Raw genomic sequence first — 57,671 nt, forward strand, 5'->3', positions numbered from 1 at the left:
ATGTCGATCTGTCCAACCCAACATTGGTGCCACAGCAAATTTTACTGGTGATGGAGAATTGTAAAAGACCATAAGAGAACTTTCATATTTTTGTTAATAGATTCCCACTCACACGCAGAGATCCATTTTTTTACTTCATAAAATTGATCTCCCCTCCTCAAAGACTGATATAAATAAACTAAAAATCAAGCATACCAACTTCAAAAGAATAATCCTTGGATATATGACCACAAACGCACTTATAAAATATCAAATATAATTATAAACAACTTAATTTTAATAATATCCTGTTTTAACTCTAACATCTTCATCTATGCACGACATCTCAGATATTCTTAAGAAACGAATGATAGATCGAGGAATTATCAAGATCATTCATTTCGACTCATCCTCACTTTAAATCCACATCCAATAGCATCTTTTTCCAATCCGAATCCTTTTATTTTTTTTCAATAATAAACAAGGCATAATGTACTACAATTTTCATAATTTCACTTTCCATATTATATTTATTCATGCGTGATAGAATGGCGAAAAAAGCAAATACGAATATTCTGAATAACAACGCATTTTTCCACAAAAATACGCATTTAATGAAATCCATTTAGAGAAAATAAAAATGATGTTTTTTAAACTAAAAAACCCAATATACTTACATTACCATTTAAGTGTTTATTGCACATATGCGATACTTTTCATATAATCCAGTCAAATATTACGACAAGCAGAAATATGAAGATGTGTAGATGACTCGCAAACCAAAGCATCCAATAACAGCATTCATTACATTTTTTTTAATAACTATTGCATTGAATATGTTGTTTTTTTTGCCTTTATCAAAGGCAATAGCAAATGAAAAAATATTAAATCATTTGAATTTAGAAGATCTTAAAACACAACTTTTAAAAGATTCGGTTTTTTTGTCTAAGATGAAGGAAAAGATTGTACCAATTATCAGTGACAAAGATGTTCAAAAAATTATAAGAGACTATTTACTCAATAATCCGGAAATTATGTCTCGAATGCAGTTGATGCTTAAAGAAAGATTAAAAAAACAAGCTGAAATTATCAGCAATTTTGAAAAAGAAATTTTTCATTCTCCTCATGATGCTATTTTAGGAAATCCTAGGGGAAGAATAGTTCTCGTTGATTTCTTTGATTACAATTGTAAATACTGTAAACTCTCCCATTCACGTGTAGCTAACCTGATAAAAGAATACCCAAATCTGCGAGTTATTATCAAAGATTTACCGATTTTAGGATCAGATTCAGTAGCGGCACATTCTGTTTCTTATGCTTTTAGAAAAGAATTTCCAGAGAAGTATTCTCAATTTTATGAAGCACTTTTAACTAATCAAGATCGTGCAAATGAAACTAACGCCATAAAGATAGCAGTTTCGTTAGGAGCAGATGAAAAAAAATTGAAAAATGCAATAGCAGATCCAAGCTTACAAAATTTCTTTGAAGAAAACAAAAAAATCGCTTCTGCACTAAATATCACTGGAATTCCTTTTTATATTGTTGGCAATAAAATACTCATTGGAGCTGTAAGCGAAGATATCTTAAAAGAAGCAATAAGAAATATACAATGAATAACTTTTTTCCCATTGGCTTCATGAAGCATACTGTAAATTAAATTATTTTGTTCTTTCTCTTTTTTGTTAACAAGCTTATAAGTGCACTTTTCCTAGCAAATACTGATTTTAAATTACAACATATAACGGATTATAAACACAAAGAATAAAGGAAAATCAGTTTTAGTAAAAATCTTTTAAAGATCATAAGCAGTCTCAAAATACTCGATTTACAAAAGACGATCTTTATTGATCAAGGAGTTTAAAATAAAATGGCAACAAAAAAGATGGATGCAACAAATAACACCGTAATCGACACGAAAATTATCCGCGACCTTGCTGATATTTTAAATGATACGAATTTAACTGATATCGAACTTGAACAGAATGGACTGCGTATTTGTGTGTCACGCCAAAGTATCTCAACCATTCCAGAACAAACAATCCGTACTCCTATTGCCCCTCCTACGGCAATTTCTCTTCCCAACATAACAACTGAATCTCTTCCAAAGGAGGATAAATCAAAAAACACAGTGACATCTCCAATGGTTGGAACAGCATATCTTGCACCTTCACCAGGAGCGAAACCTTTTATTGAAATAGGACAGAATGTTTCTGAAGGACAAACATTGCTTATTATTGAAGCAATGAAAACAATGAATCAAATTTTGTCACCGCGATCAGGCCGAGTTACTGCCGTTTTTGTCAAAGATAGTCAGCCAGTTGAGTTTGGTGAACCACTCGTTGTGGTTGAGTAAAGCGAGGAATACACATGATTAAAAAAATCCTCATTGCTAATCGAGGAGAAATTGCTCTTCGCATTTTACGAGCTTGTAAAGAACTTGGAATAAAAACTGTTGCTGTTCACTCGACCGCTGATGCTGATGCAATGCATGTTCGTCTTGCCGATGAAAGTGTCTGTATTGGCCTTCCTTCAATCCGTGATTCTTATTTAAACATTCAACAAATTATTGCCGCTTGCGAAATAACAGGAGCCGATGCTATTCATCCAGGCTACGGTTTTCTTTCCGAGAATGCAAAATTTGCAGATGTTCTAGAAGCTCATAACATTACATTTATCGGCCCAACGGCCGCCCACATACGAGCAATGGGTGATAAAATAGAAGCAAAAAAAACTGTTAAAAAACTTGGAATTCCTACAGTTCCTGGTTCAGATGGAGCTATTACTGATGAAACGGAAGCATTGCGCATTGCCTGTGAGATTGGTTATCCAGTTATTATAAAAGCTTCCGCCGGTGGTGGTGGACGCGGTATGAAAGTTGTACATTCTGAGAAAGAATTTTCTATTGCTCTTAAAACAACACGCTCAGAAGCTGAAGCAGCTTTTGGTAATGATGCAGTTTATATTGAAAAATATTTAGAAAAACCGCGTCATATCGAAATTCAAGTTATGGGTGATGGAGCAGGAAATGCTATCCATTTAGGAGAACGTGATTGTTCACTTCAACGAAGACATCAAAAAATATGGGAAGAAGCTCATTCACCTGCACTTAATGAAAATGAACGAAAAAAAATTGGTGATATCGTCGCAAAAGCTTGTGCAGAACTCAGCTATCGCGGAGCAGGTACCATCGAATTTCTTTATGAAAATGGTGAATTTTACTTCATTGAAATGAACACACGCTTGCAAGTTGAACATCCTATAACTGAAGCAATTACAGGAATAGATCTAGTTCATGAACAAATTCAAATTGCTTCTGGACAAGGACTTTCGGTTGCACAAGAAGACGTATGCTTTTTTGGTCATGCGATTGAATGCCGTATCAACGCAGAAGATCCCATCAACTTTGCACCCTCACCCGGAACAATTACTCATTTTCATACACCTGGGGGGTTAGGAATTCGAGTGGATTCAGGAGCTTATTCAGGTTATCGCATCCCCTCCTACTACGACAGCTTAATTGGGAAGCTAATTGTTCATGGACGTACACGCCTAGAATGCACAATGCGTCTGCGACGTGCATTGGACGAATTTGTCGTTGATGGAATTAAAACGACATTGCCTTTATTTCGCAATCTCATTGATAACAAAGACATTGCTAACGGTAATTACAATATACACTGGTTAGAAAGATATCTCGCTGATCAATCCTCTTCTTCGGATTCGTAAATGTTTTATAAACGATAACATGATAAAAAAATAATTATTCTATAATTTATTTATAGTTTTTTAGAAATATGTATCAGAATTAATAATTTTTTATTTTTATTTTTGTCAGTTTATGCTACTTCCGGTGTGGTTGTGCCCTTATAGCTCAGTTGGTAGAGCACCTGATTTGTAATCAGGGGGTCGGGAGTTCGAGTCTCTCTGGGGGCACCATTTTTATCTTTAAAAGTGAAACAATAAATCATATCCTTATAGAAGGATAATCTAAAAATAATAACGTAATCCACCAGAAAAATGAACTCCAGAAAAACCACCTTTTGTGAGACTACTTTGGTATAAAAAATCGCCTTGAAATACAATTTTTTGAGATAATTTAGAATGGATGCCAATACCAGCTTCTAAAGAAGATCCAAAGGATCCTAACTGAAAAGTATCTTTTAAATACACAACTCTCTTTTTCCCAAAATCACCTGCAAAATAGATTTTACCATAAAGAGAGACAACGCGATCTCTTTCAGATTCTACAAAATTCTTTGTTAAACGTCCACCAACTCTCATCACCCATTGACTAGGATTCCCAACTTCGATATCAAAATTACCGATATCACGTGCCTTATTAAATTTTAGCTGTTGATAAATAACTTGAATTTGTGGATCAAAAATAAAATCTGAAGATCCTATTATAGATGCTTTACCAGAAGACAATGAAATATTAAGAACATCTCCTTTTAATGTTGCTGTTTTACCTCGTGCAAGGGTGAAAACATCACCTTGAAACAAGCCATAGGATAAAGAATTTTCCATATAAAAACCATTATCATATTGCACGCTACCGTACGTTGTGAGCAACCATTTATCAAATGTACTTTTTTGACTTTGTTTAACGTCTTTTGGACGGAGAAAGAGTCTTCCATAAGTCCCCGCAACCCCAAAAGATGTAGTATTGGATGTATTTTCAATCGTTCTCAATAAAAGGTCTGTCGTTATGGCATTATAATCAATGTCTCCCCCATAGCCATACTCACGTGCAGATAGGCTTGAATTATAATGGCTTCTACTACTATAACTATGAACAGAAAATGAAGAATTTTTATTTATTTTCAATAAGTTACTAAAATTACTTCGTGTAAACTTAATCTGCTTATTCCAATTTCGTATATCAACTAAACCAGCATGAAACAAAAAATTTGGTAAAAGAAGATAGGTTGGAACTTGCGGAACAACCTCTCTTACTCTTGGTTTTAAGTAAGAAATGATCTTGGAATCAGGAATAGTAAACCAACCCTTATCAGGCTGAATGTATCTACTCTCAAGACGAAAATCCCAGAACTCCCCACTACCTTCAATTAATTTTTTGGAAGCATGTGCATTCCCAAAAGAAGAATTTGGACCATACGCACGAAGATAATATTGATAAGGAAAACCCTCTAGCGCTATATAACCACCACTTAATAGAAAAGAGTCTTCCTGTGCTTTTCCCAAAACTTGAATGATCGAAACATCTTGAGATTTTTTTTTATCTCCAGACTCTTTTTGATTTCCCATCATAATTTGCACATGAACTGTGCTTTTTCCAAAAACATCTCCGTGAATCAACAACCTATCAGTCTTTTGGTCATCAAAAGATCCATCACTGTTAACATACGTATTAAAATGAAGATGTGCATCACCTTGCGCACTATAAACTTTTCCTGATCCGTTCCCAATGCGAAGTATCTGATATATTGGAGATGTTGGAGTTTCGAAGGCAATAGAACTATCAGTAAGTTTTACAAATGAAATAGAAGAAGTTATATGATTTTTGTCTTGCGCATCCCTCTCTTTCTTCTTTGTTAGAAGCCACTTTGAATTTCCAGTAAAATAAAGTTCAACAATGGAATCATCAGAAACACGTGCCCCTCCTGTAAGTGAAGAGGAATCAATTAAAAACGCCATAGAAGACCTATTTTCAATCTTTAATAATAAATCACCAGAGATATTTGTACCATTTAACGCAGCAATGTAGCCATTGCTTCTACTGCTACGAATGGCCGTTCCTGCCAACACTTCAAAATTGACTCCTTTAAAAAAAACAACGCCTGATCTACGATCATCCTCTCCATTATCCATATCCAAACACATGCCACACGTATTTCCAATTACCTTAATGATCGAATCTTCAATACTAACCCGAGAAACTAAAATGTTTTTTCCTGAATCAACTCTTAGTTGTTGTGCATTAGCATCTGATCCAATCCTCAAAGCCTGAACATCGGTAGAAAGAATCTTAATATCTTTCAAATCAATAGAAGAAGACTGATTTATATTTAAAGCTGCATGAGAATTTTTTTCTTCACCAAACGCTTTTTTATTTTTTGCAGCAATAGTAACTCCCTTTAAAGTTATACTACCCATTGAGGAAACATAAAGTGCATCAGCATTTACCACATCAACTAATCCACCAGTCATCTTAATATTCGCACTACTATTACTAAAAAGAGCTACTCCTCTATTATTTTTTTGACCTTCCACATTAATTTTTGCGTCTTTTAAAATAACAGATGATCCTTGATTTTCAGCATAAACACCTAGCTTTGAAGCTCCAATTGATCCACCGTTTACCTCAATTATTCCATCATCGGCCACCAAACCTATTGGCACATTCTCAAAAATTGAATCCTTTAGGATTATTTTTCCCATTTTTGATGCCAATACACCATAAGTACCTTTAATTTGCATATTCATCGCTTGTATAGCTGTACCAGCCCCCTGCGCTATTATGACATGAGGTAACGTAAAAAAATCGTCTTCTTCTCCCCTTTCCTTTTTAGAAAATTCTGTAAAACTATACACTCCATTGCTAATTATATGATTTTTACCATCATTGCATCTATAAGGTAGCGTCCTTCTTTCACACAAAAATGGTACTTTTTGATCAGGATATGCTTTAACATTTATGTTTGATAAAAAATAAAAAACAACTGTCGCTGTAAAAACACACGAACACAAACACTTTCTATATATCCTGACAATCATTTCTTTTAAACTTTCTTTCTTACAAAAATGAAAAATACAGATAAAAATAAGTATTTATTCATATTGTATATTTTATAGTAAAAATAATTCGTTTTGAATTTTATTCAAACCAATGAAAAAACTTTTAAAATCTACCAGAAATACACATTTGATATCCTTATTTTAGCAGAATAAACTCACAAAAAACAGAAATTCAGCTAAACATAGAAAATAACCCTTAATACAGCTAATACAGCCCCAAAAATTACACAACGAAACAGAATAGACAGGAAAAATTCCACACTCCTATACAATTTGTTTATTTTATTTAAATGTGGTGATCCCGACAGGATTCGAACCTGTGACCCACGGCTTAGAAGGCCGTTGCTCTATCCAGCTGAGCTACGGGACCCAATGATCATTTTCTCTCAACTTCCAATAATACCCTATTAATGTGTCCAAGGTTGACACCTATCACTACGAAAATTATCAGAATAAGAAATAATCCGTCTAACTGGTTTATGCGACTTTTCAACGCGGTAGGGAATAGCATTTTTTAAAGCAAAAGCAATCGCCTCTTCCTTCATATTAAATCGAATCTTTATTTGATTGTTCATATCGAATGTCGCTGTATGTCCCATAAGAGGCTCAAGCATCTTTGCATTAACCGGCTCATACCGCAAAAACCAAGATTCTGTACGATTTCTGCCCGACTGCATAGCCGTTTTCGCAGGGCTGTAAATACGAGCAATCATGATTCTTTCTCCCTTTACAAAATCACCAAAAACGTTTCAATGATGATTTTTTACACGTACCCAATCCGATTACTTTCTAAAACATCCTCTAGAAACATGGTCGGAGCGATAGGATTTGAACCTACGACCCCCTGATCCCAAATCAGGTGCGCTACCAAACTGCGCTACGCTCCGCCACTTATGCTTATCTAACGCACATTCCCTAGAATTTTCATGATAGAAGTGCAAGAGAAAAACACACTTTTATTTTTTTTTTTTCTAAACCATGTATTTATTAATAGAAATTATAAAAACAATCCACAATTACCATCGCTCTTAAAAAAATTAATTAGCAGGTATAATATTTCACCTCACCGACCCAGAGATTATAGTGCAGCACCCTGCATTAAAAATTTTATACCCCCCTATCCCCCCAAAAAAACATTTACTAAACTTGCATATTGAGAACTTCACCAACTACAGCACGAGTTATTTTTCTTTTTCTTTGTAATGCTAATCGATCAATAGAATCAATAACACGCCTCAACGAAAACAAAGAGCGTTCACAACGACTCACAAGATAATGAATAACATCTGAATGGACAATAATCTGCTTATCAGAAAAAAGTTTAAAAGCTATTGCTGTCAATAACGCATCATCAGGCTGATCAATCGCAACTAACATAACAGAATTAAGACGGCTTTTTAAATCACTTAATTTTAGCTTCCACATGGAAGGAAACGTACGTGCAGTCATCAATAAAGTAGCCTTACTTGCATAAAGATTTGCTTGTTTTATACTATTGATAAAATGAAAAAGCTCTGTCTCATTTATTTCATCGGAGTCAATATCCTCAATCAAAAATGCTCTTCCTAAAGAAGAAGCAACGACAGCCGTATCAATTTTATCACGATGAACAACTAAAGCATTAGCTTTTTGCGCCCATACATTAGAAAAATGTGTTTTCCCAGATCCTCTTTTTCCAACCAAAACTGCAACAGGCAATCTCCAATTTGGCCAGCGATCAATAAGTTGAAAAGCCATACGATTACTGTTCGTCACCACTAAATCATCAAATTGAAAAACAGGCTTATGAAAAAAATTTAAAGGCAACTGAATTTCTGGCTTATTCATTTTAGTATCTCCAAATTTTGACTTTGCGAATACATCTGAGAACTAAGATAAGTATGAAGAGCAAAGCGAACCAAAACACCAACAACTGCCGCTGCAGGAACTGCAACTACCATACCAGTAAAGCCAAATAACGAAGAAAAAGCAAAAAGTGCAAACATCAACCAAACTGGATGAAGTCCAACTGACGAACCAACAAGTTTTGGCTGAAGAATATAGCCTTCGATAAATTGGCCAACTAAAAAAATAGTCATGATAACAACTATCCACTCCCAATTTGCAGGATAAAACTGAACCCACGCAACACCAACAGATAATACAAAACCAATCATTGTACCAATATAAGGGATAAAGCTGATAAGACCAATAAACAAACCAATTAAAAGACCAAAATTAAGTCCCGTAACTGTAAGACAAACAGCATAGTATCCACCCAATATTAAGCAAACAGTTCCCTGTCCACGAACAAAACCAGCAACAGCTCTATCCATTTCATGAAAAATACTACGAACGGTTTCGAGATGATCGCGTGGTATCCACGAATCAACCGCTTCAACAATACGTGGCCAATCTAGTAACATATAAAACGCAACCACAGGTGCTACAACAAATAGACTTATAATGTTAACTATAGATTTTCCAGATTTTAACAACGAATTTAAAAGAGATGTAATAAAATCAGAGCTTTGTCCTAAAATTCCCTTAATATTATTCTGCAATTCACTTGGATCACTTCCAAAATAACGTTTTACCCAACCAAAATCATGCTCAGAGAAAAAAGCTTGAATACGACCGACATAAACTGGTAACCCATTACTCATAAACTGCTGTATTTGCCAACTAATAATAGGAATCAAAATCACTAGCGCAGCAACGAAAACAACGACGATAAATAAAGTAATCAAAATAGTACCAAAAACACGACGAATACCTATCTTTTCAAGTAATTGGACAATTGGATTAAGAAAATAAGCCAGCACTATCCCCACTACAAAAGGAAGTAAAATTGATCCAAAAACAAACATGAAAAGTATGAAAAGAATCGATGTACAGATCCAGAAAAAAATTTGTTTTTTCATATTATTCGGTAATGGCACTTGAGCATATGCAGGAACATGAGCCATATAACGGCCATGTTCTTTGTATCTATTGGCTCTTTTTTTCAATCTTGAAGCAGAATCATCGTGATTTTCTGGTATCTTGCTCATAAATATTTCCCCAAAAAATCTTGTAGAAGATTATAAGATTTTTCAACACAGATCAAACAAAGCTACTTAATTCTTAGCAAAATTACTTATTTCTTAAATACTAAATATCAATACCTCTTGCAGAGATAAGTCTATCATGGCATTGCATGATATCAAAATCTGATTTTCCATAAGGGAACCTCGAATGAGCAACCATCTAATCAAAAATAAATCTGACAGTGGTTTTACTTATGCAAATGCCGGTGTAAATATAGATACAGGTAATGCTATGGTAGAAAAAATTAAACCATACATACGTTTGACAAAACGAGCTGGAGCGGATGCAGAAATTGGTGGATTTGGTGGTCTATTTGATTTAAAATCGGCAGGGTTTATAGATCCTGTCCTTGTAGCCGCTAATGATGGAGTTGGGACAAAGTTAAAAATTGCCATTGAAACAGGTATTCATGATACAGTTGGTATCGATCTCGTAGCTATGTGCGTTAATGACTTACTTGTTCAAGGTGCTGAACCTCTCTTTTTCCTCGATTATTTTGCAACTGGAAAGCTTAACCTTGAACAGGGCACTGCAATCATCTCAGGGATTGCAGCTGGATGCCAACAAGCAGGAGCAGCTCTTATCGGAGGGGAAACTGCTGAAATGCCTGATATGTACTCAAAAGGAGATTACGACCTTGCGGGATTTGCCGTAGGAGCAGTAGAACGTAACGCACTATTGCCTGCAAAAAATCTTATAGAAGGTGACATTATTTTAGGTATTAACTCATCTGGAATTCATTCTAATGGCTTTTCTCTTATTAGAAAAATCATTCAGCAAAGAGGCTTTAAATGGGAGGATCCAGCTCCTTTCAATCCAGATACCAGCCTTGGTTTAGCATTTCTTACACCAACCCGCATTTATGTAAAATCTCTTCTTCCAATTATCCGAAATTGTGAAGGAATCAAAGCTCTTGCTCATATTACAGGTGGAGGATTTTTAGAAAATATTCCACGTGTATTGCCGTTATCCCTTTGCGCAGAAATTAATCTTTCCACTATTAATGTTCCAAAGATCTTTTCATGGATTGCTGGACAAGGAAAAATAGAAAAAAAAGAGATGCTACGAACATTTAATTGCGGTATTGGCATGGTTATTATGGTTGCGCAACATGCAGCTCAAAAAATTATGCAACAACTTGAAAAACAAGGAGAAACAGTTACTTTACTCGGTGTTTTAACAAAACGCCAAAATAATGGAATCATCCTCAAAGGTAGACTTCATTTATGAAAAAACAAATTGTCATTTTCATTTCTGGCAATGGATCTAATATGGTTGCTCTAGCTAGAGCAAGCAAACAAGATAAATATCCTGCTAAGATCATTGCCATTATTTCCGATAATCCCCACGCTACCGGCATTGAAAAAGCACGTAATAATAATTTACCTGTTCACATTATTGATAAAAAAAAATATCCAACAAAAGAAGCACACGAAGAAGCTATATTAACGATTTTGGCTCAGTATAAGCCAGATCTTATCTGCTTTGCTGGTTATATGCGTCTTATTTCAGCACGTTTTATAAAATTTTACGAAGGAAGAATTTTAAACATTCATCCATCTCTTTTACCTTCATTTAAAGGTTTAAAAGCCCATGAAAGAGTTTTACAAGCAGGTGTCAAAATTACTGGATGCACTGTCCACATCGTAACAGAAGACATGGATTCAGGGAAAATTATTGCTCAAGCTGCAGTTCCAGTATGCCCAGATGATACCGTTGAGAGCTTGTCTCAACGGGTTCTTAAAGCAGAACATAAACTATATCCAAAAGCCTTGAAAGCTTTCATTGAGGGAAACGATAAAACAACAGATCCCCAACAACAACTTTTATCCCTTTGAAGATGTAAATTACACAAAAGATCTAAGAAGATACAATTTTTTATTTTACTCTCCGAGTGTTTTCTTGACTTCTAAAGCCAATTGTTTTAGTGTAAATGGTTTAGATAGAAAACTAAATGCAGCATCTTGTGGAAGATTTTTGGTAAAAGCATCTTTTGTATACCCAGAAACAAAAATAAATTTTACATCTGGATAAATTTTACGTACCTCCTTAAGCAAAGTTGGCCCATCCATTTCTGGCATAACTACGTCAGAAACGATAATATCGACGGTTCCTTTATTTTTTTCAAGAACAGCAAGCGCTTCAATTCCACTAGCAGCCTCCAAAACAGTGTATCCTCTCATTTGAAGCGCTCTTACTCCACCCATTCTAACAGCATCTTCATCTTCAACGAGTAAAATAGTTGCAGACCCTGTTAAATCTGTATTTTTTTCCTGATTTTCTACTTTTTTAATCTTCCGCAAAAGTCCATTACCAGTATCATGGACATAACGAGGAAGAAAAATATGAAACACAGTTCCTTCCCCCTCTTTACTCTCACAGTAAATATAACCACCTGTTTGTTTTATAATTCCATAGACCATTGATAAACCGAGGCCTGTTCCTTTTCCAACTTCCTTTGTTGTAAAAAATGGTTCAAATATTTTTTCTTGCACAGCATCTGATATACCAGTTCCCGTATCTGAAATAGTTAACTGCACATACTCACCTATCGCAAAACCAACATTATCAAATTCAGCACTTTGCTGTTTTGTAATATTATTCGTTGCAATCGTAATAACCCCCCCATCAGGCATAGCATCACGCGCATTAATGACCAAATTCATAATAACACGTTGAAAAGAGGATTGATCAATTTCAACGCTCCACAAATCTCTCCCATGAATAATGTTTAACCGAATATTATTGCCTAAAAGTGGTAAAATGAGATTGCGAATATCTGATAACAATTCTGTAAAATCAACTTTTTCAGGACGAAGCATTTGTTTTCTAGAAAAAGCCAATAATTGTTGTACAAGCGCAGCAGCACGATTAGCATTATTTTTGATATTGATAATATCAGCATACGCTGGATCAGAACTGCGATGCGTATTTAAAAGAAGATCACAGGACATCAAAATTGCCGTCAAAACATTATTAAAATCATGGGCAATGCCACCGGCTAATTGCCCAATAGCCTGCATTTTTTGATTTTGTGTTACTTTATCTTCAAGCGTTTTTTGCTCTGTTATCTCTATGATAGAAATAATTACCAAATCTTGTAATTCATCAATGTGATATGACATCAAAGGCATAATATGGAGCCGAAAATAACGCTCCTTATTATGTTCTAAGAACGTTTCTATCGAAACTGACGAATTTTTATTGATTTTAATTTTTTGAAGTGCACGCTTTAGCTGCGCACCATCGCGATATGATATAAGATCATAAAAATTAACATCTTTATCCGTACATCCCATTAATGCTGAACAAGCAGCATTGATATAAACCGACTGTCCCTGCTGATTTATCGCTGCTATCGCAAAGGGACAAACATCGAAGTACTCCCGCAACACTTTTGGTAATGATTGAAAATCCCCTTTTTTATTTCGTATATTCTGTGGCACTAGCACCATACGATAAATAACTTCATTCTCCAAAAAGGAAGAGCACATAAAACAATTCAATATTTTCTGATTATCTGTCCCTAAATCCAAATATAATGAAAACGTATAAGGAGTCGAACAACCTGAACGCTGATATTTGTTATTTTGCAAACAGATATTATGCCATGAATCATTGATTTCAACACAACTAAATAACTTATCGAAATTATACTGACCAACAGCAAAATGAACCAAATCTATTGAGAACCATTTAGCAAAAACTGCATTCGCGTAGAGAATTGTACCTTGTGTATCAATAGATAAAAAACCAACTGGAGAATGATTTAGGTGATTAATCACTTCCTGAAAGTTCGAAAAAAAATTTTCACGATGTTCCTGTATGCGTGAAATATCAGTAATACGCCAAAATAAAAATCTTCTTTTTTTCTTTATCACCGGTTGAACAGAGATATTGTAGCACACAGGATTTTTTTGTGTAGAATTTATAAAAATTGGTTCATCCAACTTTAATTCTTCTTGAACTGTTGAATCATTATTCACAGCAATTTTTAAGCGATAAGAAAGAGAGCCAGCACCCGGAAGATCAGCAATAACGGCGTAACAAGAAGACTCAGGACTGTAAGTAGAAATTTTTCGATAATTTTCATTAGAATAATAAACAAAACCCGATAAATCTGAGAGTGCAACTGCATCATCGGTGTTATTGAAGATACTAAGATCAAAACAATCGTCCAACTTTATTGCGCTATACCTTAAAATTCCAATCCATACCAAAACGAATAAAGAAGCACCTATAACCATCAAAGCAAAAAAAGATACCAACATATCCTTTTGTAAATAACTCTTCGGATAAAAAAAAACCACCGTACCAATAACGAGTAAAAAAACTGTTGTCAAAATCAAACAAAAAACCACAACCCTCCAATCTACTGAAGTCAATGATACTTTTTTAATATTCTCAAAACCTTTATCCATCTTTATTTGCCTTGATTGGGGTACTTTTTTATGCTGAAAATTACTTCCGTAATTGCTATTAGAAAGCATATACCATATCGTTTACCGAACACTGGCTACTCAATGTGAAAACACCTTATACTGTATTATGTTAAGTGATTTTTTTAATATGTTTACAAGTTTATATAAATGAAAAATAATATTTCCGTTACAAAATTGGAGAAATAACATGCACGACTGGTTATCAAATAAAATAGATACATTTCCAGATGACTTGGCTTTTAATTTTATACTTTTCATAATAGTCATTGCAGCTATCACTGTAATTATAATGTTTTTACGTCATTTAAATAAGGAAAGAATCAACAAAAATAAAAGGAAGCCTCTTCCACGATTAACGATATGCGATACAATCGCAATCGATCGCACCCATCGCCTTATTCTAATACGCTGTGATAACACAGAACACTTAATTCTTATTGGAGGCTCAACAGATATTGTCATAGAATCTAATATCATTGGAACTCACATCACATCCCAAGGTGCCTATAAGCAAAAGAGAGAAAAACAACCAACAACAGCAACAAGCCTACCCTCTGACCTTACAGAAAAAATATCTTTTCCTGTAAATGAAACAGGACGTATGCAAAATAGTACTTCTAACCTTTTTATGGGTCATCAAAATTTAGAAGATTCAGCAATAACTGCAGAAATTGAAGGACGACAAGAGCCCTCATTATTTATACCTACTCAAAACAAATAAAGAAATCAAACTTATAGATCATATATTTTTTATTGCTTATCGATACAGTCAGTTTTAATCGTCACGGTAGACTCTTTCACGCCGTTCGTGACGCTCTTGTGCTTCCAACGACAACACCGCAATTGGTCGAGCCTCAAGGCGTTTTATACCAATAGGCTCACCAGTTTCTTCACAAAATCCATAAGTACCATTATCAATACGCTCTAAAGCAGCGTCTATCTTTGAAATGAGCTTCCTTTGGCGATCGCGAGCACGTAACTCGATTGTTCTATCAGTTTCGCAAGACGCCCTATCAGTCAAATCGGGTTGACCAACACTCTCTTCCTGCAAATTTTCCAAAGTTTCGCGAGATTCTCTCAGTATATCGTTTTTCCAAGAAATCAGCTTAGCACGAAAATACGCCTTTTGCTGCTCGTTCATAAAAGGTTCATCTTCACTGGGACTATATTGACAACCAACCTTTTCTTTCATGCCATAAGACCTCCATATATGGTATGCGCGGTCTATATATTGTGTAATACCGATCAACACAAGTGCAAAACCTCTTTCTATAACAATATACAAAAATGTGCAAAGTCACTGTTTAAGTTTTCAACCATTTTTTTGCATAATACGTCACCATCTCATGATAATTTTTGACAAAAATTTGCACAAATATCCCATTCAGCAGCATCTGAAAACTTGTATTCAAAAGGGGAACTGCGATAAAGAGACCCATTAATAAATCAAAAAGTATTTGAAAAAATCGTCAATAAAAAACTTTAACGCACCTTTTTTGAACACCATTTAGTATTCATAATACATACAGAATCTATAAAACGAATTCATACTATCCTAATATTTTAGAAGATACCTTTGATCTTGAAGAAGAAATAACAATATGTTGGAATTCAAAGTATTAAACATGCTTTACATATCGCATCTATCCTTTTACTCATATAAGTGAAATTTCAAGAAATATTTCAATAAACACTGATAACACATTCTTATTTACATCATAACACAAATAATATTTTAACATACAGAACTACATGCTAAAGCAGAGCCAATCAGGGAGATTTTAATGCTTCGTCCTTATCTTATTTCGCCTTCACTCTTAGCTTCTGATTTTTCAAAACTTGGACAAGAAGTGTTAGATGTTGTTGATGCTGGAGCAGACTGGATCCATTTTGACATCATGGATGGACATTTCGTGCCTAATATCACTTTTGGACCAGATGTTATCAAAGCACTGCGCTCATTAACAAAAGCAACATTTGACGTTCACCTAATGATCACGCCAGTAGATCCTTATCTTGAAGCCTTCGCAAAAGCCGGTTCTGATATTATAACAATTCATGCAGAAGCAACTCTTCATCTTCATCGTTCAATACAAATAATTAAAGCAATGGGTAAAAAAGTAGGAATTGCAATCAATCCAAGTACACCAGAAGATGTTCTGAGTTACTTGCTTGACCAATTAGATCTTATCCTAATTATGACAGTCAACCCAGGCTTTGGAGGTCAAAGTTTTATTCCGAGAATGGAAGACAAAATTAAACGTATTAAAAGAATGATCGCTAATCGGCCTATTGATCTTGAAGTCGATGGAGGTATCACTGTTGATACCATTGGAGTAGCTGCAAAATCTGGTGCCAATGTGTTTGTTTCAGGCTCCGCAATTTATAAAAATGGAAACAAAGAGATTTATAAAACACGTATTAATGCACTACGTCAAACCGCAATAGCTTCACAATAAGGAAAAAATTATGATAACACGTTACTCTCGTCCTGAAATGGTAGCGATTTGGTCACAAGAAACAAAATACCGCATTTGGTTTGAAATTGAAGCTCATGCCTGTGACGCACTAGCTAAATTAGGTATCATTCCTAAAGAAGCATCGAGAATTATCTGGGAAAAAGGAACTAAAGCAAAATTTGATATAAATCGCATTAATGAAATTGAATCGATTACAAAACACGATGTTATCGCATTTTTAACACACTTAGCCGAATTTATTGGTCCAGAAGCTCGTTTTGTTCACCAAGGCATGACATCATCAGATATCATCGATACAACGCTTAATGTTCAGCTAATGCGTGCCAGCAATATTCTTCTCAAAGATATAGACAGACTACTTGAAGCATTGAAAAAGCGTGCTTTTGAACATAAAAATACCATCACTATTGGACGTAGTCATGGAATTCATGCTGAACCAACAACTTTTGGTGTTAAATTTGCTTTCGCATATGCTGAATTTTCACGCTGTCGCAAACGTCTTCTCACCGCACGTGAAGAGATTTCTACTTGTGCAATATCGGGAGCTGTAGGAACTTTCGCTAATATTGATCCATACGTTGAAGAGCACGTGGCGAAAGCATTAGGCATGCGTATTGAACCGATTTCTACCCAAGTTATACCGCGCGACAGACACGCTATGTTTTTCGCAACACTTGGTGTCGTTGCTTCATCTATTGAAAGATTGGCTGTAGAAATACGTCATCTGCAACGAACGGAACTTCTTGAAGTAGAAGAGTATTTTTCACCTGGACAAAAGGGGTCTTCCGCCATGCCGCATAAGCGTAATCCAATTTTAACAGAAAATTTAACTGGATTGGCACGAATGATACGCGCATTTACAATACCTGCCATGGAAAATGTAGCACTTTGGCACGAACGTGATATTTCTCATTCATCCGTTGAGCGTTATATTGGCCCTGACGCTACCATTACCCTTGATTTTGCTCTTGATAGACTAACATCGGTAATTGAAAACTTAATTATTTATCCAGAGAATATGCAAAAAAACCTTGATAAATTTCGTGGTCTTGTTCATTCTCAACGGGTTCTTTTGGCGCTTACACAAGCTGGAATGAGCCGTGAAAATTCTTACAGAATTGTTCAACGAAATGCCATGAAAGTTTGGGAACAAGGGAAAAACTTTTTAGAGGAATTGCTCAATGACAAAGACGTTACAAAAGTTTTAAATGAATCAGAACTCCGTAAAAAATTTGACCTTTCCTATCATACAAAACATGTCAACACAATTTTTGAACGTGTCTTTGGATCAGAAGAAAAACTGCATGCTGAAAAATAAATATATTTCATTTTCTCTATAAGATACAATACGTTATAATGAAGAAAACAATTTATGAAAGCAAATCAACTCGATATTCTCATTGTACCTGGTTATAAAGGATCTGGTTCCGAACATTGGCAAACTCGCTGGGAACAAAAGTTATCCACAGCTCGCCGTGTAAAACAAGATGATTGGTCAAAGCCTGTTTGTGAAGACTGGGTCAATAAAGTTGAAATCGCCATTGCGCAAGCTCAAAGACCCGTTGCTATTATTGCCCACTCTTTAGGGGTTCCTACATCTCTCCATGCAAGCATACAGAATACAAAAAAAGTATGTTGTGCTTTTTTAGTTGCACCTCCAGATATAACCAATAAAAAAATACGTCAAAAACACTTGGAGACATTTGGTCCATACAATCGCAAAAAATTGCTTTTTCCTTCTGTGGTCATAGCAAGCAGAAATGATGAATTTTGCTCATTTTCAGTAGCAAAAAATCTTGCACATGATTGGGGATCTTTTTTCGTGGACGCTGGACAATCTGGTCACATCAATATAGAATCCGGTCATGGTCCTTGGCCTGAAGGGTTGATGGTGCTTTCTCACTTCTTGGCAAAAATTTGACCTAATTTTAAGACAATTTCCTCGTTTTTCCTATGTAGTCTTGTTTTTTCAAAAAATAGAGACAATAAAATTGCAAGAATTACTACAGCAATCATTGAGAATTTTTGTTAACTAGGATAGTATCACTTATTAATAATTACTTTAAGACTTCTCAAACAAGTAGAGAATAAAAATGAATCGTCGCCACCGTATATATGAAGGCAAGGCAAAAATTTTATATGAAGGCCCAGAACCAGGAACCTATATCCAATTTTTTAAAGATGATGCAACTGCCTTTAATGCAAAAAAGCATGAAGTTATCGATGGAAAGGGAGTTTTAAATAACCGTATTTCGGAACATATTTTTAGTCATCTTGGCCGTTTAGGTATTCCAACACATTTTATCAAGCGTATAAATATGCGCGAACAACTTATTAAAGCAGTCGAGATCATTCCCTTGGAAATTGTTGTTCGTAACGTTGCTGCTGGTTCTCTTGCTAAACGTTTAGGATTAGAAGAGGGGACTTCCCTTTCACAATCTATCATTGAATTTTATTACAAAAATGATTCCCTCAATGATCCGATAGTGACTGAAGAACATATTACTGCTTTTGGATGGGCTGTTCCACAAGAATTAGAGGATATTATGCAGCTTTCAATTCGCATTAATGATTTTCTCTCTGGGCTTTTTACAGGCGTTAATATTCAATTAATTGATTTTAAAATAGAGTTTGGCCGTTTGTGGGAAGGAGAGACAATGCGTATCGTTCTTGCTGATGAAATTTCCCCTGATTCTGCTCGTTTGTGGGATATGCAAACAAAAGAAAAATTGGATAAAGATCGTTTTCGTCGTGATATGGGAGGGCTTATCAATGCCTACAAAGAAGTTGCAAAACGCCTTGGTCTCATAAATGAAAAAGAGCCCCTGCGACCAAGCGGCCCAGTTTTAGTAAAATGAAGATGACGTAATATATCATCCTTTTCAGTATGGAGATCCTTCATAAAAGAAAGGATATCTCTTAGCGACAGGAAATAAGAATGAAAGCACGCATTACTATTACCTTAAAAAAAAGCGTCCTTGATCCTCAAGGAAAAGCCATTGTTACTGCTTTGAACAGCTTATCTTTTAGTGAAGTTCAATCGATTCGCCAAGGAAAAGTCTTTGATATTGTACTTGACGACATGCCGACTGAAACTGCAGAAAAAAGACTTAAGCAGATGTGCGAAGAATTACTTGCAAACACTATCGTCGAAACTTATACAATAAAACTTCTTTGAGTGCCTCCTTCTATGAAAACCGCTATCATTCAATTACCTGGATTAAATCGCGATCGAGACATGGTTGCAGCATTACAGCATATAACGGGAGTTGAGCCATTAAAAATTTGGCAAACAAATACAACAATTCCAGATGTAGATGTAATTGTTATTCCTGGTGGGTTTTCTTATGGCGATTACCTGAGGTGTGGTGCTATTGCTGCAAGAACGCCAGTTTTGCAAGCTGTTCGTGAGAAGGCACAAAAAGGTGTCACGGTGATAGGCATATGCAATGGATTTCAAATTTTATTAGAAGCTGGATTATTACCTGGTGCTCTGATGCGCAATGCTTCTTTAAAGTTTGTTTGTCGTAAAGTAAAACTTGAAGTAGTTAATGCAACTACTAGATTTTCAAGATATTATTTTAAAGGGCAAACTATTTGTTGTCCTGTTGCACACCATGATGGAAATTATTTTGCGGATGATGAAACATTAAAGAAAATGGAAAATAATGGACAAATTGTTTTTCGCTATGCAGAAAATACAAATCCTAATGGTTCCGTAAAAAATATTGCTGGTATTATGAATGAAATGGGAAACATCCTTGGTATGATGCCTCATCCTGAAAACTTTATTGAAGCTGCACATGGAGGAACGGATGGTCGTTTGCTTTTTCAAAGTGCTTTAGAATTGACAAATAAATGACCATAATAATGGATACCACTGTGGATTACTGATTTTTTCATCGACTACTAGTATAAAATAGCTCCAAAATATGAAGTGAAACCTCTACTCATGTAGTTATCGATCAACCTGTTCTCAAAAAACAAAATTTCTCATAACCAAAGCAACTAGATTTCAAAAAATAAGCGCTAAATTTTAATTAATTTAATGGAATAAAATACCTATGAATCCTCATGATGATATCACCATAACACCAAAATTAATTGCACAGCACGGTTTAAAAACTGATGAATACCAGCGTATCTTAACTTTAATTGGTAGAGAACCAACATTTACTGAACTTGGTATTTTTTCTGCAATGTGGAACGAGCATTGTTCCTACAAGTCATCTAAAAAATGGCTAAAAACTTTACCAACAAAAGGGCAATATGTCATACAAGGCCCTGGTGAAAATGCTGGTGTTGTTGATATTGGAAATGGTTATTGCGTTGTTTTTAAAATGGAAAGTCATAATCACCCTTCTTATATTGAACCCTATCAAGGTGCCGCAACGGGTGTTGGTGGCATACTGCGAGACATTTTTACGATGGGTGCTCGCCCTGTTGCCGCAATGAACGCACTACGATTTGGAGATCCAAATCATCCGAAAACACGTCATCTTGTTTATGGTGTTGTTTCTGGAATCGGTGGTTACAGCAATTCTTTTGGTGTACCAACTGTTGGTGGAGAAGTTAATTTTGATAAGCGCTATAACGGCAACATTCTTGTTAACGCATTTGCTGCTGGTATTACGAAAATAGACTCTATTTTTTACTCCAAAGCACAAGGAGTAAACCTCCCTGTTGTTTATCTTGGAGCAAAAACAGGACGTGATGGTGTTGGTGGAGCAACAATGGCTTCTTCTGAATTTGATGATTCAATTAATGAAAAACGCCCAACTGTTCAAGTAGGTGATCCTTTTACAGAAAAATGCCTTCTTGAGGCATGTTTGGAATTAATGGAACTTAGAGCCATCGTTTCTATTCAAGATATGGGAGCAGCAGGTCTAACATCTTCCGCAGTTGAAATGGGAGCCAAGGGAAATCTTGGAATAGAGCTAAATCTTGATAAAGTTCCTGTTCGTGAAGAAAACATGACAGCTTACGAAATGATGCTTTCTGAAAGCCAAGAACGTATGCTCATGGTTCTTAAGCCAGAAATGGAACAAAAAGCAGCTAAAATTTTTTATAAGTGGGGACTTCATTTCGCCATTATTGGAAAGACAACAGATGATCTGCGTTTCCGCGTACTACATAAGGGAAAAGAAGTAGTCAACCTTCCTATCAAAGAGCTTGGTAATGAAGCTCCTGTTTATGATCGACCTTGGATAGAGCCGGATAAAAAACCTATACTTAAAGCAGGAGAAATAAAAAAAGTTGAAAATCTTGGAGATGCACTTATTACGTTACTTGGCTCTGCTAATCAAAGCTCACGGCGGTGGGTTTATGAACAGTATGATACGCTTATCCAAGGAAATAGCCTTGTTTGCCCAGGAGGTGATGCAGGAATCATACGCATCAGCAATAACTGCAAGCGTGCACTTGCATTTTCCTCTGATGTAACACCTCGCTACTGCGAAGCCGATCCTTACGAAGGTGGGAAACAAGCTGTGGCAGAATGTTGGCGTAATTTAAGTACAACAGGTGCAACACCACTAGCTGTCACAGATAATCTTAATTTTGGCAATCCTGAAAAACCTGATATAATGGGACAATTGGTGTTTTCCATTAAAGGCATTGGTGAAGCTTGTAAGGTACTCGAGTTTCCAATCGTTTCTGGAAATGTCTCTCTCTACAATGAGACTAACGGGAGAGCAATTCCTCCTACCCCAACAATAGCCGGTGTAGGTATCCTTGATGATTGGTCAAAAATGGTAACAATCGATGGTATGCAAAACAGCGATATTATTGTTTTAGTTGGATCTTGTGGTTCACATCTAGGACAATCAATCTATGCACATAACATTATAAATATTGACACAGGAGCCCCTCCTCCTGTGGATTTACAAATTGAAAAAAAACATGGAAAATTTGTTAGAGAGAGTATCAATCGTAATTTTATACGCGCTGCCCATGACCTTTCCGACGGAGGATTGGCTATCGCTCTTGCAGAAATGGTAATCAAAGCAGGGAAAGGAATAAAAGTAGAATTAAGCAATAAGTCACCACATCATGCTGAACTTTTTGGCGAAGACCAAGGACGCTATCTGTTAGCCATAAAGCCTGATATGCTTGACAGCTTTAAAGAATTTGCGCAAACAAATAAAATCAATGTGATGGAACTTGGTAAAGTTGAAGGTGACGCACTTGATATAAAAGATGTACTAAATTTTTCAATATCAAAATTAACACACACTTATGAGAGTTGGTTTCCAGAATTTATGGAAAAAAATAAATAGTTATCTATTTTCATCAGTCTTATATTTTTCTTATATAAGAGAGTGAACAGATCATAAGGAGAATAACCATGGCTATGAGCGCACATACAATTGAATCTCTTATTCGTGAAAGCATTCCTGACGCAAAAATAACGATTTATGATCTTGCCGGAGATGGTGAACATTACGCAGCAGAAATTACTTCAGAAAGTTTTCGAGGAAAAAATCGTGTTCAGCAACATAAAATGGTTTATAATGCTCTCAAAGGTAATATGGGAAGTTTGCTTCATGCTTTAGCACTTCAAACAAACGTTCCTGAATAATACAAAAAATTTCTTGCATTCATTTTGTTAATGCGATTAGACAAGATATATTCTAAAAAATCTCTAACTGAGGAATAAAAATGACAGATATCCATGATTTTATTGATAACGAAATTAAAACAAATGACGTCATTTTGTTCATGAAGGGAACACCAGAATCTCCGCAATGTGGATTTTCTGGACAAGTTGTCCAAATTCTTAATTATTTGGGATTGAGCTATAAAGGAATTAATATTTTAACTTCTGGTGAATTGCGTCAAGGAATAAAGGATTACTCAAATTGGCCAACTATTCCACAACTTTATGTGAAAGGTGAATTCGTTGGTGGTTGTGATATCGTTAAAGAAATGTTTCAAAACAATGAGCTACAACATCTTTTGAAAGAAAAAAACATTTCTTTTAACCTATCATAGGAAATCCTTTATATGTTTTAACCTCTACGAAGTTATATTTTAAATTTTTGTAACCTGTTATTTAACGAATTTTTTATTTCTCAAATATTTACATGCCACATTCAATAGACAGACAAAAACACATAGATGCAATTAAAAAAAAGATTGGGTATAAAGAGTTTGTCATTATCCTTGCAGCACTTATGACTATTAACTCCATAGCCATTGATATTATGCTGCCAGCTATGCCTGATATTTTAAAAAATCTGCATGTCACAAACGAAAATCATCAGCATTATATTATCTCTTGTTATCTTATAAGTTATGGCGTTTCACAAATATTTTTTGGTCCCATAAGCGATCGCTATGGACGACGTAAACTCATCCTTATTGGTCTTGCTTTTTACTCATTTGCAGCAATTTGTTGTGCGTTTGTATCAAGTTTGCCTACACTGCTCGTTCTGCGCATTTTCCAGGGAGTTGGAGGAGCAGCCATGCGTGTGCTTACGATTTCTGTTATACGCGACATCTATAGCGGTCGCAAAATGGCAGAAGTCATATCTATAGTTATGATGGTTTTCCTCATTGCACCAATGATTGGACCTGCAACGGGACAAATAATTTTGCTATTTGTAAGTTGGAAATTTATTTTTGCATTCATGGCCATTATTGGTTTTTCCTTGACAATTTGGATTTATCTGCGCTTACCAGAAACCCTCCATGTGCAGCGCTCTCTTTCATTTTCTTCAGTTAGACATAACCTTGGATTTGTTGTCACTAATCGTTCTAGTCTTTGCTATACGCTCGCTGCTTCCATTATATTGGGATGCCTATTTATTACAATTAATACATCACAACAAATTTATGAAGAAATATATAATTTAGGGCTTTGGTTTCCTGTTGCTTTTGCAGCAGGTGCTGCATTCGAAATTATGTCATCTTTCTTAAACTCCTTATTTGTTGGACGCATCGGAATGCGACGTATTTCCCACAGCATGCTCCTGTTATTTTGCATTATTTCATGTGTTTGGTTCATCAGCGCCATCTTAACAGATGGTGTTATTCCCTTCTATTTTTACATGCTGCTACAATGCATACTAATGTTTGCATGCGGTAGCATGATGGCAAATTTTAATACGCTCGCTCTTGAACCTCTCGGAGAAATGGCTGGAACCGCAGCTTCTGTCTCTGGCTTTCTTCAAACTTCTATTGCTGCAGGTCTTTCTTTTCTCATTTCGCAGGAATTTAATGAAACAACAACTCCGAATGCTGCGGGATTTTTCTTCCTAAGCATCATAGCCATAATTTTTATCTTATGGGCAGAGAATGGGCGCCTTTTCAAACAGTACAATGTTTAATGAAGATAAAAAATGTAAAAATTAAACACACAATTTTCATGTTCTCAAGTCATCAAGAGATTATGTATATCAACTAATTGGTAAACTTTCCTGATTTTGGAAATCCTTTTGGAAGTGACCGCCCTACCCCAGCACGTACACCCATCCATTCAGCAAGTTCATCAGCTTGACGATTAAAGCTACGTTCAGCTGTATCTTTCCAGCTCAGACCTTCTGACAAATTGAAGGTTTTAGCATCGACAATGCCTCCATTTTTATAACGTTGCAGTCGCACACCTTTTCCACGATTCATTTCTGGTATTTGCTCAATAGCAAAAATGAGCATTTTACGATTTTCTCCAATTAACGCAACGTGATCACCTTCGATTGGAATACAAAGTTTCACCTTATCAGGAAACCTTACATTCATAACTTGCTTTCCCTTTCTGGTATTAGCAATTACTTCAACTTCAGGAACAATAAAACCATTGCCACAGGACGAAACCAAAAGCCGTTTTCTCTGCACAGAATGCACAAAAGCTGTTAGAATATCCTGATCATCATCTATATCAACCAAAATACGAATTGGCTCTCCATGCCCACGTCCCCCAGGTAAACCGTTAGCAATAATAGAAAAAAATTTTCCACCAGTACTTACCACCACAATTTTATCTGTAGTAAATGCCGGAAATGCTAACTTCAAGCAATCGCCATCCTTAAAAGAAAGTGATTTATAATCACTTAAATGCCCTCTCAATGCACGCATCCACCCTTTTTCAGAAATAACAATAGTGACAGGCTCTTTTTCAATCATTGCTTGATTAATATCATCGATATCACGCTTCGGAGCCTCTTCAAATGTTGTTCGCCTTCTCCCTAAAAAAGTTTCTGGCCCAAAAATTGTACGAATTTTTCTGATTTCTTCCGAAATTATCTTCCATTGCTTAGTAGTAGAAATCAATAAATTTTGTAATTTTTCTTTTTTATCCTTCAAAATTTCAAATTCTTTGCGAATCTCAAATTCTTCAAGCTTACGCAAAGAACGTAACCGCATATTAAGAATTGCATCAGCCTGATTTTCCGTTAATTCAAAATGCATCATAAGCTCCGTTTTGGAATCATCTTCCTCACGAATAATTCGAATTACTTCATCAAGATTTAAATATGCAATAAGGTATCCATGTAAAATTTCCAACCTACGATCAATCTCATCAAGTTGATACCTTGAGCGACGAATAAGAACATCTTGACGATGTGAAAGCCATTGTTGCAAACTTTCACGCAAAGAAAGAACGTTAGGAACTTTTCCCAAAGTTAATACATTAAGATTGAGAGGAAATCTCACTTCAAAATCAGTTAACTTAAAAAGAGACTCCATTAAAAGCTCAGAATCGACAGCACGATTTTTGGGAACAAGAACAATACGGATATCTTCTGCCGATTCATCTCGAATATCTTCAAGCATTGGCAGACGACGAGCAAGTAGCAATTCTGCTGTTCTTTCAACAAGACGTGCTTTCTGAATTTGATATGGAATTTCAGTAACAACAATTACATAAGACCCCCGACTTCCAAGTTCCTGATGCCAACGCGAGCGCAATCGAAAAAAACCACGCCCAGTACGATAAGATTCTTCAATACTCTTTTTAGATTCAACTAAAATACCTCCTGTTGGGAAATCGGGGCCAAGAATGAATTTACTCATCTCTTCATCATTAGAATCAGGATAAGAAATCAAGTGTAAAGCTGCATCACATAACTCAACAATATTGTGAGGTGGAATAGATGTCGCCATTCCAACAGCAATTCCTGAAGAACCATTAGCTAAAAGATTAGGAAAAGATCCAGGTAAAACAACAGGCTCTTCATCCTCTTCATTATAAGTTAAACGAAAATCGACAGCATTTTCATTAATTCCCTCAAGTAGTAACTCAGCTACCTCAGTCATACGCGCTTCCGTATAACGCATAGCAGCAGCATTATCACCATCAATATTTCCAAAGTTTCCCTGTCCATCAACCAATGGATAACGAACAGAAAAACTCTGTGCTAAGCGCACTAACGCATCGTAAATAGACGCATCACCATGAGGATGAAATTTTCCCATGACATCACCAACAATTCGCGCGCACTTAGCATAAGATTGCTGAGGATTAAGCTTGAGCAAACGCATCGCATGAATAATACGCCGATGTACAGGCTTCAATCCATCACGTAAATCAGGCAATGCACGATGTGTAATGGTGGAAAGCGCATAAGCCAAATAACGTTCCTGTAAAGCAGAGCGTAATTCTATTGGCTCAATATGTTCTTTATCAAAAGGTAAAATTATTTCGTCAGACATAACTAAGAAAGCAATTCTTAAGATGATAATAATTATTCTATTCTACAAAGTGTTCTAAATGCAATCTTTCATAAATGAATTACGCAGAGACACACGCTACGATTAAAACATGAACAGAAGGTTATATCAATTTGATTTTTTTTCAAAATTAGCGTTCTACTATTTATTTTAGTATTGAATAAAAATACTTCAGATATTATCTGTAATAGCTAATTTATGAATAATAAAATTTAATACTTATATTTAAAATAATTTATTTTATAAATAGACAATTATATAGTATTATTTTAGTTATAAAATTTAAATATTAGTAAATATACACAAAATATATTTATATGATATGACAATACTCTAAAAAATAATACTATGATAATAGATGTATAAATATAATATAAATAGTAATATAGATTAAGATTTATCTACGATATAAATATAGTAAAAACGTTAATAAATAATGTCTTATTTGATTTTATTGTACAATAATATAAGTATTACTAGAATAAAAATCATTGCGCTTAACTATACAAAAATCCTTTAGAGATTTTCTGTTGTATATCTTACAACCTTCTGTGCATACATCAGAGAATATTGGAAATAAAATCATTCATACTAATCCGTAAATTTTGTTCTCTTAAGGTCAATTATCCAGATAATAAATTTACTCTTTGCCTTTTATATAAAATAAGACGTGTTCAATCCTAAAAGATTTCATTAAAATTTTAAGACTGACTACAACCTTATCATAGGTGCTTGTTCGTGTAGACACATAATCACAAACAAACTTATTATATAAATAATTAGTGATTTAGCTTTTGTAATTGAGAAAAAGAACAGCAACATCGTACTTATGAGCATGTCTTTTAAAGACTTTATCATCCGGTAGAACAATAACCTTTTTATAAAAATTTATCGAATTATTATTACATACAGAGATTTTTCTCTATTCGCTTCAAAGACCTATTTTCCTACCATCACGCTTCGTGTGAACACAAAATAGGTTCTACAAAACGTAAAAAATAAGAATTTTGAGCATCAACGCACCATAGCAATTAATCTTATTAACTACTATTTTTAGCAATAGGAGTCATCCGAATTCCTAAATCGCACAATTGGGTAGAAGAAACATCAGACGGAGCACTCATCAAAAGATCGAATGCTTGCTGATTCATAGGAAATAATGAAATTTCACGTAAATTTTTTACCCCTTGCAAAAGCATAATAATACGATCAATACCAGCCGCCATACCACCATGTGGTGGAGCTCCATAATGAAATGCACGATAAAGCCCCCCAAAGCGATCTTCCACAATCTCTTTTGAAAAACCCGCAAGATTAAAAACTTTAAGCATCATTTCCGGTGAGTGATTACGAATCCCCCCAGATGCAATCTCATAACCATTACAAACAAGATCATATTGAAAAGCTTTAAGAGTAAGAGGATCGTTATCAAGAGCACTCTCTCCGCCTTGAGGCATAGAAAAAGGATTATGTGCAAAATCGATTTTTTTTTCATCTTCATTCCATTCAAAAAATGGAAAATCCACAATCCATACTAAAGAGAAACAATCCCGATCAACAAGATCTAATTCTTCTCCTATTCGTGCACGTGCATCCCCTGCAAAAGATGAAAACTTCTTCGGATCTCCAGCAACAAAAAAGCAAGCATCACCACTTTTAAGACCAAGTTGTAAACGAATAGCTTCAGTCCTCTGCTCACCAATATTTTTAGCAATAGGCCCAACCCCTTCAAACTTTTCTTGTTCTTCTCTCCAAAAAATATAACCAAGCCCAGGCTGTCCTTCACTCTGTGCCCACCCATTCATGCGATCACAAAAAGCACGACTTCCACCTGTTTTAGCTGGAATAGCCCAAACCTGTGCATTTTTATCGTTTGCTAAAATCTGCGCAAAAATTTTAAAACCAGAATTGTAAAAATGTAGAGACACATCTTCCATAACAATTGGATTACGCAAATCAGGTTTATCAGAGCCATATTTTCGCATCGCTTCATTATACGAAATACGAGGAAAACTTTGTGTTACAGACTTTCCGTTCGCAAATTCTTCAAAAACAGAACGTATAATGGGCTCCATTATCGCCAAAACATCTTCCTGCTCAACAAAACTCATCTCAACATCTAATTGATAAAATTCACCTGGAAGACGATCCGCCCGTGGATCCTCATCTCTAAAACATGGAGCAATTTGAAAATAACGATCAAAACCAGACATCATCAACAATTGCTTATACTGTTGCGGTGCCTGCGGTAATGCATAAAACTTTCCTTGATGAATACGGCTTGGAACTAAAAAATCACGTGCCCCTTCTGGAGAGGATGCAGTTAAAAGTGGAGTAGTAAATTCTGTAAAACCATTATCCTGCATACACCGTCTAATGGCAGCAATAATTTCAGTACGACGCATTATGTTTTTGTGCATAGTTTCCCGACGCAGATCAAGAAAACGATACTTTAATCGAATATCTTCTGGATAATCAGGCTCACCAAAAACAGGTAAAGGAAGCTCATCAGATTTTGAAAGAATCTCGATATCTTTTGCAAAAATTTCAATCTCTCCTGTTGGAAGAGATGCATTAATAACTTCAATGGAGCGCGCACATACGTCCCCATCTACACGAATAACCCATTCAGAACGCACCTTCTCGATAATCTTAAAAGCGGGAGAAGCAGGATCGATGACGATTTGTGTAATTCCAAAATGATCACGTAAATCCAAAAAGAGAATTCCACCATGATCACGAACACGGTGAACCCATCCAGAAAGACGAACCTTTGTTCCAACATCGCATTTACGAAGAGCAGCACAATTATGACTGCGGTAACGGTGCATAGTTTTTACCTTTAATTATATCATTTCACACGCGCTACAAATGCTTTTTAAAAGCCATTTGTCAAGCTATAACAACAAAGACTCGAAAAAATACAGTAAATACAATAAAAGGCAAATTTAATTTATCTAACTATAACGAAATAATTTATTTGGCTATAATGGAATGATGAAGCTTATCACACAAACAAAAGATCTTGAAATTGCTGTTACTGCTTTACAAACATCTGAATTTGTAACAGTGGATACTGAATTCATACGTGAAACAACCTTTTGGCCTCAGCTGTGTCTAATACAACTTGCGTCACCGGATATAGCTGTCATTATTGATCCAATGGCACCAAATATTGATCTACAACCATTTTTTGATCTAATGGTAAATAAAAAAGTTGTCAAAGTCTTTCATGCTGCGCGCCAAGATATCGAAACGATTTATCATCTTGGACATACCATACCTTATCCCCTTTTCGACACACAAGTAGCAGGATCGATCTGCGGATTCGGTGACTCTGTATCCTATGATCAAATTGTACAACGCTGCACAGGTCATCATCTTGATAAATCATCCCGTTTTACAGACTGGAGCTGCCGTCCTCTTTCTGAAAAACAACTGCTGTATGCACTCGCAGATGTAACTTATCTAAGAGATGTTTACCTCGCATTAAAAAAGCAGCTAGAAAAAAACAAACGTTCACATTGGATGAATGACGAAATAGCTATCCTGTTAGCACCAGAAACTTATGATATCCCAGAAAATGAAGCATGGAAAAAGGTAAAAGGAAAAATTAAAAAACCAAGAGAACTTGCCGTATTACAAAAAATAGCAGCTTGGCGTGAACGAGAAGCACGGAAACACAACCTTCCACGTCGACGTATAATGAAAGATGAATGCCTTATCGAAATTGCGATTCAACAACCAAAAAATGAATCTGAATTTAAGCGTCTGCGTAGTCTTAACAAAAACTGGAATAAACTACCGATCACACAAACATTAATAAAAGCTGTCCACGAAGGACTAGAAATGGATATTATTACTTTACCAACCCTTCCCAAACATAATCCCATTAATGATACAACAGCAGCTGTAATTGATCTTCTCAAGGTATTATTAAAGCTCGTCGCAAATGAAAACAAAATTGCACCTAAGATTATCGCAACTTCCAATGACTTAGAAAAAATTGCAAATGGCAGTGTTAAAAAAAATATCCCTGCTATGAATGGTTGGCGTTATGAAATTTTTGGCCAAAAAGCTGAACAGATGCTGAATGGTCAGATAGGACTTTATTTTAACAACGGAAAAATAAACACTAAACAACTCTAACTCATAAAAAATAGCCATTGGTACTGAAAATTAACACTAAAAAATATCAAAATTATCTTTTTGGGTTAGATGGAATTTAGCTGAACATGCAGTAAGGTTTCTTGAACAGCTTACAATACGCAAGTTTATTTTTATGACTTGAAAAAATTAAGATGTTTCAAATACTAAAGGTACCTTTATTATTTTTGACAATTTTTTCAATCGATTAAGAGGACGTTCTCCTATTAAATCAGCGTAACGTATCGGAACATGCAATACGACATGATTTGACTTTTTATACCATGATAAATTTGGTAAAATACCGGAAGTAGAGACGCTAAAAAGATTAGCAACACGCATAATCTCACCAAGAATACATGCCTTTTCAACTATGTTGTGTGTGGCTAAATGAAAAATAGCTGGAACTTCTTTACTGATCAATGAACCAGTATTACGAAAAAAGACAGCTAATGCAACGTAAACACGACCTTCATGAGAGATTCCTGGATAAGATCCTAAAGCTATCTGATTAGCCGCTTCATTACCTCTGTAATCTGGATGTGTACGCCAACCTATATCGGCAAGAAGACAAGCAGCTTTACGGTAACGACGTTCATTTTCAGTTTCTGAAATTCCCAAAACTTCAAATGCATTTCCAGTAAAATCAATCAATTCTTCTGCCTGCTTTGGCGAACGAGCTCGTAAAATAGCCATTTCAGTGCATGCTGTAATCAAAGGATCCAAAATACGAATCTCTCGCAATAATTGTGAATAAAGAAACCCCTCACGCATTCCAGCACCAGAAAAAATTATACTTTTAAATTTCATAGATCGAATTAGCTCAATAAGAACGATCGCCCCATAAGATAAAAGCTGACGACGATTCTTTGAAATAGCTGTAATCCCCTTCATATTGTCAATGTTTCCATTTACCATGAAACGCAAAAAATCTTCCATCTCATCCGAATCAACCTCATAGCCATGCATAACAGGCAATGGATAATGTTTAGTTATCATATGCAATTTAGCTAAATTACGCCAAGTTCCACCTACCGCATAAAAATAACGTACCATACCTCTTTTACACATGATAGAAGACTGACAAATTTGCTCACGTGCAATCTCTGCAGCTACAAAAATATCATTTTTTGACATATGCTGTAGCCGTAAACCTCCCAATGGGAGAGTTATCCCTTCATTTGCATTTGAATCATAAATATCTATAAGTTCAAGACTCCCACCACCGAGATCACCAGAAATTCCTTTTGGCTTGTAAAAAGTAGAAAGAACCCCATATGCAGAATAGGTAGCCTCTTCATGCCCAGAAAGAAGATGTATTTTACTTTGTAAAATATTTTCAGCATTCTGAATAAATGCTAACCCATTTTTTGCTTCTCGCGCTGCTGCAGTCGCCAAAGTATAGATCCTATCTGCTCCAATTTGCCGACAAATAGCACGAAACCGTTTTAATGCCCGCAACGCCATTTCGATTGATTTTTCTTCTAAAAATCCAGTCTTTGCAACACCTTGACCAAGACCACAAAGAATTTTTTCATTGAATAAAACTGTCGGTGAACGGACAAGACCTTCATAAACGACAAGACGAACAGAATTCGAACCAATATCGATAACGGCAACAGGTTTACGACCTTTTAACCGACCTTGAGCGTTGATATATGTCATCGGATCAATCTTTATGAACTTTATATTTCTGCCTGTGCAATGCAACTAAGTGCGAAACAGAAGACCAAAAAGATTTTTCCCACCCTGAAATACCTGCATTAGCCATGAAAAAATCCTGCGCACTGAATGGGTTCTCACCTTCTTTCAGTGTTACACGTTTGGATGTTCCGTTGCTCAATATATCAAAGCTTTGTTGATTATCAATAATATTAGCTAACATAATTTGCAAAAGAATCTTTTGACGAATTACTTTATCAAAAACAGGAACCAATATCTCAACACGATAATCAAGGTTACGGGGCATCATATCAGACGAACCAAAGTAAACAAGTGCGTTCTCATTTGGCAAATCCTCTCCATTCCCAAAACAAAAAATGCGACTATGCTCAAGGAAACGTCCCACTATTGATTTTGCACGAATATTTTCAGAAATTCCTAAAACTCTAGGACGTAAACAGCATATACCACGCACAATCAAATCAATTTGCACACCTACTTGACTGGCACGATACAAAGCATCAATAATTTCTGGATCCACTAGTGAATTAACTTTCATCCAAATAGCAGCAGACCGTCCCTGTTGTGCATTGATAATCTCCCCTTCAATATGTTCAAGAATACGACTGCGCAACGTTAAGGGAGAAAATGCAATTTTCATTGATTCATTTGGTCGCTCGCATTTAGAAATGTAATTAAAAAGCAATGCAACGTCACGGCCAATATCATCATCAGTGGTAAAAAAAGAAAGATCAGTGTAAACTTTAGCATTAACAGGATGATAATTCCCAGTACCAAGATGAGCGTAAAAACGATGACGGCTTCCTTCACGTCTTACAACAAGGGACATCTTAGCATGTGTTTTTAACGTAATGAAACCGAAAAATACTTGAACTCCTGCATGCTCAAGGTCTCGTGCCCAGCGAATATTGGCCTCCTCATCGAAACGTGCCTTCAGCTCTACCAAAGCAATAACTGACTTTCCTCGTCTTGCAGCATCAATCAAAGCACTAACAATTGGACTATTATTCGATGTGCGATAAAGGGTTTGTTTAATTTCGATAACACTAGGATCATCCGCAGCCTGACGCAAAAATTGTACAACAACATCAAATGGCTCATAAGGATGATGAATAACAATATCCCCACTACGAATAACTGAAAAGAAGTCATCATTATACTTCTGAAAATATTTAGGAAGACACGGATTATGAGGAATAAATTTCAAATCAGCACGTGGAACAGAAGAAATCTCCAATACCATATTAAGTGCCAACAATCCATCGATAACACTCTTACAGTCATCAGAAACAGCAAGCCCATCCATTATAAACTGGCGTAGATCTTCAGGCATTTTTGCATCAAACTCAATTCGAATGACCTGTCCACGACGACGTTTTTTGAGTGCAACTTCAAAAAAACGAACCAAATCTTCAGCCTCTTCTTCCACTTCAATATCACTATCACGGATCACCCTAAATGTACCAATGCCGCAAATTTCATACCTAGAAAATACATTGTGAGCAAAAAGACTGACAACATCTTCAAACGCAATAAAACGAAAATTGTCACCTTTTGAGGGAAGACACACAAAACGCTTCAATGTGTTTGGAACGCATAGCAATATTACTATAGGATCCATATCACTGTACCGTGATAAGTGAAGTGCTATAAAAAAACCTAAATTAGGGATAAATGGAAAAGAACAGGTAGGATCAATATACAATGGTTTTAAAAGGGGAAAAACTTCATCAATAAAGTGCCTTTTAAGCCACGATTTTTCAATTTTGGAGAGATCATTAGAGTCTATAATTTCAATATTATTCTGTTTTAATTCATGATGTAATATGTCCAATGCTTGCTGTTGTTCTTTCTGCAAATAAGAAATTTCAGCTAACACAAGATCCAATTGTTCCTGAGGCGTCCTCCCGTCTGCACTGCACTCCGTAATCCCTGCACGAACTTGAGCAATGAGACCAGAAACACGAACCATGAAAAATTCATCAAGATTTGTTGCAGAAATGGAAAGAAATCTTACACGTTCTAATAAAGGATACTTCGAATCAAAAACTGCCATCAATACACGATTATTAAATTGTAGCCATGAAAATTCTCGATTGACAAATCGTTTTGGATTTTTCACCGTTATATCCTCTATAGAAATCTGATCTATAATCATCTGTGCCCTATATTCTAGCCAATCTTTTAAAGATATTTTCTGATTTTTTTATACTTTTATGAAAAATCAGAATATTCTCATTGAAAATGATCTTATAAGTATCTTGCATTACAATAAACTTTATTACAGATTAATAAATATAGAACATCAGTAAAATTATACCCTATAAGTACTTCATCCGGAGTTTACACATAATGTCTAATCACAGCATTCCCTATTTTCAGAATGACCTTGGATATAAAATAATAAAAATTGGTGTAAAAGAGTTTATGTGTGTGGGTGCCACACATCCATTCGATCATCCCCATATTTTCATCGATATGGGATCAGCTGATGAAAAAGTTTGCCCTTATTGTTCAACGCTTTATCGTTATGATCCGTCACTGCCATACAATCAAACAAATCCACAAGGATGCATTTATTTTCCCAATAATTTATTGTAATTATTTTTTGCCTTTTTAATAACTAATGAACCGATCACCAATCATCATAGGAGCAGGAATTGCAGGCTTAAGCTCTGCTTTAGCACTTGCTCATAAAGGTATTGCAAGCACTGTTATTGAGAAGCAGAAAAAACTTGATACCATCGGTGCTGGTATTCAGTTAACTCCGAATGCAACGCGTATTCTTTCTCGCTGGGGAATTCTTAAAAAACTCATCAAAGTAGCTACAATACCAAACTTTCTCGAATTAAGAGACGGTATATCGTTAAAAACACACCTATGTGCCAATCTTATCAATTTATCTGAAAAAAATTGGAAGGCTCCTTATCTTACAATCCACAGAGCTGACTTACAAAAAACCTTGTACGATGCTGTTATTCAAAATCCTCTAGTCCAATGTAAAATGGGTGAAGCCGTTGTATCATTAAGCAAAACTTCAACAAAAAATATTCACGTAAAAACAAATTTTTTATCTAAAATACAGAAACACAATCTCTATTCAACACCTCTTCTCATTGGATGTGATGGAGTTTGGTCAACATTACGACAACTAGCTCCTTTTTATGAAAAGGCAAATTTTAGCGGTTTTATTGCCTGGCGTGCAACAACAGAGTTTGAAAATCTTCCTAAAAAATTTCGTTCTCTATTCCAAAATATGAAAACAATTACTGCTTGGATGGGACCAAAAAACCATTTAATCATTTATCCTATTAAATCAGAAAAAATTCTCAATTTAGTAGCCATAACTCATGGAAAAAATTCAGAAAAAAAATGGGATAAAAGAGGAAAAAAAGAAGATCTTAAATCCATTTTTAAAAATTGGAATTCTCAAATTTTACAAATTTTTGATCATATTGATGAATGGAGCTATTGGCCACTTTTTCAAATGAAACATGATCGTTTTTTAGGCTTCGAACAGCAAGTATTTGTTGGTGACTGCGCACATGCTGCCCTTCCCTTTGCAGCACAAGGCGCTGCTATGGCAATAGAAGATGCTGCTACATTAGCAGAAACACTCTCTATTAAAAATCTCTCACTAAACGAATCCTTATTGCTTTACAAAAAAATACGTACCCCCCGCATTACATCAGTGAAAAAACGAGGATACTTAAACGAGATAGCGTATCATGCAAAAGGCCCCACAGCAGCTATACGTAACGTCATAATGAAACTCTGTACTCCAGAAAGCATTATGTCTAGTCTAGATTGGCTTTATATGTACGATGCTATGGATTTGATAATGAAAAAGGATATAAACTAAAAAGAAAAAGACTCTACATCGCGAACCTTAAGATAATTTCACATCAATAACTCCATGAATCCTCTTTAAAGAACTTGCCACGTATGAGTCTACCTTGTATCTCTTCGGAAGTATAATTTCAATTTCTCGAAACCTATTTTCTTGAAACAGAGTGAGAACTACCTCTCCGTTGCCACTGTCGTTCAAAACTTTCTTAATTTGTGGAAGAATATCAACAGTATTTATGAAAAGGCGCATCACTTTATGAACCCGTAGTGCTTCATTTTCCAATGATTGCATTGTTTCAAGTCGCAAACTAATTCCTTCGGAGTGATCCTCTGCATTCACAGAAATAATAAAAGACTTTCCGAGCTCTAGCATATCCTCATAAATTGAAAGCCCATCAGAAAATAAAACTGTCTCATACTGCCCACTCGTATCAGAAAATTGAATAATTCCCATTTTTTTACCAGATTTTGTTTTACGAATTTGCTTTGCAACAACAGTCCCAGCAAGAATCGCAAAAGATCTACCTGTTTTCACCGCCATTGAAAAATTAGCCCAAGTTTGAATCCCCTTTTTTATAAGGATATCTTGGTACTCATCCAATGGATGAGCAGAAAAATAAAAACCTATCACTTGAAATTCTTTATAAAGTTTCTCCGCTAATGACCAAGGAGCAACTTGCGACAATATCAAAGGATCTTTTAACCCATTTTGCATACCAAATATGTTAATCTGCTTAATGGAATTGTCATCGATCATACGCAACGCACGCGCATGAAGAATTTCAAGGCTACCCAATAAAACTTCACGTGCAATATTAAAACAGTCAAAAGCACCAGCATAAATCAAATTTTCCATAGCACGCTTATTAACAATCCGAGGATCAACACGCCTACAAAAATCTTCTAAATCCTTAAATATTTTATCCCCACGACAAGATACAATATGATCAACGACAGACTCTCCTACACCTTTAATAGCAGCAAGAGAATAATAAATACAATTCTCTCCAACCTCAAAAATCCGATGAGATGTTTGCACACAAGGTGCAATAACTTCGATACCCAATCTTAACGCCTCACGCCTAAAATCATTTAACTTATCCGTGTTGGTCATATCATGCGTCATAGAAGCAGCCAAAAATTCAACTGGATGATGTGCCTTCATATAGGCTGTTTGATAAGAAACAATCGCATAAGCAGCGGCATGTGATTTGTTAAAACCATAATCTGCAAATTTTGCTAAAAGATCAAAGATAATATGAGCCTGATCCTTATCAACACCACCAGCAATAGCTCCATTTACAAAGCGCGTGCGCTGCTTTTGCATCTCTTTGTGGATTTTTTTACCCATAGCTCGACGCAACAAATCTGCTTCCCCAAGAGAATAACCAGCAAGTACCTGAGCTATTTGCATCACCTGTTCTTGATACACAATAACACCTTGTGTTTCCTTAACAAGATGATCTATTTTTGGATGGATAGAAGCAATTTTCTCTTCTCCATGTTTGCGCGCGTTATATATTGGAATATTCTCCATAGGACCTGGACGATAAAGCGCGACAAGTGCAATAATATCTTCAATACGATCTGGTTTCATCCCTATCAGGGCCTTCCGCATACCAGAACTTTCAACTTGAAACACACCAACTGTCTCACCACGTGCCATCATGGCATAAGTTATTTCATCATTTAAAGGTATATGTGACAAATCAATTTTAATACCCTTTCGTACAACGAAATCTGCAGCCATTTTTAAAACAGTAAGTGTTTTTAATCCAAGAAAATCAAACTTTACTAATCCAGCCTGTTCAACATATTTCATATTAAATTGAGTTACGGGCATATCAGAACGAGAATCACGATACATTGGGACAAGCTCTGATAGCGGACGATCACCAATAACAATACCAGCAGCATGGGTCGATGCATGGCGATACAGTCCCTCCAATTGGAGCGCGATATCTAATGTTCGTCCAACAGCTGGATCCCTCTTCTTTTCTTGCTCAAATTTTGGTTCATCCTTAATAGCATCAGACAAATCAACTTGATTTCCAGGAGCAGCAGGAACCAATTTTGTAAGATAATCTACTTGACTATAAGGCACTTCCAAAACACGGCCAACATCACGCAACACTGCACGTGCCTGTAATTTACCGAATGTAATAATTTGAGCAACTTGTTCACGACCATATTTTTTCTGAACATAACGAATAACTTCTTCTCGTCTTTCCTGACAAAAATCAATATCAAAATCTGGCATAGATACACGATCTGGATTCAAAAATCGCTCAAATAGAAGAGAAAAACGTAACGGATCAACATCAGTAATCGTTAATGCATAGGCAACAAGAGAACCAGCACCAGATCCACGCCCTGGACCAACGGGAATATCATTAGTTTTTGCCCATTTAATAAAATCCGAAACAATAAGAAAATAACCAGAGAATTGCATACGCGTGATAACTGAAATTTCATAATCAAGTCGTTGTTCATAATCTGCAACCGTATACCCATCAGCTAATCCAATTGTCTCAAGTCGCATTTTTAAACCATCTTTAGCCTGATTTAATAATTCTCTATTTTCTGCCTCTAAAGTAAAATTAAAATCTCCCGATTTTCCTATAAAACGAGGTAAAATTGGCTTTCGAACTGGCGTAGCAGCATGACAACGCAGTGCAATTTCGACACTATTTTCCAAAGCTTCTGGAATATCAGAGAATAGTTTTAACATTTCATCTTGTGATTTTAAATAATGATCTGGAGTCACACGTTTACGCTCAGGATTAGAGACAATTTGCCCTTCTGCAATTGCCATCAACGCATCATGAGCCTCATACCCGTCCCTATTCAGAAAAAAAGCCTCATTGGTTGCAACTAGAGGAATCTCATGTGCATAAGCCAATTCAATAAGCGCATTTTCTACTTTCCTATCATAGGAACCATGTCGTTGTAATTCTACATAAAGACGATCACCAAAATTTTCCTTTAAGTAAGTTAATCGTTCAATGGCTCGTTCTTTTCTATCCTCTACCAAAGGTAAATTAATAGATCCGCCCCGACCACCAGTTAAAGCAATAATTCCCTCATTGTGCGACAACAGCCAATCGGACTTAATATGAGGAGGATCAGCATCATATTTATCAAGATAAGCACGACTAACAAGACGAACCAAATGAGCATAACCGATCTCGCTAGCAGCTAACAAAACTATGGAACACAAACCAGAAGAACGATACCATCTGCCACCCAAACGCGAATTATCATTTTCATCACAAAAATCAATGGCTAACTGACAACCAATAATAGGTTGAATACCATGAGAAAAACAGTACTGTGAAAATTCCAAAGCACCAAATAAATTATTTGTATCTGTAATAGCAATCGATGGTGCATGATCAGAAATTGCATATTGAATAATTTGGGGAATTTTTAAGGCTCCTTCCAGCAACGAATAAGCTGAATGAATCCTCAAATGAATAAAGTCGGGAAGAGAATGTTCGATATTTTGTATTTTTCTTTTGTCCTCCAACACCTTCACAAGCTCCCATTATTAAATGCAAATGCCAAATCATAACTATTAACCCTGTCTGTACAATAGTAAGATTTTAGTGCATCACACTCAAAAATCTGTAAATCTAACGTCCATCTATCCATAAGACATTTCAAATTATTCATACAAAACCAAGAGTTCAATCAAAAAAACGTTCATTATTCTTACCAACAAATTTATAAAAACGAAAAACAATAAATAGAATAAGACATGATCAATATTGGCCCCTCCTCTTTACTGTATTTTTATAATATTCATTTTTTTACACTTAAAATTGAAAAAATAAGCACAATAAGTTACGCTGATCTGTTCAATAATTTGTCACAAAAGGATGCTTTAAAGCACTAGAAAAAATAAAATAGGCAAGCTAAATTTCTTTATGCACCAAAATCTTATTAAACCTCTTTTTGCTTCTGTTAGAACCCTCCCAGGGATTAATCCCAGAATATGTTCTCTATTGGCAAAACTCTTAAACATTAATTCGACAAAACGCGAACCAACTCTTATTGATCTTCTTCAACTAATGCCTCATTCTGTCATAGATCGTAGAATGTGTCCTAACATTGCTCTCGCGCAAAAAGGGATGATCACAACCCTTGAAATTGTCATAGATAAACATAAGCCACCACCAACAGGCCGCAATCGAATACCTTATCGCATCACCGCCTATGATCAAACAGGAAAAATAGATTTAGTATTTTTTCATGCTCGTCGTTCTTGGTTAAAAAATCAACTACCAGAGGGGAAAAAAGTCATAGTATCAGGTAAAATTGAGCGATTTAATCAACAACTTTCAATGGTGCATCCAGATCATATTACACCGAGTGAACAATCAAATAAGATACCACTGATAGAACCCGTTTACCATTCTACCGCAGAATTATCAGCAAAAATACTAAGGCATTCAATACAAAATGCACTTGAATACATTCCTCCTATGCCAGAATGGATAGAAGAAAATATTAAAAAGCAGCAAAATTTTTCTTCTTTTTCTGTATCTTTACGCCGCATTCATACTCCTATAGATCCCGATGATTTATCCTTAAAAAGTGCAGCACGTAGACGTCTCGCTTATGATGAATTACTAGCGTACCAACTAGCCCTTGGTCTAGAACGTTTAAAAATAAAATCTCTATCAGGCACATCACGTCCATCAACAGGCTCTTATACTAAAAAATTATTGAAAATATTACCCTTTCAACTAACAAATGAACAAAATAAAGCAATAAGAGATATTGCAGACGATCTTGCTTCACAAAAGCCAATGTTAAGACTTTTACAGGGCGACGTAGGAGCAGGAAAAACTGTAGTTGCCCTAATGGCAATAGCGCAGATTGCTGAAAATGCAGGACAATCAGCTTTAATGGCTCCTACAGAAGTTCTTGCCCGACAACACTTTGATACAATTTCTCCTTTTGCCCAAAAAATTGGACTAGAAACAGTCCTTTTAACTGGACGAGAAAAAGGGAAATTACGCACAAGCATTCTAGAGCGCATCCTATCAGGACAAACCTCCATCATCATCGGAACCCATGCTCTAATCCAGAATAGTGTTATTTATAATAATCTTGCCTTAACCATTATTGATGAACAACATCGTTTTGGTGTGCACCAACGCCTTGCTCTCACATCCAAAGGCCATAAACCTGATATGCTGGTAATGACAGCAACTCCTATTCCACGTACATTAGTCCTAACGGCCTTCGGTGACATGGATGTTTCACAAATTATGGAAAAACCGAAAGGACGAAAACCAATCACAACAGCAATGATTTCCTTAAAGCGTATTAATGAACTTATAGAACGTATAGAAATCGTACTAAAAAAAGGTGAAAAACTCTATTGGATCTGTCCGTTAATAGAAGAATCCACAACCCTCGAAATCACTTCAATTGAAAAACGCTTTGCTGCTCTCCATGAACGATTTGGGAACTGTGTTGGTATGATACATGGGAAAATGTCCACAGATGAAAAAGAAAAAGCTATGGCATCCTTTAAATATGGAAATATAAGTATTTTAGTTGCAACGACAGTTATTGAAGTAGGAGTAGATGTTCCAGATGCTTCAATCATCATCATTGAACATGCAGAATGTTTTGGTCTTTCGCAACTGCATCAATTGCGTGGACGTGTCGGACGAAGAGAAAAAAAATCTTCTTGTATTTTGCTATATAAAAGTCCACTTACAAAAACAGCCGAAACACGTCTCAATATCATACGCAATACAGAAGATGGCTTTAAAATTGCTGAAGAAGACTGGCGTTTACGAGGAGAAGGTGAGATTTTAGGAACAAAACAATCTGGTATACCTGAATTTCACATGGCAAACCTCGCGGTACACAGTGATCTCTTGTCAATAGCAAGAAAAAATGCACGCCTATTTTTACAAAATAACACCGATTTTTCTTCAAATCAAGGTCAAGCCTTGTGTCTACTACTTGATATTTTTGGTTTTAATGAGGCGACACGATTATTACGTGCAGGTTAATTATTTAATTTTTTTTACAAAAAATAAATAATTATTACACTACTATCACGTATAAATTCCCTCATATATTTTCGTTTCCTCAATTATTTTTCACTCAACAGTAACAGATTTTGCCAAATTACGGGGCTGATCAACATCTGTTCCCAATAAAACAGCTGTATGGTACGCAATCAATTGAATAGGTAAAGCATAAATAATAGGCGTAATAAATTCCAAAACATCTGGCAAAATAATAACTGACAAAGAATCAAAACAAGCTGCTTCAGCTCCTCTTTTATCAGTTATCAAAATAATACGACCATTGCGTGCCGTTACCTCTTTCACATTAGAAAAAGTCTTTTCAAACCACCTATCATAAGGTGCAACGACAATAACTGGCATAGTCTCATCCACAAGCGCAATTGGGCCATGTTTTAACTCACCAGCTGCGTAACCTTCAGCGTGAATATAAGAAAGCTCCTTCAGTTTAAGTGCGCCCTCCAAAGCAATAGGATAAGAGGTCCCGCGCCCAAGGTAAAGAACACTTTTTGCGTTTATCAAATCACGACAAATATATTCAATTTTGTCATTTAGCTTTAACACCTCACTTAAAATCCTCGGAATTTCCGCCAATTGCTGAACAAATTGGTGTTCTGTATCCTCTGAAAGATATCCACGTTCCTTAGCAGCACCAAGCGCCATTGCAGCAAGAGTTACCAATTGACAAGTGAAGGCTTTTGTTGAGGCAACACCAATCTCCGGTCCCGCTAATGTTGGCAAAACAAAATCAGCTTCCCTTGCCATCGTTGATTGCCCAACGTTCACAATTGTCACTGTCTTCACATTATTCTCACGACAATAACGTAAAGATGCCAACGTATCAGCTGTTTCACCAGATTGAGAAACAAACACAGATACCATGTCTGAAGTTACAGGTGGTTCACGATATCGAAATTCTGAAGCTACATCATTCTCCACATTTAAAGCAGCAAAACTCTCAAACCAATAGCGTGCGACTAAGGTTGAATAATAAGCAGTACCACAGCTTGCAAAAAGCAAGCGATTAACCTTTTTCCAATCGATAAAATCTTTTTGTGAACGAACAGTATAATTACCAAGATCAAAATAGTGTGCCAAATTATGAGAAATAACTTCAGGTTGTTCAAACATTTCCTTATGCATGAAATGGCGGTGATTACCTTTAGAAACCAATAAAGATCCATCAAATAATGCTATAATAGGACGTTTTACAGGTTGATTATCTTCATTGTAAATTGTCACACCTTCCCGCGTAAGAACAGCCCAATCACCATCTTCCATATAACTTATATGATCTACAAAAGAAGCCAAAGCAATTGCATCCGATCCAACAAAAAAATTATTTTTTCCATAGCCAATTGCCAATGGCGGACCAAAGCGAGCGGCAATCATCAGATTATCTTCACCTTTAAAAATAAGAGCAATAGAAAAAGCACCCCGCAACCTTTTCCAACTTGTACGCACCGCTTCCTGTGGAGAAAGACCGCTTTTTAATGCACGCGTTACTAAATGAGCAATAACCTCTGTATCCGTCTCCGTTTCAAAGATGCAGCCATCCTCAACGAGTTCTTTTTTTAATTCTATAAAATTTTCAATAATACCATTATGAACCACCGCAAGTCGTTCAGTCACATGGGGATGAGCATTTCGCTCTGAAGCACTCCCATGAGTCGCCCAGCGTGTGTGGCCAATTCCTAAATTTCCTTTTAAAGGTGTTTTTTTTAATTTTTTTTCTAAGTGGACAAGCTTACCTTCAGCACGCACACAAAAAAGATACCCATTATGCACTGTTGCAATACCAGAAGAATCATACCCCCTATACTCTAGACATTTTAAACCATCAATCAAAGAGGATGCAACACTCTTATTTCCAAGAATTCCGATAATTCCGCACATCAAAAAGCTCCAACTTACATCCCAGTTTCATATAACCCCACACAGCAACTACGCCACTTTCACTGAAAGCACCAAAAATTATTTATACAAAAAATTTATACCAAACTACGATATAAGCTATACTTTAAAATTGGCCTCACACACAATAATTAGATCATCATAAAGACAAAAATAGATTGAGAATGATTACTTTTTTTGTTTACGCACTGATAAGCGCGCACGCAATTTCACTGCACGATCCTCCTTTATAACTTGTCGTGCACGCCCAAAAGCTACACTGTTCGCGGGAACATCTTCAGTGATAACGCTTCCTGAAGCAATGTAGGAACCATCCCCTATAATCAACGGAGAAACAAGCGCTGAATTAGAACCAATGAAGGAATTATCACCAATTGTAATTCCATACTTATGAAAACCATCATAATTGCAAGTAATAGCACCAGCTCCAACATTAGTGTGTGCACCAATTTTTGCATCACCAACATAGCTTAAATGATTAATTTTTGTATATTCTCCTACTGTAGCTTCTTTAATTTCACAAAAATTTCCAATCTTTACCGACCGTGCAAGATTTGTTCTGGAACGCAAACGCGCATAAGGCCCAATTTGCGAATCCGAACCAATGACAGACCCTTCTAAATAACTAAATGCACGAATAACTGCACCAGACTGCACTTTCACTCCCAACCCAAAATAAACATTTGGTTCGATAACCACCCCAGATTCAATTTCTGTATCATAAGAAAAATAAACGCTCTCCGGTTTGAGCATGGTAACTCCAGACAACATTAAATCACGCGCTTTACGCTTTTGCCATAAAGAATCAGCCTCAAAAAGTTCAAAACAATTATTGATCCCTATAATATTGTTGAAAGGAACTTCAACAACACGAACCTCTAATCTCTCATGCGAAGCAATAGAAATAATATCTGTTAAATAATATTCTTTTTTAAAATTATTATTCTTAACCTTATCTAAAAGAGGAAGTGCGTACTTACCATTAATAGCAAATATGCCCCCGTTGCAAAATGAAATATTTTTTTCTTCATCGCTGGCATCTTTTTCTTCAACAATCGCAATAAGTTTACCATTTTTTTCAATGAGACGCCCATAACCTGTTGGATTCTGAGTATGAAAACCAGCGACAACAACATCCGCTCCAGTGGCAAGCTGAGCACGAATCTTCACCAAAATATCTGACTGTATCAAGGGAGTATCACCAAAAACAACAAGCACATCATCTACCCCTTTTTGCAAAATTGAGCGAGCAGATAAAACAGCATTAGCCGTCCCTAAACGTTCCTTCTGTTCAAAAATCATAACATTTTTTGCAAATGATTGAACAACTTCGGCAACAGCCTGAGCACCAAACCCAACAATAACTGCCAACTGTGAATCACCTGCAAATTTTATTTGCCTCAAGACGTGGCATACCAACGGCAATCCAGCAATTTTATGAAGTACCTTAGGACAAGAGGACTTCATGCGAACTCCCTCACCCGCTGCGAGAACAATAGAAAGACAACTTCTAGACATAAAAATACTTAAAATTAAAGATTAACAAAGGAAATTCATCATATCATGCGAATGAAGAACTGCAACCTCACTCGGGAAAGAATAATTTTCTAAAAGCAAAAATGAAACAGTCTGCATAGAATCTGTCAAAAACAAAATCCCAATCGCTACAAGAAAAATACCAATAATTTTTTCTATTTTCCCTAAATGAACACGGAAAATTCCTAAAAATCTCACAAAACAACTAGAAAACAAAGCTGCCAGTACAAAAGGCACCCCAAGACCTAATGCGTAAACAGCCAAAAGCACAGCTCCCTCTCCTACAGTTTCCTTCATTCCAGCAAGCGTTATGACAGGTCCCAAAATTGGACCTATACACGGCGTCCACCCAAACGCAAAGGACAAACCAATAATGTAAGCTCCTAACGGTCCAGAAGCTATTTTACGCGTTTGAAACCGCACTTCGCGAGATAAAAAAGGAATCTTTAAAAGACCTAAAAAATTTAAACCAAAAATTACAATGATAATTCCAGCGAAAATAACAAACCAATCACGATAATAACCAACAAATTTACCAAGCGTACTTGCACCGGCACCTAAAGCAACAAAAACTGTTGTGAAACCAAATACAAAAGCAATAACAGAAGATAAAAGTGTCAAACGTATAGGTACTGTTTTATGAGATTTCTCCGAACGAAAATCTTCAATCCCAATTCCTGCCATGTAGCACAAATAAGGAATAACCAACGGAAAAACACACGGTGAAAAAAAAGACAATGCACCAGCAAAAAATACACCAATTGTTGAAATCTCTAAAATCAAAACTGTAAATCCATTTTCAATAACTATTTGCCTACATTAAAAATTGTCAATCTTTTAGTACACTACCTGTCTGCATATTTTGTGTGTTTGCGATCACATTCACATCCTCATCATGACCAGAGATAACAGAAAAAACTTTTTGATAAATTTGATCTTTATTTTTAGCAATCGCAATATACTGTCCCTCAACTAAAATGAGCGCAGCATAAGCACCAACTGTCTCATAAATAATATCCCCAGAATCGTTTGTAATGGACCAACTCGTATCTGCAAGCGCTTCCCCTCCTTCTTGGCGTACTAACTTTAAAACAATTTGAGCAGCTTGATGCTCAAGACTCATTTCAGTAATTTGACTCGTATCTACTTGGATATCCGAACGTACGACAGCATTAACAGAGCCATAATGAGATACAACATGATAGTGGCCAGCTTCTAAACGTACAATTGATTGAGGTTTAATATTCGATAAAATTACACCAGTTTCATCGTTCTCTTTTGCATCCTCATATATAGTGAAACGCAATTCATTTTCGTTAATAACACCATTAAGTAGTGTAGCATTTAAAATAACACCACCAGCATTAAGATCAAAGTTCTTTACAAGACGCTGCCCACTTTCCAAGTTTACACGCTGCACCGCACTTGCGTGACCAAATGAAACATGAACAAGATAACTTCCTGGTTCTAAATCAAAACACGCACTCCCCCCTTCAAAGGTTTCAATCAGTGGCAATTTACCATCAATCCCTAAAATAGGAGCATAAATCCGCCATACAAGCCCCTTCATAATGTCTTCTTTGCTATTTATTAATCGAGCATGCAATGTTAGCTGTGCGGGGGAATCTAGGTGTTTTTTCTCACGATCTTGAACTTTTAAAACAAAGCCTGCTGATTGTGCCAACTTATAATATTGCCATTTCTTTCTCCCCTCAGAGAGGCCATAATCACAAAAAATCAATGAGACAAGTATCACATGTACCCACAAAAATTGCCGTAATATTTTAAAAAAAATTCTCATTCTGATATTGTTAACTAAAGCAATGGCCTTTTCAAGAAGCAATATCAAAAAACCATCATTTCAAATTGAAAAACTTATCCCGCAACCACACGACGAAACAGCATTGGGATTACGAATTTGAAAAGACTGTTCTATAATATTATCAACAAAATCAATTTCAGCTCCTTCCATGAAAGGAAGAGATATAGGATCAATCAGCACAACAGCTCCATCTTTTTTAAAAACGAAATCATCCTCACTACTTTTAGAAACTAAATTATATTTATAAGAAAAACCAGAACACCCACCCCCCTCAACAGAGATACGCAACCCTATCTTATCTGGTTCACTTAAAAGTATCTGTGCAATTCGCTTAGCAGCGAAATCCGAAATATTTATACCCATTACTTGATACATCCTTATTTTATATATCCTTGCATTAAACTATAAAAAAAGAGTATCTTAAATAAGTAATAACTTAGCAACAATAAACCAATATAAATTCAGATGAGAAAATGGGCAACTCACGATGAATAAAGGGGACATGAACTTCAATTATCAACTTCGAGCAACCTACAGCGCAAATCCACAAACTAGCCGCGGTAGACTTTTTCCAGAAACTGAAAACACCATCCTATCACTTTTTCAAAGAGATAAAAATCGTATTATACATTCTAATGCATTTCGGCGTCTTAAACACAAAACTCAAGTATTTATTGCTGATGAAAGTGACCACTGCCGTACTCGTCTTACACATTCGATAGAAGTTTCTCAGATCGCACGTACGTTAGCACATGTATTACGTCTTGATGAAGATCTTGCTGAATCTATTGCTCTTATTCATGATTTTGGACATACACCCTTCGGTCATGTGGGAGAAGAGGCTCTAAATGAGGTCATGGAAAATTATGGCGGATTTGATCATAACACCCAAGCATTCCGCATTGTAACAAAACTAGAACAACGTTATCCAAATTTTGATGGACTTAACTTAACTTGGGAAACTCTTGAAGGACTTGTAAAGCATAATGGTCCTCTCTCAGGTTCTCACGCTAAAAATAAAGACATTCCTTTAGATATTTTACAATATAATAAAAAACAAGATCTTAATCTTAATTGTTTTGCTGGATTAGAAGCGCAATGTGCTGCTATCGCCGATGATATTGCATATGACGCACATGATATTGATGATGGTTTACGTTCACATTTTTTAACAATTGAACAATTTGAAGATGTTGCATTAACTGCATTTTTACTAAAGGATATAAAACAAAAATATTCACAAATTAACCCAACTCAATGCGGTTATGAATTGGTACGTAGACAAATAACAGCTATGGTTGAAGATGTTATAAAACAATCACAAGAAAACTTATCATACATCAAGCCTCAAAGCATAGAAGACATTTATAATGCAAATCAAACCATTATCACGTTTTCTTCCACGATGGCTGCTTACGAAAAAGAATTGAAGCAGTTTCTCTATGAAAATCTTTATTATCATAATCAAATTATCACTAAACGCAATGAAGCAAAAAACATTGTTAGAAAACTGTTTGATTATTATTACCAAAATCCTAGTGAAATGCCCGAAAACTGGAAAAGCAAAACAACTAACTTAACTGATCACGAATTAGCACGTCTCATTGCTGATTTTCTATCTGGTATGACCGATAACTACGCTTTACATAAACATTATTATCATTTTGGTTACGTACCATCTTCATTTTGGCCATATAGATAATCTCATTTAATTTGATTTGAAATGCACTATGGAAATTGAATATGAATATTTTTAAAAACTTCGAGAAAAAAATTAAAAAAATACTCGAATCATCTGATATAAAAGGAAAAAATGGTTGTAATTTAGATTTATCTAAAATTACCGTTGAACCCCCACGTGATCCTTCACATGGAGATTTATCAACCAATGCAGCCATGGTACTTACAAAATCTACGGGACTTAATACACGTTCCCTTGCAGAAAAAATTGCAGAACTTCTTAGAAATGACCATTCCATTGATTGCATTGAAATTGCTGGTCTTGGGTTTATTAATATCAAGCTTACAAAATTGTTTTGGCAAAATACAATTAAATCTATCCTTGAATCTGGAACAGATTACGGTCGTATTCCAATTGGACAAGGGAAACGTATCAACGTGGAATATGTATCTGCAAATCCCACAGGTCCAATGCATGTAGGACATTGCCGAGGTGCTGTTGTTGGAGATGTTCTTTCTAACCTTCTACAATTCGTTGGCTACGACATCACAAAAGAATATTACATTAATGATGCTGGTGAACAAATTGAAACGCTCGCCCATTCTGTGTTACTACGTTATCGTGAAGCCCTTGGACAAAAAATTGATGAAATTCCAGAAGGACTATATCCTGGTGAATATTTAATACCATTAGGACAAACTCTTACTCAAGAGTTTGGTGATACATTACTCACCATGGATAAAGAAGAAGCCTTATCTATAGTGAAAGAACGCGCGATCAATGCAATGATGTCAATGATTCGAAAAGATTTGGCCACTCTTAACATTTACCATGACATCTTTTTTTCCGAACGAATACTCTATGAAAATAATGCACACGCCATCCGTAGCACAATAAACGACCTTACTTTGAAGGGTTACATATATAAAGGTAAATTGCCACCACCGAAAGGACAAAATGTAGAAAACTGGGAAGCAAATGAACAAACTCTATTTCGTTCAACTGATGTCGGAGATGATCAAGATCGTGTTTTGGTTAAATCTGATGGTTCTTACACTTATTTTGCTGCCGATGTTGCGTATTTTCGTGACAAATTTAACCGTCATTTCGATGAAATGATTTATATTTTAGGTGCAGATCATGCTGGCTATGTAAAGCGACTAGAGGCAATGGCAAAAGCAATTTCCGATGATAAAGCTAAATTGAGCGTCTTTTTATGTCAATTAGTAAAGCTTTTTCGCAATGGACATCCTGTACGCATGTCGAAAAGAGCGGGATCATTTATTACTCTGCGTAATGTTGTAGAAGAAGTTGGTTGTGATCCTGTGCGATTTATGATGCTATATCGTAAATGCGAAGCGCCTCTTGATTTTGATTTTGTAAAAGTAACAGAACAGTCAAAAGATAATCCTATTTTCTATGTACAATACGCAAGCGCACGTTGTTATTCGGTTTTTCGTCAAGCGAAAGACACTCTTTTCATTGAAAATTTTTCAAACAACACGATGATTGCATACCTCCATCGACTAACAGATGATAATGAAATATCATTAATACGTAAACTTGCTGAATATCCACGCACCATTGAACAAGCAGTGGTTCATAAAGAACCGCATAGATTAGCTTTTTATCTCTACGATCTCGCAGCAAAGTTTCATGCTCACTGGAATAAAGGAAGTGACAATCCAGACTTACGCTTTATTAAACCTGATGATAAAGAGTTGTCATTTGCCCGACTCGGATTAGTACAGGCAACTATAAATATTTTATCATCAGGTTTAAAAATTGTAGGAGTAGAAGCACCAACAGAAATGCGTTGAAAAAGTTCTACAAATGCATAAAATAAACTCTAAATTAAAATTATGTGTATGAAATGAGTTTCTGAATGGTTTTAGAATAATTGCTCTTTCAATATGCTTTTTCGTACATTCCTTTTGTAATAAGGAAAAGGTTATAATTTTGAAAATATGGTAAGTTAGAATTTTATTGCACCTAAATGCAAATCGTCATGTGAGAAAAATTATGAGCGATAACGATCGCAAAAATGCGCACGAAATAAACCAAGATCGTAAACGACATGATCCTTTAGAAGATCTTGCACAAATTTTTAACTCAAATAAACAAAATAAAAATCAAAGCTATCTGTCTCTTTCACAGACTGATCAGTCGGAATTTCAGTCTCCTGAATCTCTGTTTCATGATAGCGATTTTGATCTGCCTTTCTTGGAAGCAGAGCTTGAGAAGACTTTAACTGGTGATTTATCGTATGATGATCAAAATAAACAATTGGACTTAAAATCAAGTGGCAGTGCAACAATTTCAATGGATGAGGTGGGAATTACCACTCTTGATAATTCAAGGCAAAAGAGTTTTTTATCTAACGAAATACATTCTTCATCCATCGATCTTGATGAAGAAAAAATTTTAGATGCACTTTCTCCATTGCCTATTCAAAAAAATCAATCACCTCAAAATAAAATGGAGCAACCTCATATTGATCCTTTTTTTGAAGGAGATACACAAGATAACCAAATCTCCTATAATAGTTCCATAAATTATCCACATAAGATTCCAGATGACAGGAAAGAAAAGACGAAAGAAACTGCATCAATAGTTCAATCGCCATCCAATTTGGATTCAACAAAAGTCGATAAATCATTTGATGTAAAGGGCCTTACGCGAGAAAATCATGTTGCTGATCATCCTCAATTTTATGAAAAATTTTTTTTGAACCAAAAAGGTAATGCTGAAAAAAAATCAAAACACAACGATACCCACATTCGGTATTCTAGAAATTTTGAAAATCTTTCCGATCATAATAGCAAAAGGAAAACTTCGTATAATCATACTTACAAAAATTCTCCTCCTCCAAATGTTGATGTATACCAATTTACAGAGGAAGTCGTAGAACAAACTGGACCAATTATGGTTCCAGAAGTTCCATATGAAGCACCAGAGTGTGGTATGCCCTCTGATAGTTTAAGGGAAGAATTTGCTGATGTATTTAAAGTAGGAAATATTTCAGTGGAAGATTTTTCACAAAAAAAACAAAATGAAACCTTTGATGATTTTTTTCATCAGCATATGCAAAATCTTGAAAAAGATTCTCCTATGAATATTCAAAAACAGAACGATGATTATTTTTCTGCTCAGAATGCAGAACACTCTACTTCTTCTTTTCAAGAGAATTTGCCGTACGGAAATGTAGACGAAATATTTGCAAATAATGAATCATCTCTCGTCCAAAAATCTTTTATTTTTAATAATTTTTTGAAAAAAAGTGCTATTTTATTCATTTTGATTACGATTTGTTTTATCAGCTACTTTTACTTTTTTACCCCGTCACAACAAGCAGAGAATATACCAATTATTCGTGCTGATAGTGCGCCTTTTAAATTCAAGCAAGAAATCACTGAAACAGAAAATGATGATGCTCATAATTTAGACATTTATAAACAAGCAACTGAACAACGTGAAAAACAAAGAAATACACAGACATTTTTGGTTGATAACTCTGAATCTCCAGAAAGTTTAACAACATTAGAAAAACAAACATCTGAGAATATTTCATCCTCTTTATCAGATGAATCTGATGTTGAAAATGCAGTAGCAGAAGCCACTAATCAGACTGTACCAACACGAGAAGTACAAACTGTTATTGTAAATCAAGATGGGACGATTGCACTTACTCAAGCGCATAAAATGGATAAGGAATATACTGATGATTCTGAAACCATTGATTCAATTGCGATAGACGAGCCAAAAGACGAACCATCTATTTTTTCACAATTTTCTGACAGAAGTAACAAAGAGACAGAACATAACTCTTCGAACAATATTGATGCAATAATTTCCGAAAATTCTTCTGTCCCTGATATTAAGAAAAAAGCAAAAAGTTCATTTATACCAGTTCCCTATAAGCCAAAATTCATTTCGAGGGCAAAAACACACACTACTCCTCATCCAACCTCATCTCCCCAAACAACAACACAAAGTTTAGAAAGTTACTACGTGCAATTTGCATCTCAACCAACAGCTGAACTAGCCAGAGATTCTCTAAAAAATATAAAATCTAAGTTTCAATACATTATTGGTTCTCATCATTTAAACATTTATCCCGCTCTTATACCAGGAAAGGGAATATATTACCGTGTTCGAGTCCAAACTCAAAATCGCAACGAAGCTATAAGTCTTTGTGAAGAGGTAAAGAATTCCGGAGGTAGTTGTTTCATTACACGTTAAAAAAGTGTAATAACTTCAATGATCACTGCACTATTTCAATTAATGTTGATTGGTCTGTCTAAGATACCAAGACTACACCCATCTTTTATGTATTCACTTCAGGAGATCTTTTTCATGAAATACAGACGGTACCGTATCTTTATCGACAGGAGGCTGTGGGGGCATTGCATTCAAACTTTTTCTTGGTGTTATTACTGTTTGATCTGATCCTGTCGTAGAATGATTGGACGTACTGTCATACCTAGAAGATTTTTCAAAGAAATATCCTAAAATAAATAAAATAACAATGAATGTAAGAACAATAACAAGAATTCCCTTACCAATTAAATTGTGTTGTTCGCTATTCTTCTTTTCTTCAGTTGTGTGTTTCTCGTAAATTGGATAATTTTCATCAGTCATAATGAGTTCCTTTTATAAGTCTCCCTATTTAGTTACTTGTATACACATATGAAATCATTCATGATCTTATTTCAAAAAACGATTAATACATGTGAAGGTTCCAAATCACTTGATAAAAACTAAAAAAGATTATGAAAATACAATCAAAAAACACCTATTCAAGAGTTCTGTCCTTTAATTCTGCAATAAAATATTGACACAAAGAAGTTGCTGATAATATTGTAATTCTCTATTACTTTTTTAGAAATAAAAGCTATAAAAATAAGATATCTTCCTACAGGTTTTACTCATGGAATCTTTCGCACCGTCCCTTCCATTCAAAATAGAAAAGCACCAATCACCTCTACCTGATAAAGATCGTGAGGAAATTTTAAAGAATCCTGGTTTCGGTCAATTTTTTACTGACCATATGGTAACTATAGAATGGACAAAAGAAAAAGGTTGGCATAATGCAGTTATTTCTCAATACAAACCTTTTGAAATTAGTCCATCGAGTACTGTCTTGCATTATGCGCAAGAAATTTTTGAAGGATTGAAAGCATATCGTGCTAAAGATGGACGTATTCTATTATTCCGTCCTGATGCAAATGCACAACGTTTTGCAAAATCAGCTCAACGCTTAGCTATGCCAGAATTACCAAAAGACATATTTTTGAACGCAATTAATCAATTGATAAAAATTGATCAAAAATGGGTTTCTGATCAGCAAAATGCTAGCCTCTATATACGTCCATTCATGTTTGGTAACGAAAATTTTTTAAAAGTTCGTCCTTCTAAAGAATATATTTTTTGCATCATAGCGTCCCCAGTTGGATCGTATTTTCAAGGAGAAGAAAAGTCTGTCAGTGTATGGATTGAAACAAATTACAGCCGTGCTGGACCTGGTGGTACAGGTGATGCAAAATGTGGTGGGAATTATGCAGCAAGTTTGCTGGCTCAAGATAGCGCAGCGCAAAATAATTGCAGCCAAGTTCTTTTCCTTGATATGATTGAGCATAAATGGATTGAAGAACTTGGTGGGATGAATGTATGTTTCATTATGGAGAACAACACTCTTATAACCCCCCCGCTTAATGGCACCATCCTTCCAGGAATAACACGTAATTCGATTTTAAAACTGGCTCAACAAATGGGTTTAAGAATAGAAGAACGTCCTTACTCTTTTGAAGCATTAAAAAAAGACGCACAAAGCGGTCAACTTAAAGAAGCTTTTGCTTGCGGTACTGCTGCCGTCATAACGGCAATTAGCCGTTTCAAATACAAAGGTGGGGAATTTGTTATCGGAAATGAAACAATTGGTCAAATTACAAAACAACTTAGAACGCAATTAGTTGATCTCCAAAAGGGAAACAAAGAGGATAAAAATGGATGGGTGTACCCTGTTCAATTATCATAATGAAAAATTATTTCCTTAAACGTATCCTAAAGATCTTTCATAGGAAGTTTGTTGAAAATTTCCTCCTTGACTCTATGCAATTATTAATATCAATCAAATTTTGAGTAGTCTCTGTGCCTTGCTTTGATATTCCGGATTGTACCAGTATGTGACCGCATCACAATAGTTTCTGTTTGAATATAATGAGGAGTAAACTTAACACCAGAAAGCATGTTACCATCTGTAACACCAGTTGCAGAAAACAAAACATCGCCTTTCGCCATCTCTTCAATCGTATAAACTTTGTTTGGATCATCGATTCCCATTTTGTGTGCACGTACAATTTTCTCCTCTGTATCAAGCTGTAAACGTCCTTGCATTTGTCCACCAATACATCGTAAAGCTGCTGCAGCCAACACACCTTCTGGTGCTCCACCAATCCCCATATAAATATCAATTCCTGTTTCATCTGGATCAGTCGTATGAATAATGGCAGCAACATCACCATCTCCAATTAAACGAATTGCTGCTCCCGTTGTGCGTATTTCATCAATCATTTTTGCGTGACGTGGCCGATCCATAATACAAACAGTCACCTGATTAACTGCCACTCCCTTGGCTTTTGCAAGAGAACAAACATTGTCTACGGGACTCGCATCTATATCGACAATTCCCTTTGGATATCCAGGACCAATTGCAATTTTTTCCATATAAACATCAGGAGCATAAAGTAAGTTTCCTCTTTCAGCAATTGCAACCACAGCCAAAGAATTAGCAAGATTTTTAGCGCAAATCGTAGTTCCTTCAAGAGGATCAAGAGCAATATCAACCGCCAATCCATCTTGAAAACCTATCTTCTCTCCAATGTAAAGCATAGGAGCTTCATCACGCTCACCTTCACCAATTACCACAGTACCATCAATAGGCAAACGATTCAGTTCTTTACGCATCGCATCAACAGCAGCTTGATCTGCAGCCTTTTCGTTACCACGTCCACGCCAATGAGCCGCCGCAACAGCAGCACGTTCAGTTACACGCACTAATTCAAGAGTTAAAATACGACTAAGCCTACTTTGAGGTTTTTGCATTGCAACCATACGAAAAATCCTAGTAAAAAATATCAATATTCACTATCAAATGTTTAAAATAAAACTTTCTATAAAAGAAAAAAATAGCTCTCCACAGTTATTATACAACAAATTGCCGATTTTACACCATACGTTCAATACGAATAAACTGAGATCTAGCAACAAGATGACCATCTTTTTCAATAGATGCAAGTGCTTGCCGTACATTTACCTCTGTCGTTTCATGAGTTATTAAAATAATCGTTTTCGTTTTGCCAACTTGCCCTTCTACGAGGTTTTTTTGAACTATCGATTCCAATGAAATATGATTATCAGCCATGTGCCTCGCGACCGCGGCAAAAACACCAGCACGATCATAAACATTCAAACGAATAAAATAACCACCCGCATGATTGGTAATTTGTGCTTTTTTATGAGGAGAAAGCGCTAAAACAGGCATCCGTAGGGCAGAAACATACTGGAATCCAGAACTTGCTTTCG

At 35.8% G+C, this 57,671-nt stretch carries 44 protein-coding genes and 3 tRNA genes (2 of these 47 only partly in view); 25 read left to right on the forward strand and 22 right to left on the reverse strand.

Annotation, left to right across the window (positions count from 1 at the left end):
- Nucleotides 1–72, reverse strand: partial view of a tRNA dihydrouridine(20/20a) synthase DusA gene (gene dusA / locus V4P54_RS02675; RefSeq protein ID WP_455477592.1) — the 5' end (the start) only. The gene continues 909 nt to the left of window position 1, outside the view; 72 of the gene's 981 nt are visible here — the first part of the coding sequence; its start codon is at nucleotides 70–72; its stop codon lies beyond the left edge, outside the window.
- 674 nt (nucleotides 73–746) lie between these two features.
- Between dusA and V4P54_RS02680 the strand changes: the two genes are divergently transcribed.
- From V4P54_RS02680 to V4P54_RS02695, 4 genes are all read left to right on the forward strand, one after another.
- Nucleotides 747–1,592, forward strand: a complete 846-nt coding sequence (locus V4P54_RS02680) for a DsbA family protein (RefSeq protein WP_455477593.1) — start codon at nucleotides 747–749, stop codon at nucleotides 1,590–1,592.
- Between the two features lie 254 nt (nucleotides 1,593–1,846).
- Entirely contained in the window at nucleotides 1,847–2,332 is a 486-nt protein-coding gene (gene accB / locus V4P54_RS02685) for an acetyl-CoA carboxylase biotin carboxyl carrier protein (protein WP_455477594.1), read from the forward strand.
- A gap of 14 nt (nucleotides 2,333–2,346) precedes the next feature.
- On the forward strand, nucleotides 2,347–3,705 hold the full coding sequence (gene accC, locus V4P54_RS02690; RefSeq protein WP_455477595.1) for an acetyl-CoA carboxylase biotin carboxylase subunit: 1,359 nt from the start codon (nucleotides 2,347–2,349) through the stop codon (nucleotides 3,703–3,705).
- Nucleotides 3,706–3,839: 134 nt separating this feature from the next.
- A tRNA-Thr gene (locus tag V4P54_RS02695) sits at nucleotides 3,840–3,915 on the forward strand.
- Nucleotides 3,916–3,966: 51 nt separating this feature from the next.
- Here V4P54_RS02695 and V4P54_RS02700 read toward each other — a convergent pair.
- The 6 genes from V4P54_RS02700 to V4P54_RS02725 all read right to left on the reverse strand — a co-directional run bounded on the left by V4P54_RS02700 (nucleotide 3,967) and on the right by V4P54_RS02725 (nucleotide 9,770).
- Entirely contained in the window at nucleotides 3,967–6,717 is a 2,751-nt protein-coding gene (locus V4P54_RS02700) for an autotransporter outer membrane beta-barrel domain-containing protein (protein ID WP_455477596.1), read from the reverse strand.
- A gap of 314 nt (nucleotides 6,718–7,031) precedes the next feature.
- Nucleotides 7,032–7,108, reverse strand: a tRNA-Arg gene (locus tag V4P54_RS02705).
- A 37-nt stretch (nucleotides 7,109–7,145) separates the two neighbouring features.
- A complete protein-coding gene (locus tag V4P54_RS02710) occupies nucleotides 7,146–7,451 on the reverse strand; it encodes an ETC complex I subunit (RefSeq protein WP_455477597.1) in 306 nt (101 codons plus the stop codon).
- A gap of 97 nt (nucleotides 7,452–7,548) precedes the next feature.
- Nucleotides 7,549–7,625: transfer RNA gene (locus V4P54_RS02715), tRNA-Pro, on the reverse strand.
- 253 nt (nucleotides 7,626–7,878) lie between these two features.
- Nucleotides 7,879–8,565 (reverse strand): DnaA regulatory inactivator HdaA, encoded by a 687-nt coding sequence (gene hdaA / locus V4P54_RS02720; RefSeq protein ID WP_455477598.1) that lies wholly within the window; start codon nucleotides 8,563–8,565, stop codon nucleotides 7,879–7,881.
- Nucleotides 8,562–9,770, reverse strand: coding sequence for an AI-2E family transporter (locus tag V4P54_RS02725; protein WP_455477599.1), 1,209 nt, complete (start codon nucleotides 9,768–9,770; stop codon nucleotides 8,562–8,564). The genes hdaA and V4P54_RS02725 overlap by 4 nt, the downstream gene beginning before the upstream one ends.
- Nucleotides 9,771–9,954: 184 nt before the next feature.
- Here V4P54_RS02725 and purM point away from each other — a divergent pair, with 184 nt between their 5' ends.
- Together purM and purN are read left to right on the forward strand one after the other, a co-directional pair.
- Nucleotides 9,955–11,037 carry a phosphoribosylformylglycinamidine cyclo-ligase gene (gene purM / locus V4P54_RS02730; RefSeq protein ID WP_455477600.1) on the forward strand — a complete coding sequence of 361 codons (1,083 nt, stop codon included), beginning with the start codon at nucleotides 9,955–9,957 and terminating at the stop codon, nucleotides 11,035–11,037.
- A complete protein-coding gene (gene purN / locus V4P54_RS02735; protein WP_455477601.1) occupies nucleotides 11,034–11,645 on the forward strand; it encodes a phosphoribosylglycinamide formyltransferase in 612 nt (203 codons plus the stop codon). Before purM ends, purN begins: the two co-directional genes overlap by 4 nt.
- A gap of 45 nt (nucleotides 11,646–11,690) precedes the next feature.
- Here the strand turns inward: purN and V4P54_RS02740 are convergent, their stop codons facing one another.
- On the reverse strand, nucleotides 11,691–14,228 hold the full coding sequence (locus V4P54_RS02740; RefSeq protein ID WP_455477602.1) for an ATP-binding protein: 2,538 nt from the start codon (nucleotides 14,226–14,228) through the stop codon (nucleotides 11,691–11,693).
- A 208-nt stretch (nucleotides 14,229–14,436) separates the two neighbouring features.
- On the opposite strand from V4P54_RS02740, the gene V4P54_RS02745 reads away from it, so the two are divergent.
- Complete coding sequence (locus tag V4P54_RS02745) at nucleotides 14,437–14,970, forward strand: flagellar biosynthetic protein FliO (RefSeq protein ID WP_455477603.1); 534 nt, start codon at nucleotides 14,437–14,439, stop codon at nucleotides 14,968–14,970.
- Nucleotides 14,971–15,024: 54 nt separating this feature from the next.
- Here the strand turns inward: V4P54_RS02745 and dksA are convergent, their stop codons facing one another.
- Nucleotides 15,025–15,441, reverse strand: coding sequence for an RNA polymerase-binding protein DksA (gene dksA, locus V4P54_RS02750; RefSeq protein WP_455477604.1), 417 nt, complete (start codon nucleotides 15,439–15,441; stop codon nucleotides 15,025–15,027).
- Nucleotides 15,442–16,033: 592 nt separating this feature from the next.
- On the opposite strand from dksA, the gene rpe reads away from it, so the two are divergent.
- The 10 genes from rpe (at nucleotide 16,034) to V4P54_RS02800 (ending at nucleotide 25,059) form a co-directional block, all read left to right on the forward strand.
- Entirely contained in the window at nucleotides 16,034–16,708 is a 675-nt protein-coding gene (gene rpe, locus V4P54_RS02755) for a ribulose-phosphate 3-epimerase (protein ID WP_455477605.1), read from the forward strand.
- Nucleotides 16,709–16,718: 10 nt separating this feature from the next.
- Complete coding sequence (gene purB / locus V4P54_RS02760; RefSeq protein WP_455477606.1) at nucleotides 16,719–18,047, forward strand: adenylosuccinate lyase; 1,329 nt, start codon at nucleotides 16,719–16,721, stop codon at nucleotides 18,045–18,047.
- A 54-nt stretch (nucleotides 18,048–18,101) separates the two neighbouring features.
- Complete coding sequence (locus V4P54_RS02765) at nucleotides 18,102–18,650, forward strand: RBBP9/YdeN family alpha/beta hydrolase (protein ID WP_455477607.1); 549 nt, start codon at nucleotides 18,102–18,104, stop codon at nucleotides 18,648–18,650.
- A gap of 172 nt (nucleotides 18,651–18,822) precedes the next feature.
- The gene (gene purC / locus V4P54_RS02770) at nucleotides 18,823–19,587 is read left to right on the forward strand and encodes a phosphoribosylaminoimidazolesuccinocarboxamide synthase (protein ID WP_455477608.1); all 765 of its coding nucleotides are present in this window, start codon (nucleotides 18,823–18,825) and stop codon (nucleotides 19,585–19,587) included.
- Between the two features lie 80 nt (nucleotides 19,588–19,667).
- On the forward strand, nucleotides 19,668–19,907 hold the full coding sequence (gene purS, locus V4P54_RS02775; protein WP_455477609.1) for a phosphoribosylformylglycinamidine synthase subunit PurS: 240 nt from the start codon (nucleotides 19,668–19,670) through the stop codon (nucleotides 19,905–19,907).
- A 12-nt stretch (nucleotides 19,908–19,919) separates the two neighbouring features.
- Nucleotides 19,920–20,591: a phosphoribosylformylglycinamidine synthase subunit PurQ gene (gene purQ / locus V4P54_RS02780; protein ID WP_455477610.1), complete on the forward strand. Its 672-nt coding sequence runs from the start codon at nucleotides 19,920–19,922 to the stop codon at nucleotides 20,589–20,591.
- 202 nt (nucleotides 20,592–20,793) lie between these two features.
- On the forward strand, nucleotides 20,794–23,007 hold the full coding sequence (gene purL, locus V4P54_RS02785; RefSeq protein WP_455477611.1) for a phosphoribosylformylglycinamidine synthase subunit PurL: 2,214 nt from the start codon (nucleotides 20,794–20,796) through the stop codon (nucleotides 23,005–23,007).
- A 68-nt stretch (nucleotides 23,008–23,075) separates the two neighbouring features.
- On the forward strand, nucleotides 23,076–23,309 hold the full coding sequence (locus tag V4P54_RS02790) for a BolA/IbaG family iron-sulfur metabolism protein (protein WP_455477612.1): 234 nt from the start codon (nucleotides 23,076–23,078) through the stop codon (nucleotides 23,307–23,309).
- A gap of 80 nt (nucleotides 23,310–23,389) precedes the next feature.
- The gene (grxD, locus tag V4P54_RS02795; RefSeq protein ID WP_455477613.1) at nucleotides 23,390–23,722 is read left to right on the forward strand and encodes a Grx4 family monothiol glutaredoxin; all 333 of its coding nucleotides are present in this window, start codon (nucleotides 23,390–23,392) and stop codon (nucleotides 23,720–23,722) included.
- Nucleotides 23,723–23,814: 92 nt separating this feature from the next.
- Nucleotides 23,815–25,059: a multidrug effflux MFS transporter gene (locus V4P54_RS02800; protein ID WP_455477614.1), complete on the forward strand. Its 1,245-nt coding sequence runs from the start codon at nucleotides 23,815–23,817 to the stop codon at nucleotides 25,057–25,059.
- A gap of 73 nt (nucleotides 25,060–25,132) precedes the next feature.
- Here V4P54_RS02800 and parC read toward each other — a convergent pair whose 3' ends face one another.
- Together parC and aspS are read right to left on the reverse strand one after the other, a co-directional pair.
- A complete protein-coding gene (gene parC / locus V4P54_RS02805; protein WP_455477615.1) occupies nucleotides 25,133–27,382 on the reverse strand; it encodes a DNA topoisomerase IV subunit A in 2,250 nt (749 codons plus the stop codon).
- A gap of 1,058 nt (nucleotides 27,383–28,440) precedes the next feature.
- Entirely contained in the window at nucleotides 28,441–30,231 is a 1,791-nt protein-coding gene (gene aspS, locus V4P54_RS02810; RefSeq protein WP_455477616.1) for an aspartate--tRNA ligase, read from the reverse strand.
- Between the two features lie 163 nt (nucleotides 30,232–30,394).
- Between aspS and rnd the strand changes: the two genes are divergently transcribed.
- Nucleotides 30,395–31,549, forward strand: a complete 1,155-nt coding sequence (gene rnd, locus V4P54_RS02815) for a ribonuclease D (RefSeq protein ID WP_455477617.1) — start codon at nucleotides 30,395–30,397, stop codon at nucleotides 31,547–31,549.
- 147 nt (nucleotides 31,550–31,696) lie between these two features.
- Here the strand turns inward: rnd and ppx are convergent, their stop codons facing one another.
- A complete protein-coding gene (gene ppx, locus V4P54_RS02820) occupies nucleotides 31,697–33,211 on the reverse strand; it encodes an exopolyphosphatase (RefSeq protein ID WP_455477618.1) in 1,515 nt (504 codons plus the stop codon).
- 4 nt (nucleotides 33,212–33,215) lie between these two features.
- Nucleotides 33,216–35,387, reverse strand: a complete 2,172-nt coding sequence (locus V4P54_RS02825; protein ID WP_455477619.1) for an RNA degradosome polyphosphate kinase — start codon at nucleotides 35,385–35,387, stop codon at nucleotides 33,216–33,218.
- A 194-nt stretch (nucleotides 35,388–35,581) separates the two neighbouring features.
- Between V4P54_RS02825 and V4P54_RS02830 the strand changes: the two genes are divergently transcribed.
- A complete protein-coding gene (locus tag V4P54_RS02830) occupies nucleotides 35,582–35,830 on the forward strand; it encodes a zinc-finger domain-containing protein (RefSeq protein WP_455477620.1) in 249 nt (82 codons plus the stop codon).
- 25 nt (nucleotides 35,831–35,855) lie between these two features.
- Nucleotides 35,856–37,091: an FAD-binding protein gene (locus tag V4P54_RS02835; RefSeq protein ID WP_455477621.1), complete on the forward strand. Its 1,236-nt coding sequence runs from the start codon at nucleotides 35,856–35,858 to the stop codon at nucleotides 37,089–37,091.
- A 27-nt stretch (nucleotides 37,092–37,118) separates the two neighbouring features.
- Here V4P54_RS02835 and dnaE read toward each other — a convergent pair whose 3' ends face one another.
- Nucleotides 37,119–40,610, reverse strand: a complete 3,492-nt coding sequence (gene dnaE / locus V4P54_RS02840; protein ID WP_455477622.1) for a DNA polymerase III subunit alpha — start codon at nucleotides 40,608–40,610, stop codon at nucleotides 37,119–37,121.
- 397 nt (nucleotides 40,611–41,007) lie between these two features.
- Between dnaE and recG the strand changes: the two genes are divergently transcribed.
- A complete protein-coding gene (gene recG / locus V4P54_RS02845) occupies nucleotides 41,008–43,116 on the forward strand; it encodes an ATP-dependent DNA helicase RecG (protein ID WP_455477623.1) in 2,109 nt (702 codons plus the stop codon).
- Nucleotides 43,117–43,206: 90 nt separating this feature from the next.
- Here recG and glmS read toward each other — a convergent pair whose 3' ends face one another.
- From glmS to V4P54_RS02870, 5 genes are all read right to left on the reverse strand, one after another.
- On the reverse strand, nucleotides 43,207–45,030 hold the full coding sequence (gene glmS, locus V4P54_RS02850) for a glutamine--fructose-6-phosphate transaminase (isomerizing) (protein WP_455477624.1): 1,824 nt from the start codon (nucleotides 45,028–45,030) through the stop codon (nucleotides 43,207–43,209).
- A 186-nt stretch (nucleotides 45,031–45,216) separates the two neighbouring features.
- A complete protein-coding gene (glmU, locus tag V4P54_RS02855; protein WP_455477625.1) occupies nucleotides 45,217–46,566 on the reverse strand; it encodes a bifunctional UDP-N-acetylglucosamine diphosphorylase/glucosamine-1-phosphate N-acetyltransferase GlmU in 1,350 nt (449 codons plus the stop codon).
- 21 nt (nucleotides 46,567–46,587) lie between these two features.
- The gene (locus V4P54_RS02860) at nucleotides 46,588–47,367 is read right to left on the reverse strand and encodes a cytochrome c biogenesis CcdA family protein (RefSeq protein ID WP_455477626.1); all 780 of its coding nucleotides are present in this window, start codon (nucleotides 47,365–47,367) and stop codon (nucleotides 46,588–46,590) included.
- 46 nt (nucleotides 47,368–47,413) lie between these two features.
- Nucleotides 47,414–48,385, reverse strand: a complete 972-nt coding sequence (locus tag V4P54_RS02865) for a carboxypeptidase regulatory-like domain-containing protein (protein ID WP_455477627.1) — start codon at nucleotides 48,383–48,385, stop codon at nucleotides 47,414–47,416.
- A 60-nt stretch (nucleotides 48,386–48,445) separates the two neighbouring features.
- Nucleotides 48,446–48,769 (reverse strand): HesB/IscA family protein, encoded by a 324-nt coding sequence (locus tag V4P54_RS02870; RefSeq protein WP_455477628.1) that lies wholly within the window; start codon nucleotides 48,767–48,769, stop codon nucleotides 48,446–48,448.
- Between the two features lie 124 nt (nucleotides 48,770–48,893).
- Between V4P54_RS02870 and V4P54_RS02875 the strand changes: the two genes are divergently transcribed.
- The 3 genes from V4P54_RS02875 (at nucleotide 48,894) to V4P54_RS02885 (ending at nucleotide 54,329) form a co-directional block, all read left to right on the forward strand.
- Nucleotides 48,894–50,108, forward strand: a complete 1,215-nt coding sequence (locus tag V4P54_RS02875) for a deoxyguanosinetriphosphate triphosphohydrolase (protein ID WP_455477629.1) — start codon at nucleotides 48,894–48,896, stop codon at nucleotides 50,106–50,108.
- A gap of 41 nt (nucleotides 50,109–50,149) precedes the next feature.
- Complete coding sequence (gene argS, locus V4P54_RS02880) at nucleotides 50,150–51,907, forward strand: arginine--tRNA ligase (RefSeq protein ID WP_455477630.1); 1,758 nt, start codon at nucleotides 50,150–50,152, stop codon at nucleotides 51,905–51,907.
- Nucleotides 51,908–52,109: 202 nt separating this feature from the next.
- Nucleotides 52,110–54,329 (forward strand): SPOR domain-containing protein, encoded by a 2,220-nt coding sequence (locus tag V4P54_RS02885; RefSeq protein WP_455477631.1) that lies wholly within the window; start codon nucleotides 52,110–52,112, stop codon nucleotides 54,327–54,329.
- 93 nt (nucleotides 54,330–54,422) lie between these two features.
- Here V4P54_RS02885 and V4P54_RS02890 read toward each other — a convergent pair whose 3' ends face one another.
- On the reverse strand, nucleotides 54,423–54,728 hold the full coding sequence (locus V4P54_RS02890) for a hypothetical protein (RefSeq protein ID WP_455477632.1): 306 nt from the start codon (nucleotides 54,726–54,728) through the stop codon (nucleotides 54,423–54,425).
- 289 nt (nucleotides 54,729–55,017) lie between these two features.
- Between V4P54_RS02890 and V4P54_RS02895 the strand changes: the two genes are divergently transcribed.
- Entirely contained in the window at nucleotides 55,018–56,124 is a 1,107-nt protein-coding gene (locus V4P54_RS02895) for a branched-chain amino acid aminotransferase (protein WP_455477633.1), read from the forward strand.
- A gap of 89 nt (nucleotides 56,125–56,213) precedes the next feature.
- Here V4P54_RS02895 and glpX read toward each other — a convergent pair whose 3' ends face one another.
- Both glpX and V4P54_RS02905 read right to left on the reverse strand, forming a co-directional pair.
- The gene (gene glpX / locus V4P54_RS02900) at nucleotides 56,214–57,200 is read right to left on the reverse strand and encodes a class II fructose-bisphosphatase (RefSeq protein ID WP_455477634.1); all 987 of its coding nucleotides are present in this window, start codon (nucleotides 57,198–57,200) and stop codon (nucleotides 56,214–56,216) included.
- 112 nt (nucleotides 57,201–57,312) lie between these two features.
- Nucleotides 57,313–57,671: the final stretch of a homoserine dehydrogenase gene (locus tag V4P54_RS02905; protein WP_455477635.1), read on the reverse strand. Its footprint extends 958 nt past the window's final position; the window shows 359 of its 1,317 coding nt (coding positions 959–1,317); its start codon lies off the right edge, out of view; the stop codon is at nucleotides 57,313–57,315.

It is taken from the genome of Bartonella sp. B41, assembly GCF_053795765.1.

What these genes read in the sequence shown, in the direction of transcription:
- parC (WP_455477615.1), bottom strand. Translation starts at nt 27,382, where the DNA reads ATGTCTGACGAAATAATTTTACCTTTTGATAAAGAACATATTGAGCCA.
- glmS (WP_455477624.1), bottom strand. Translation starts at nt 45,030, where the DNA reads ATGTGCGGAATTATCGGAATTCTTGGAAATAAGAGTGTTGCATCCTCT.
- recG (WP_455477623.1), top strand. Translation starts at nt 41,008, where the DNA reads ATGCACCAAAATCTTATTAAACCTCTTTTTGCTTCTGTTAGAACCCTC.
- rpe (WP_455477605.1), top strand. Translation starts at nt 16,034, where the DNA reads ATGCTTCGTCCTTATCTTATTTCGCCTTCACTCTTAGCTTCTGATTTT.
- V4P54_RS02790 (WP_455477612.1), top strand. Translation starts at nt 23,076, where the DNA reads ATGGCTATGAGCGCACATACAATTGAATCTCTTATTCGTGAAAGCATT.
- V4P54_RS02835 (WP_455477621.1), top strand. Translation starts at nt 35,856, where the DNA reads ATGAACCGATCACCAATCATCATAGGAGCAGGAATTGCAGGCTTAAGC.
- purB (WP_455477606.1), top strand. Translation starts at nt 16,719, where the DNA reads ATGATAACACGTTACTCTCGTCCTGAAATGGTAGCGATTTGGTCACAA.
- dksA (WP_455477604.1), bottom strand. Translation starts at nt 15,441, where the DNA reads ATGAAAGAAAAGGTTGGTTGTCAATATAGTCCCAGTGAAGATGAACCT.
- glmU (WP_455477625.1), bottom strand. Translation starts at nt 46,566, where the DNA reads ATGTCTAGAAGTTGTCTTTCTATTGTTCTCGCAGCGGGTGAGGGAGTT.
- V4P54_RS02745 (WP_455477603.1), top strand. Translation starts at nt 14,437, where the DNA reads ATGCACGACTGGTTATCAAATAAAATAGATACATTTCCAGATGACTTG.
- V4P54_RS02875 (WP_455477629.1), top strand. Translation starts at nt 48,894, where the DNA reads ATGAATAAAGGGGACATGAACTTCAATTATCAACTTCGAGCAACCTAC.
- purQ (WP_455477610.1), top strand. Translation starts at nt 19,920, where the DNA reads ATGAAAACCGCTATCATTCAATTACCTGGATTAAATCGCGATCGAGAC.
- V4P54_RS02870 (WP_455477628.1), bottom strand. Translation starts at nt 48,769, where the DNA reads ATGGGTATAAATATTTCGGATTTCGCTGCTAAGCGAATTGCACAGATA.
- V4P54_RS02680 (WP_455477593.1), top strand. Translation starts at nt 747, where the DNA reads ATGACTCGCAAACCAAAGCATCCAATAACAGCATTCATTACATTTTTT.
- V4P54_RS02830 (WP_455477620.1), top strand. Translation starts at nt 35,582, where the DNA reads ATGTCTAATCACAGCATTCCCTATTTTCAGAATGACCTTGGATATAAA.
- purC (WP_455477608.1), top strand. Translation starts at nt 18,823, where the DNA reads ATGAATCGTCGCCACCGTATATATGAAGGCAAGGCAAAAATTTTATAT.
- V4P54_RS02895 (WP_455477633.1), top strand. Translation starts at nt 55,018, where the DNA reads ATGGAATCTTTCGCACCGTCCCTTCCATTCAAAATAGAAAAGCACCAA.
- V4P54_RS02890 (WP_455477632.1), bottom strand. Translation starts at nt 54,728, where the DNA reads ATGACTGATGAAAATTATCCAATTTACGAGAAACACACAACTGAAGAA.
- rnd (WP_455477617.1), top strand. Translation starts at nt 30,395, where the DNA reads ATGATGAAGCTTATCACACAAACAAAAGATCTTGAAATTGCTGTTACT.
- V4P54_RS02825 (WP_455477619.1), bottom strand. Translation starts at nt 35,387, where the DNA reads ATGATTATAGATCAGATTTCTATAGAGGATATAACGGTGAAAAATCCA.
- ppx (WP_455477618.1), bottom strand. Translation starts at nt 33,211, where the DNA reads ATGACATATATCAACGCTCAAGGTCGGTTAAAAGGTCGTAAACCTGTT.
- V4P54_RS02710 (WP_455477597.1), bottom strand. Translation starts at nt 7,451, where the DNA reads ATGATTGCTCGTATTTACAGCCCTGCGAAAACGGCTATGCAGTCGGGC.
- hdaA (WP_455477598.1), bottom strand. Translation starts at nt 8,565, where the DNA reads ATGAATAAGCCAGAAATTCAGTTGCCTTTAAATTTTTTTCATAAGCCT.
- V4P54_RS02700 (WP_455477596.1), bottom strand. Translation starts at nt 6,717, where the DNA reads ATGATTGTCAGGATATATAGAAAGTGTTTGTGTTCGTGTGTTTTTACA.
- V4P54_RS02865 (WP_455477627.1), bottom strand. Translation starts at nt 48,385, where the DNA reads ATGAGAATTTTTTTTAAAATATTACGGCAATTTTTGTGGGTACATGTG.
- V4P54_RS02800 (WP_455477614.1), top strand. Translation starts at nt 23,815, where the DNA reads ATGCCACATTCAATAGACAGACAAAAACACATAGATGCAATTAAAAAA.
- purL (WP_455477611.1), top strand. Translation starts at nt 20,794, where the DNA reads ATGAATCCTCATGATGATATCACCATAACACCAAAATTAATTGCACAG.
- glpX (WP_455477634.1), bottom strand. Translation starts at nt 57,200, where the DNA reads ATGGTTGCAATGCAAAAACCTCAAAGTAGGCTTAGTCGTATTTTAACT.
- V4P54_RS02765 (WP_455477607.1), top strand. Translation starts at nt 18,102, where the DNA reads ATGAAAGCAAATCAACTCGATATTCTCATTGTACCTGGTTATAAAGGA.
- purS (WP_455477609.1), top strand. Translation starts at nt 19,668, where the DNA reads ATGAAAGCACGCATTACTATTACCTTAAAAAAAAGCGTCCTTGATCCT.
- purM (WP_455477600.1), top strand. Translation starts at nt 9,955, where the DNA reads ATGAGCAACCATCTAATCAAAAATAAATCTGACAGTGGTTTTACTTAT.
- purN (WP_455477601.1), top strand. Translation starts at nt 11,034, where the DNA reads ATGAAAAAACAAATTGTCATTTTCATTTCTGGCAATGGATCTAATATG.
- accC (WP_455477595.1), top strand. Translation starts at nt 2,347, where the DNA reads ATGATTAAAAAAATCCTCATTGCTAATCGAGGAGAAATTGCTCTTCGC.
- grxD (WP_455477613.1), top strand. Translation starts at nt 23,390, where the DNA reads ATGACAGATATCCATGATTTTATTGATAACGAAATTAAAACAAATGAC.
- accB (WP_455477594.1), top strand. Translation starts at nt 1,847, where the DNA reads ATGGCAACAAAAAAGATGGATGCAACAAATAACACCGTAATCGACACG.
- V4P54_RS02885 (WP_455477631.1), top strand. Translation starts at nt 52,110, where the DNA reads ATGAGCGATAACGATCGCAAAAATGCGCACGAAATAAACCAAGATCGT.
- V4P54_RS02740 (WP_455477602.1), bottom strand. Translation starts at nt 14,228, where the DNA reads ATGGATAAAGGTTTTGAGAATATTAAAAAAGTATCATTGACTTCAGTA.
- aspS (WP_455477616.1), bottom strand. Translation starts at nt 30,231, where the DNA reads ATGCACCGTTACCGCAGTCATAATTGTGCTGCTCTTCGTAAATGCGAT.
- argS (WP_455477630.1), top strand. Translation starts at nt 50,150, where the DNA reads ATGAATATTTTTAAAAACTTCGAGAAAAAAATTAAAAAAATACTCGAA.
- V4P54_RS02725 (WP_455477599.1), bottom strand. Translation starts at nt 9,770, where the DNA reads ATGAGCAAGATACCAGAAAATCACGATGATTCTGCTTCAAGATTGAAA.